We start from the raw sequence: 56,217 nt of genomic DNA, 5'->3' as shown, positions 1-56,217 counted from the left end.
TTTCTTCTTTTTGCAATAAATGGCTGTGCGCAAAATGAAGCCCAGGGTGTAACCCATACCGACTATGAAGCGACCAAAAAAATGCTTGTAGACTTATTAAAAACAGAAGACGGGAAAAAGGCCATCAAAGAAGTGCTGTCTGATGAAAAAATGAAACAACAGTTATTGCTTGATCAAAATATCGTTAAAACGACTATTGAACAGCAGCTTCTTTCTGAAAAAGGTCAAAAGTTCTGGGAAAATGCTTTCAAAGATCCAAAATTTGCCCAGACGTATGCGAAAAGTTTAAAAAAAGAACATGAACAATTGTTGAAAAGTCTTATGAATGATCCAGCCTATCAACAACAAATGATGAAAATACTGCAAAATCCTAACATGGCCAAAAAAGCGCTTGACCTTGTCCATACTACACAGATGCAAAATGAAATGAAAAAAGTAATGCTTGAGACTTTTAAAAGCCCTCTCATTAAAGCCCAAATTTCCGATATGGTGACAAAGGCCGCCCATGAAGAAATTGCCCAAACTGGTGAAAAAGAAAAAGGCGAAAAAAAACAGGGCGGTAAATAAGCTGCAACCCCTCTTATAAAGAAGAGGGGTTGCTTTGTTTTATTTTTTTAACTGGTCGATAATCTTTTCCGCGATTTCAGTGTAAATGGCGCCAATACGGTGTTCAGGCCCGTAAATGCTCGGCGCAAAATCATTCTCGTCAATTTCCGGTTGCCCAAGCGGCAGCTGTCCTAATAGAGGGGTGTTCAATTCTTCAGCCAGGCGCTTGCCCCCGCCTTTGCCAAATACATATTCTTTTTCTTTTGTTAGTTGACTTTCGAAATAGGACATGTTTTCAATAACGCCAAGAATCTCATGGTCAGTCTTTAACGCCATCGATCCCGCCCTGGCAGCTACAAATGCTGCTGTTGCATGTGGCGTCGTGACAATGATTTCTTTGCATTTCGGGAGCATTTTATGCACATCAAGGGCAACGTCGCCTGTACCTGGCGGCAGGTCGAGCAGCATATAATCTAACTCTCCCCATTCTACTTCACTAAAGAAATTCATTAGCATTTTGCCGAGCATCGGCCCTCTCCATATAACAGGCGTATTTTCTTCCACAAAAAATGCCATTGAAATGACTTTGACACCAAATCGCTCAACTGGATATATCGTTTCACCGACAACACGTGGCCGTTCTGTAATGCCCATCATATCTGGTACGCTAAATCCATAAATATCCGCATCAATTAATCCGACTTTTTTTCCAAGCCGGGCAAGAGTAGTGGCCAAATTCACGGAAACTGTCGATTTCCCAACGCCGCCTTTCCCGCTGGCAATCGCAATAAATTCCGTTTTGCTATTTGGCGATAGTAATGGAGGAACGCTTACATTTGCTTGTCCCTGATTGGATTTCATTTCCTCAAAGCGCAGCCCGACGGATTCTACACCTGCATTTTTTAAAGTGGCAACAATTTCTTGTTGAAGTCTCATTTGTTCCGGGGTGCCTTCTTTGGCGACCATAATCTTAAGGCTTACATAGCCTTCTTTTACTTTAATTTCGCGAATTGCGCCTGTTTCTGTAAGGCTTTTATGTAAAAACGGGTCTTGAATGCCTGCTAATAATTCAATAACTTTTTCTTCAGTTAACAATGAAGCCACTCCTTCTTTATGAATTCATATATATTTAGTATAGCACAAAAAAACCTTGTCCCTAATGTTTCGGAACAGGTTCATTTGTATAGTATCGAAGGATGCCCTGGTATATACATGCGGCAACTTGCATTTGATAATGCTCCGTTTTCAAAAGCTCCCGTTCGGTTGGATTGGATAAAAAGCCAACTTCAACCAATGTTCCAGGTATTTTTGCTGTTCGAAGCAAGTAGATACCATCAATTGATTTTGCAAGCCGATCCGTATTTTCGAGGTTGCGTTTTATTTCATCCTGTATAAATTTTGACACTTCTTCCCCTTCTTTGCCTGTTGGATGGTAAAAGACTTGAGCTCCCCTCCATCGCGGGGAAGGAATAGCATTCAAATGAATACTTACAAATAAATCCCCATTGGACCCATTTATAATTTCTTTCCTCTTTCGGAGATCTTCCGTTTTTCTGGCACTAATTCGCTTCGTATCATCATCCGCCAGATCTCTATCTGTTTCGCGCGTCATAATGACAAGCGCTCCTGCTTCCTGCAAGTAATCGCGAAGCTTTAAGGCAATATTAAGCGAAATATCCTTTTCAATAACACCACCATCACCGACGGCGCCTCCATCCATTCCCCCATGGCCCGGGTCAATAATAATGATTTTTCCCGTTAATGGTAAATTCCATGATTTCCAGGAATGATTTTCGGAAAATTCGTAAGTTAAAATAAAGATAAGTGCCGCAACACCTAAAGCAAAGGCCGTAAGCTTTGCCCATTTCTTCATCCTCGTTCCTCCCATATTCCCATATAGTACGCGTTTGCCTATATGGTTATATATATGGGACAAGACAAAATTTATGAAGAAACAGGCAGTGTGTCTTATCAAATTTTAGTGAAGGCGCATTTTGTAACGTTTTTCTCCGTTTTGATATCCTTCCATCCACCAGCGGTCGACATAGCTCACGCAGCAGCGATGAAGAGACTCCATCATTAAATCGGTCCCCCAGCACCAGAACTGCCAATAGTCATATAATCCTTCCACAATTTCTTTCTGTGCGCTTTCGCTTCTTTTTTTTATGGAATGAAGCGGTTCACCATAATAAGCAAATCGGCTATATGCCGCTCCTAATAAATAAGCGTCAATGGCGATATCGATGCATGCATCTTCAATATCTTGCTGATACAAAAGGGAATACTGGAAAAAGGGCTGGAAAAGCTCCTGAAATTCCTTTTTTATTTTTGCAAGCGAAAGGTCTCGAAGCACCCTTCGTTCATATTCAACTTTTTTACATCGCTGTTTTTCTTTAAATGTCGTAATTACGATTGCCATGTTTTTTCCTCTTCCTCTTATATAATTTCTCTTTCTTATTTAAATGGTTTGCTAAAGAAGAGGCGGTCATCCTATATAAAAGATGGCAATTAAAAAAGCGAAAGCGGCTTAATTGCATTATAAAAAACCCCGGTTCGAAATAGAACCGGGGTTTTGCGTATAGAATAAAATTAACGTTTTGAGAATTGTGGAGCACGACGAGCGCCTTTAAGACCGTATTTCTTACGTTCTTTCATGCGAGCGTCACGAGTTAGGAATCCTGCAGCCTTTAGGGAACCGCGGAATTCTGGGTCTGCTTGCAATAGCGCACGGGAAATTCCATGACGGATTGCACCCGCTTGTCCTGTAAATCCACCGCCGTTTACGTTAACAAGAACATCGTATTTACCTTCTGTTTCCGTTTCGTTAAGCGGTTGTTTTACGATAAGTTTTAATGTATCTAATCCGAAATATTCGTCAATGTCACGTCCGTTAATCACGATACGTCCATCACCAGGAACTAAACGTACGCGAGCAACGGAGTGCTTACGACGTCCAGTACCATAATATTGTACTTGTGCCACGTGAATACCCTCCTTTTAAATTATCCGCGTAATTCGTAGTTTTCTGGTTGTTGTGCTTGATGTGGATGCTCAGCACCAGCATATACGTGAAGCTTTTTAAACATTTGACGTCCAAGGCTGTTCTTTGGAAGCATGCCTTTAACTGCTAATTCAAGCATTTGTACTGGACGAGTTGTACGCATTTCAAGCGCTGTTCTTGTACGAAGTCCACCCGGGTGGCCAGTGTGGCGGTAATAAATTTTGTCAGTTAATTTCTTACCTGTTAAATGAATTTTTTCAGCGTTAATGATGATCACATGGTCACCAGTATCAACGTGCGGTGTGAACGTTGGTTTATGTTTACCGCGAAGGATGGATGCAACTTCACTTGCAAGACGACCTAACGTCTTTCCTTCTGCGTCGATCACATACCATTTACGTTCTACATCTTGAGGCTTAGCCATAAATGTCGTACGCATGAAATTTCCCTCCTATATTTTCAGTCGCTATATCGCTCATTAATTTTATAATTCATCAGATTTCTGAATAATATCTTCCGGGGCAGGGCAGATACTTTTAGAAATACCAACTAATATAATAAAACAGTATAACAACGATGTCAAGCGTGTCATGAATAAAATTGCTAAATGGAGTTTTTTACTTTTCGTATGTTACTTTGTACAAATAAAGGCCGTGGGCGGGCGCCGTTTTTCCCGCTAAACTCCGGTTTTGCGCAAGCAGCATGGCTTTTACATCATCTGCCGTTGCTTTCCCCTGGCCAACATCGAGCAACGTTCCGACAATTATTCGAACCATATTGTATAGAAAACCATTGCCGACAATGCGGAAAATCCATTCGTCTTTTTCTTCAAGCAGCTCTAATTCATAAATGGTCCGCACCCGGTCTTCTACTGTTGATTTTGCCGATGAAAAAGAAGTGAAGTCATGTGTTCCAAGAAAGGCCTTCATTGCTTCCTTTATCTTTTCCGCGCAAAGGAAATGCGGGTAATGATAGGCATAATGCCGGCGGAATACATCCTTCTCCTTTGATCGTAAAAGACGATAACGGTATTCTTTCTTTATGGCGTCAAAACGGGCATGAAAACCTGGAGAAGCTTCGTTGACCTCTTTTACATAAATATCCTCAGGCAATTGGGCGTTCAATGCATTTTTCCAATTCTCCGGATCTAAAAGCAGGGGACTATCAAAATGAAATACTTGTCCAACAGCATGAACGCCTGCATCTGTTCTGCCTGAAGCAGCGATCCGAATGTCCTTTCCTTTATGAATCCTTTTTAAAATGGACTCAATTTCTCCTTGTACCGTTCGTCCGGCAGGCTGGACTTGATATCCGCTAAACCCGGAACCGTCATAAGAAATAGTCGCTTTAAAGCGTTTCATTCACAATCCCTCACGATCGTAACAGGAATAAAGAAATGGTCAATATAAGGAGAACAGCGATTAATATCGAATCTCCCATTCCCCACTTTAAAATACGGAGCTTTGTCCGTCCCTCTCCGCCTCTATAGCCACGGGCTTCCATCGCCAATGCCAACTCTTCCGCCCGTTTAAAGGAAGAGATGAACAATGGAACGAGGAGAGGAATAAAGGCTTTAATCCGCTCTTTAATCGGGCCGCTCGTAAACTCAACCCCGCGGGCCATTTGCGCCTTCATAATTTTTTCCGTTTCTTTTAATAATGTCGGAATAAAACGAAGAGCGATGGACATCATTAAAGCAAATTCATGGACAGGGAGCTTAATCCGCTTTAACGGGCCAAGCAATTGCTCAAGACCGTCCGTTATATCAATTGGTGTTGTCGTCAACGTCAATAAAGATGTGACAAGAACGAGAAAGATTAAACGAAAAGAAATAAAAGACCCTTGAACTACACCCTGTTCATAAATTTTAAGCCAGCCAAATTGAAAGAGTAACGCCCCGCCTTTCGTCATGAAAATATGGAGGGCGAATGTAAATAAAACGATGATCAAAATTGGCCTCAAGCCTTTATATAAAAAGCGAAGCGGCACTTGTGAAACGACAATCGCAACTGCCGTAAACAATCCTAGCAATCCATATGTCACCCAATTATTTGCTAAAAAAACAATGAACACAAATAAAAACACACTGATTAGCTTTGAACGGGGGTCAAGCCGATGGAGAATCGATCGTCCGGGAACGTATTGGCCAATAATCACATTCTCTAGCATGAGGAGCCTCCCTTCTTCAACTGCTTACATAAAGCTGTTGCCACTTCATCAAGTGTAAAGGAAGAAAGGTCGATTGCCTCACCTGTTCGATTTTGCCATTTTAAAAGAAACTGAACGGTTTCAGGTACATCAAGGCCCACTGCCTGAAGCTTATCTCTTTCGGAAAAAATTTGCTTCGGACTGCCTTCCATATAAACCTTTCCTTTTTCCATCACGACGATTTTGTCGGCGTAAGTTGCCGCGTCTTCCATACTATGTGTAACAAGAACGGTCGTTAAGTTTTTCTTCTGATGGAGCTGGTAAAATAACTCCATAATTTCAACCCGTCCTTTAGGATCAAGCCCGGCTGTCGGTTCATCTAAAATTAACACTTCGGGGTCCATGGCAAGAACACCTGCTATCGCTACACGGCGCATTTGGCCGCCGCTTAGTTCAAATGGTGAACGGCTAAGTATACCAAGCGGCAAACCGACCAGTTCAAGCATTTCTTTTGCTTTCTCTTTCGCTTCCGCTTCCGAAGCGCCAAAGTTTAAAGGGCCGAACATAATATCTTTTTCAACCGTCTCATCAAAGAGTTGATGTTCTGGATATTGAAAAACAATACCGACGCGCTTTCTTAAGCTTTTAAGCTGTTTGTTATTCTTACCGGCTGATATTATCTGGTCCCCAATAGCAATCGTGCCGCTCGTCGGTTTTAACAGACCGTTTAAATGTTGAATCAATGTTGATTTCCCTGATCCTGTATGCCCAATGACAGCCAGAAATGTACCGGAAGCAATTTGAAGATTGATATCCTCAAGGGCAACTCTCTCAAACGGTGTGCCGATCATATAACGATGTGTAAGTTGTTTTATGACAATGTCCATAATGCTTCCACCAGTTCTTCTTGTGTTAAGTACGCTTTCGGTAATGGAATACCTTTTTTCTGCAAAGACAAGCTCAGTTTTACGGAAAAAGGCAAGTCCAGCCCTGCTCCGATCAACATCTCACCATCCTGAAAAACCTCTTCCGGACCTCCTTGCATGATGGCTTTACCTTGTTTCATGACGATAACCCGGTCTGCCCGTATCGCTTCTTCTAAATCATGGGTAATTGAAATGACGGTAATTCCTTGTTGTTCATTTAGCGCTTTCACGGTTTCAATGACTTCCTTGCGTCCCATTGGGTCAAGCATCGATGTGGCTTCATCAAGGATGATAATGGATGGCTTTTGCGCGAGTATACCCGCGATTGCGACCCGCTGTTTTTGTCCGCCTGATAAATGATGCGGCTCGGCATCTAAAAACTTCTCCATTTTCACTTTCCGAACCGCCTCATCAATCCGCGTTATCATTTCTTCACGCACAACGCCGAAATTTTCAAGACCAAAGGCGACATCGTCTCTGACGCTCGTCCCAACAAACTGGTTGTCCGGATTTTGAAAGACAATACCGACCCGTTTGCGTATTTCCCATAACTCGTCCGCTCTGGCCGTATCATATCCTTCAACGATAACCCTGCCTGCCGTTGGGATGAGCAGGCCATTGAGCAATTTTGCAAGTGTTGATTTTCCTGAACCGTTATGGCCTACAATCGCCAGCCACTCACCAGCGTAAACGGTCAGATTCACATCTTTCAAAATAGCCGGCTCATCTTCACGATACGCGAACGAAACGTCGTTAATGCTAATTAACTCCTTCACTGCTTGATCCCCCTCAGCTAGAACTCTATCTCATCTCTAAACAATCGCTTTACCTCTAATTATTTTACATAAATGAAAGAAATAAAAAAAGGGCAGACACCCGTCCCACCCTTTACGATTATTAAACTAACTCAATGATAACCATTGGAGCTCCGTCACCACGGCGAGGCCCAATTTTTGCGATACGCGTATAACCACCATTACGCTCTGCATAGCGAGGTGCAATATCGTTAAATAGCTTTTGCAAAGCCATTTCTTTCACTTCTTTTTTCTTTCCGGTTTCCTCGTTCTTTACGATTTCTACTTTCGCAGCTTCGTTACGAACAAAAGCAGCCGCTTGACGACGTGCATGAAGATCACCACGTTTTCCAAGCGTAATCATCTTCTCAACAAACTTACGTACTTCTTTCGCGCGAGCTTCAGTCGTTTCAATACGCTCGTTGATGATTAAGTCAGTCGCTAAGTCACGAAGCATTGCCATACGAACCGCAGACACACGACCTAATTTTTGGTATGCCATTATCCTTTTCCCTCCTTCTCACGCTTTTTAAAGCTACTTATGTCTCTATTCTTCAGAACGTAATGAAAGTCCAAGCTCAGCCAGCTTCTCTTGAACTTCTTCAAGAGACTTTTTACCAAGGTTGCGCACTTTTATCATATCTTCTTCCGATTTATTCGCAAGTTCTTGAACGGTATTAATGCCTGCTCTTTTTAAGCAGTTATAAGAGCGCACAGAAAGGTCAAGCTCTTCAATGGTCATTTCAAGAACTTTTTCTTTTTGGTCTTCTTCTTTTTCAACCATGATTTCTGCTTTTTGCGCTTGATCCGTTAACCCAACAAAAATATTTAAATGTTCGGTAATGATCTTCGCTCCAAGAGAAACTGCCTCTTCCGGACGGATGCTGCCATCTGTCCATACATCAAGTGTTAACTTGTCATAGTTTGTCACTTGTCCTACGCGGGTATTTTCAACCTGGTAGTTTACACGAGAGATAGGTGTATAAATCGAATCGATTGGAATTACGCCAATCGGCAAATCTTCACGTTTGTTACCTTCCGCTTGGACGTACCCGCGGCCGCGCTTAGCCGTCATTTTCATATTGAAATGAGCACCTTCTGCTAAAGTCGCAATGTGAAGATCCGGATTTAAAATTTCAACATCACTATCATGTGTAATATCCCCAGCCGTTACGACTCCTTCACCCTGTACATCTATTTCAAGAGTCTTTTCCTCATCAGAATAAATTTTCATTGCCAGTTTCTTTAAGTTTAAGATGATCGTTGTCACATCTTCAACGACACCTTCCACTGTTGAAAACTCATGCAATACGCCATTTATCTGAATCGTAGTAATAGCTGCACCAGGAAGTGAGGATAGTAGGATACGACGCAAGGAGTTGCCTAATGTAGTCCCATATCCACGCTCAAGTGGTTCAACAACAAACTTTCCATATGTGGCATCGTCGCTGATTTCAACCGTTTCAATTCTTGGCTTTTCGATTTCGATCATTCAACAAAACCCTCCTTCAAACGTCGAACCTCGGTTGGACATAAAGTCCAACCGAAATTCCTCAGTAGGCATTCCCGACCAACAACTTAATTAATGTTTGTCACCAAAACTTTTTTTATACATGTCCATTATAGACAACATTTAAAAAATATATACCAACGCTTTTAAAATTATACGCGGCGGCGTTTTGGCGGACGGCATCCATTATGAGGAACAGGAGTAACGTCACGAATGGCTGTTACTTCTAAGCCTACCGCTTGAAGGGCACGAATAGCAGCTTCACGTCCGGCACCAGGACCTTTAACGGAAACTTCTACAGTTTTCATTCCGTGTTCCATTGCTGTTTTACCAGCTGTTTCAGCAGCCATTTGAGCAGCAAATGGAGTGGATTTACGAGAACCTTTGAATCCTAAGTGGCCAGCAGTCGCCCAGGAAACAGCATTCCCATGAGTGTCAGTAATCGTAACGATCGTGTTGTTGAACGTAGAACGGATATGTGCTACGCCACTTTCAATATTCTTTTTGACACGACGTTTACGTGTATTGGTTTTACGTTGTTTTGCCATTTAGTATTTACCTCCTTTGCTTACTTTTTCTTGTTCGCTACTGTACGACGAGGTCCTTTACGAGTACGTGAATTGTTCTTCGTATTTTGACCACGAACTGGAAGACCGCGACGATGGCGGATTCCACGGTAACTGCCGATTTCAATCAATCGTTTAATGTTGAGGGATACTTCACGACGAAGATCACCTTCTACTTTATGGCTGTCAATTACTTCACGAATTTTGTTCAGTTCATCTTCCGTTAAATCACGAACGCGAGTATCTTCGGAAACACCAGCTTGAGCAAGAATTTGTTGTGCTTTCGCTTTACCGATTCCGTAAATGTAAGTTAATGAAATAACCACTCGTTTATCGCGCGGAATGTCGACTCCTGCAACACGTGCCATTATTTAAGCACCTCCTTAGGTTTAACCTTGTTTTTGCTTGTGTTTTGGATTTTCGCAGATAACCATTACAGTTCCTCTACGACGTATAACTTTACATTTTTCACAAATAGGTTTGACTGATGGTCTTACCTTCATTTCTACTACCTCCTTATGTCACGGAGTACGATTTTTATTTAAAACGATACGTTATACGACCACGTGATAAGTCATATGGAGACAATTCTACGGTTACTTTATCTCCTGGTAAAATGCGAATGTAGTGCATTCGGATTTTTCCAGAAACGTGAGCTAGAATCTTATGGCCATTTTCAAGCTCTACGCGAAACATGGCGTTAGGCAGTGGTTCAATAACCGTACCCTCTACCTCAATTACGTCTTCTTTAGCCATCGACTTGTTCTCCCTTCTTCAGAGCAATGACTTTCTCGTCGGAAAACTTCGCTACTGCATAACGTAGTTTGCCATTTGTTACACGGCCCGTTTCAAGAATACTTCTTGCAACCTCCGGAGAAATAAAATCAAGTAATTCTAAGTGGTTCAGGTTTTTGCGTTTGGCCCGATCGAATTTTCTTTTGTCACCGTCAGCAATAAGGACGTAACGATCATCAAGGATGTTAACAATTACGCTCAAACTTTCGGCATCTCTTCCTTTTTTAATTCGAACGATCTGACCAACTTTCGGTACCGAATCAGCCTCACTCACTGTTTCCTCACCCTTCACTTAGATCGTTGTTAAGATTTCGTAGCCTTCCTCACAAATTGCAATTGTATGTTCAAAGTGAGCACACCACTTGCCATCCGTTGTGACAACCGTCCAGTTATCGGATAATGTTCGAACGTAACGAGATCCACTATTGATCATTGGCTCAATGGCCAGTACCATTCCCTTCTTAAGGATGGGCCCCTTGCCGGGCGGTCCGTAGTGGGGAATTTGCGGATCTTCATGTAAGTCTTGACCAACACCATGCCCTACATACTCTCTGACCACAGAAAACCCATGGCTTTCAGCATAAGTTTGAATGGCATGGGAAATGTCAGTCAATCTTGCACCTGGTTTCGCTTTTTCTAAGCCTTTGTAAAGCGACTCTTCTGTTACATCAAGAAGTTTTTGAGCTTCTTCGCTAATTTCACCGACTCCGTACGTCCACGCCGAATCTCCATGATAGCCGTTGTATTTTGCCCCAATATCAATTGAGATAATATCGCCATGATTCAATACTCGGCTACCGGGAATCCCGTGTACAAGCTCTTCATTTACGGAAGTACAAATGCTTCCTTTAAACCCATTATAGTTTTTAAATGAAGGAATTGCACCGTGTTTACGGATAAAGTTTTCAGCGATTCGGTCAAGTTCCTTTGTTGTAACTCCAGGTTTAATATACTTTTTTAGTTCTTGATGAGTGAGGGCAACAATTCTACCCGCTTCCCGCATGATGTCAATTTCGCGCGGCGTTTTGCAGATAATCATTTTGCCAACGCTCCAATGTAGTCATTAATATCTGAGAAAACCTTATTAATTTCTTGATCACCATCAATGGTTTTTAAATAACCTTTTTCCATATAGTAATCAAGTAATGGTTTTGCTTGCTTCATGTTCACTTCTAACCGAGTACGAACGGTTTCTTCGTTATCATCTTTGCGCTGGATAAGGTCTCCACCGTCCTTATCACATATACCTTCAACCTTAGGCGGGTTAAAGATCACATGGTAGGTAGCTCCACAAACTTGACAAACCCTGCGGCCTGTTAATCTTTGCATAAGATGCTCGGTATCTACTGAAATGTTTAGCACATAATCAATCTGGCGACCCAGCTCGTGCAGAATTTCTTCAAGCGCTTCTGCTTGTGCGACTGTACGAGGGAAACCGTCAAGTAAGAATCCTTTTGCGCAATCATCTTTTGCAAGTCGTTCACGAACAATCCCAATCGTTACATCATCAGGTACCAGGTTGCCTGAATCCATATACGATTTGGCTTTTAGCCCAAGAGGGGTTCCCTCTTTAATGGCTGCTCGGAACATATCTCCTGTAGATATATGCGGGATTCCATACTGATCGACTATTTTTTCCGCCTGTGTTCCTTTACCGGCTCCAGGCAGACCCATTAATACAAGATTCATCTAATCCCTCCATACCTCACTACACTAGACTTGAGAGGGGAAGAAGGTTCTTCCCAAATCTCATTACTTGATGAAGCCTTTGTAATGCCGTTTAATCAACTGGCTTTCAATTTGCTTCATTGTGTCTAACGCTACACCGGTAACAATCAAAAGGCTTGTTCCGCCAATTCGTATCGATTGCGGTAAATTAAGCCCCGGAATGTCAATAAATAGCACCGGCAGGACAGCGACTGCCGCAAGGAAGATAGAACCTACAAACGTTAATCGGTATAAAATTCTCGTAATATATTTCTGGGTATTTGCACCCGGACGAATACCAGGAATGTACCCGCCTTGTTTTTTCAAGTTGTCAGCCATTTGTTCAGGATTCACTTGAATAAACGTATAGAAATAGGAGAACCCGATAATTAAAAGCGCATATATAATCATTCCGACTGGTTTGGTGTAGTCAAACGTATTAATAATCCATTGTGTTACATCATTTTGTTTAAAAAACCCGGCAATCGTTCTTGGCGTAACGATTAAGGAAATCGCAAAGATAACCGGTATAACTCCCGCCGCGTTCACTTTAATTGGCAAGTGTGTGGATTGGCCTCCAACTGGCTTGTGTCCGACGACTCGTTTTGCATACTGAATCGGAATTTTACGTGTACCTTGTTGTACATAGATAACACCGGTAATAATCAAAATTACAGCGATCAGCAATATGAGCAATTTTACAATAGCCATAAACATTTGCGTGTTTTCGCCGCTAAATTGCGTTTGAACCAATTGGGTAACCCCAGTAGGAATAGCTGCGGCAATCCCCGCGAAAATTATAATGGAAATTCCGTTTCCGATTCCCTTTTGAGTAATCTGCTCGCCTAACCACATAAGGAAGGAAGTACCCGCTGTTAAAACTAACGCGATAAATAAATACGTTGTAACGCTCGGGTCTTCAATTAAGCCAGGAAAAATATTATTAAATCCTATCGACATCCCAATGGCCTGGATAAAACCGAGAACAATCGTTCCGTACCGGGTGACCTGGGCAAGCTTTTTCCGTCCAACTTCCCCTTGTTTGCTCCACTCCGTAAATTTCGGAACAACATCCATTTGCAAAAGTTGAACAATAATGGATGCAGTGATGTACGGCATAATCCCCATCGCAAAAATAGAAAAGTTCTTTAATGCTCCACCACCGAATGTGTTCAAGAAACCAAAAATACTTGAATCTCCAGCATTAAATTGCAACGCATCTCGGTTAACACCTGGTACCGGTATAAATGTTCCAATACGGAACACGACCAGCATGGCGAGTGTGAATAAAATTTTATTTCTAAGATCACCCACACGCATCATATTGGAGATTGCCTTGAACATTAGATCACCTCAGTTTTTCCGCCAGCAGCGATGATTGCATCTTTTGCAGAGGCAGAGAACTTGTGCGCCTTAACTGTCAGCTTAACTCCTAACTTGCCATTACCTAAAATTTTGATTCCGTCTTTCTCTTTGCTTACTAAACCTGTTTCAATTAGAAGTTCTGGAGTTACCTCTGTTCCTTCTTCGAAACGAGCAAGCTTCTCTAAATTAACAATCGCATACTCTTTGCGAGTTGGGTTTGTAAATCCACGTTTAGGCAGACGGCGTGCTAATGGGTTTTGTCCACCTTCAAATCCCGGGCGAACTCCACCGCCTGAACGAGCATTTTGACCTTTGTGCCCACGTCCGGCAGTTTTACCATTTCCAGAACCGATACCACGACCTACACGTTTACGGTTTTTACGGGAACCTTCTGCTGGTTTCAACTCATGAAGTTTCATTTGAGCACCTCCTCATGTTTAAATTCTATAGCTTATGCTTCAATTTCTTTAACTGTAACAAGGTGAGATACCTTGTTAATCATTCCGCGAATCGCCTCATTGTCCTCGTGTACGACGGTTTGGTGTAATTTACGTAAACCAAGCGTCTTAACAGTTACGCGTTGTTTTTCAGGACGACCGATAACACTACGAGTGAGGGTGATTTCTAATTTCTTAGCCATCTAAGATTCCCTCCTTAACCTAGTAGTTCTTCTACTGATTTGCCGCGAAGTTTCGCAACATCCTCAGCACGCTTAAGATTCTTTAAACCTTCAACAGTAGCGCGAACCATGTTGATCGGGTTGTTTGATCCAAGGGACTTGGAAAGGATGTCACCTACTCCTGCAAGCTCTAATACCGCACGAACAGGTCCACCTGCGATAACTCCAGTACCCTCACTAGCAGGCTTTAAGAATACTTTTCCTGCGCCAAATTGTCCTGTAATTTGGTGAGGGATCGTTGTCCGAACGATTGGTACTGTAATTAAGTTTTTCTTAGCATCTTCAATGGCCTTGCGGATCGCATCCGGTACTTCTTGCGCTTTACCAGTTCCGAAGCCAACATGACCATTTTTGTCACCAACGACAACTACTGCAGCAAAGCGGAAACGACGTCCACCTTTAACAACCTTTGCTACACGGTTGACCGTTACGACACGTTCTTCAAGTTCAAGTTTATTAGGGTCGATACGCATCAGTTTCCCTCCTTCTATTAAAATTCTAATCCAGCTTCGCGAGCTGCATCTGCTAATGCTTTTACTCGTCCATGATATAGATAACCGCCGCGGTCGAAAATTACAGCTTTAATTCCTTTTTCAGCCGCACGCTTGGCGATTGCTTCTCCAATTTGTTTCGCAGCTTCTACATTTCCGCCGTTTGGAACATCCAACGTTTTATCTAATGTAGAGGCAGACGCGATTGTCACTCCGTTTTGATCATCAATAATTTGCGCATAAATATGCTTTGATGAACGGAATACATTTAAACGAGGGCGCTCAGCTGTTCCAACAACAGAGCGGCGAACGCGAGCATGTCTTTTCTTACGAGCGACATTTTTATCCGCTTTCGTGATCATCCTATGCACTCCTTTCTAGCTTACGGCCTTATTTACCAGTTTTACCTTCTTTACGGCGTACAAACTCACCTTCGTAGCGAATTCCTTTGCCTTTGTATGGCTCAGGAGCACGAACTGAACGGATGTTAGCGGCAATTTCACCAACACGTTGTTTGTCGATTCCTTTAACTACGATTTTTGTGTTCGAAGGTACATCGATTTCAATTCCTTTTTCAGGAACAATTTCAACCGGGTGAGAGTAACCAACGTTCAATACAAGCTTATTGCCGGACTTGGAAGCACGATATCCAACCCCGATCAATTCTAGCGCTTTTTCATAACCATTTGTTACACCGATTACCATGTTGTTAAGTACACTACGAGTTGTTCCGTGTAATGCACGGTGGTTCTTGTTATCGCTTGGACGCTCAACAAGAATGTTGTTATCTTCCACTTTGATTACAATATCGTTGTGGAATTGACGAGTTAATTCACCCTTAGGTCCTTTTACAGTAACAACGTTGTTTTCTTTCACGTCTACTGATACACCATTTGGGATTTCAACAGGTTTGTTACCTACACGAGACATATTGACACCTCCATTCTTAACGATATTACCAAACGTATGCTAAAACTTCGCCGCCCACTTGTTGTTGACGCGCTTCTTTATCCGTCAAAATGCCTTTAGATGTGGATACGATTGCGATTCCGAGCCCTCCAAGCACGCGTGGAAGCTCATTTGATTTTGCATAAACACGTAATCCAGGCTTACTAATACGTTTTAAACCAGTAATTACACGCTCATTGTTGGCACCGTACTTAAGGAAGATGCGAATCATTCCTTGTTTGTTATCCTCAATGTATTCTACATCGCGTACAAAGCCTTCACGCTTTAAGATTTCTGCGATCTCTTTTTTAATCTTTGATCCAGGTAGTTCTAATTTATCGTGACGAACTGTGTTCGCGTTGCGAATACGAGTAAGCATGTCTGCAATTGGATCTGTCATGACCATTATGATTTACCTCCTTCCCATTGTTTCAGGGTTTTACCAGCTGGCTTTTTTCACGCCAGGAATTTGACCTTTATAAGCAAGTTCTCTAAAGCAGATACGACACAATTTGAATTTGCGTATAACTGAATGAGGACGTCCGCAACGTTCGCAGCGAGTGTACTCTTGCACTTTGAACTTTTGCTTGCGTTGTTGCTTAGCAATCATTGATTTCTTTGCCACGAGCTCTCCTCCTTTGGCTTTAAAGTTTATTTTTGAAACGGCATTCCGACTTGAGTTAGTAGTTCACGAGCTTCTTCGTCAGTTTTAGCTGTAGTAACAATAACGATATCCATACCGCGAACTTTGTTTACTTTATCATAGTCGATCTCTGGGAAAATCAATTGCTCTTTAATACCAAGCGTGTAGTTGCCGCGACCATCAAAAGCCTTTTTAGAAACTCCGCGGAAGTCACGAACACGTGGAAGCGCGACAGTAATTAGCTTGTCAAGGAACTCATACATGCGTTCACCACGAAGGGTTACTTTTGTTCCGATCGGCATTCCTTCACGAAGCTTAAAGCCTGCGATTGATTTTTTTGCGCGAGTGATTACCGGCTTTTGGCCAGCAATTTGCGTTAGTTCTTCGACAGCTGTATCTAGCACTTTAGAGTTGCTTACAGCATCACCAACACCCATGTTAACTACGATTTTTTCGATTTTTGGTACTTCCATTACAGAAGAATAGTTAAACTTCTCAACGAGAGAAGGAACAATCTCATTTTTATAACGATCTTGAAGACGGCTCATCTATAATGCCCTCCTTTCTACTTGCCAATTATTTATCTAAAACTTCACCGGATTTTTTCGCAACACGTACCTTTTTACCGTCAACTTCTTTATATCCTACTCGGGTAGGAGTACCAGTCTTCGGATCAAGAGGCATTACGTTAGAAACATGAATCGGTGCTTCTTGGCTGACGATTCCACCCTGTGGATTAGCCTGAGAAGGTTTCGCGTGTTTTTTAACAATGTTTACACCTTCGACAAGGACACGGTTTTGTTTCGGAAAGCTTTCAAGGATAACGCCTTGTTTGCCTTTATCCTTACCGGAAATCACTTGTACTTTATCGCCTTTTTTGACATGCATTGCCATGTATTGCACCTCCTTACAAGACAATCAATTAGTCTTGCGTTCTTTTAAAAATTAAAGTACTTCTGGAGCAAGGGAAACAATTTTCATAAATTGTTTTTCACGAAGCTCACGTGCTACAGGCCCGAAGATACGAGTTCCACGAGGACTCTTATCATCTCTTACGATGACTGCAGCATTTTCGTCGAAACGAATGTAAGATCCATCGTTACGGCGAACACCGCGTTTAGAACGAACAACTACTGCCTTAACAACGTCACCTTTCTTAACAACGCCGCCTGGTGTAGCGGATTTGACAGAACATACGATAACGTCACCGATATTTGCGTACTTGCGGCCAGAACCCCCAAGAACTTTAATGCAAAGTAACTCTCTCGCACCGGAGTTGTCTGCTACTTTCAAACGAGTTTCTTGTTGAATCATGCAAATTGACCTCCTTTCGGATATGGGTATGATCCGAACATTTGTTAGATAATAACTGCTTCTTCAACGACTTCAACTAGACGGAAACGTTTATCTTTTGATAACGGACGAGTTTCCATAATTTTAACGATGTCGCCGATTTTTGCTGTGTTGTTTTCATCATGTGCTTTGAACTTTTTTGAATACTTAACGCGCTTATTGTAAAGCGGGTGTTCTTTGTAAGTTTCTACAAGCACTGTGATCGTTTTATCCATCTTGTCAGAAACAACACGGCCAACGTAGACCTTGCGTTGGTTGCGTTCACTCATTTTAGCGAACCTCCTTATCCAGAATTAACCGTTAGTAATCCCTAGCTCTCTTTCACGTAAAACCGTTTTTGCACGGGCAATTGCTTTACGAACTTCACGAATGCGGGCCGGGTTTTCCAATTGACCTGTAGCTAGTTGAAAACGAAGGTTGAAAAGCTCTTCTTTTAAGGATTTTGCTTTTTGTTCGATTTCAGCAGTGGTCATGTTACGAATTTCATTAGCCTTCATTTGTGTCACCACCCACTTCTTCGCGTTTTACAAACTTACATTTTACTGGAAGCTTGTGTGATGCCAGACGTAATGCTTCGCGAGCGATTTCTTCAGAAACTCCCGCAACTTCGAACATTACTTTTCCTGGTTTAACAACTGCTACCCATCCTTCAGGAGCACCTTTACCGGAACCCATTCGAACTTCAAGAGGCTTAGCTGTATAAGGCTTGGATGGGAAGATTTTAATCCATACTTTACCGCCACGTTTCATGTAACGAGTCATCGCAATACGAGCAGCTTCGATTTGGCGGTTTGTGATCCATGAAGCTTCAAGTGCTTGCAAGCCGTATTCTCCAAATGCTACTTCTGTACCGCCTTTTGCACGTCCACGCATTTTTCCGCGGTGTTCACGACGGTATTTCACACGTTTTGGCATTAACATAATTATTTGCCTCCTTCCTCTTTTTTCGTTCCTTTTGTTGGAAGGACTTCTCCACGATAGATCCAGATTTTTACACCAAGTTTTCCGTACGTGGTATCTGCTTCTGCAGTTCCATAATCGATGTCTGCACGAAGAGTGTGAAGAGGAACAGTTCCTTCACTATAAGATTCAGAACGAGCAATATCAGCGCCGCCTAGACGACCAGATACTTCTGTTTTAATTCCTTTTGCACCAGCACGCATTGAACGTTGGATCGCTTGTTTCATTGCCCGACGGAATGATACGCGGTTTTCCAATTGGCGAGCAATATTTTCAGCAACTAATTTCGCATCAACGTCTGCTTGCTTAATTTCAAAAATATTAACGTGAACGCGTTTGCCTGTAAGGTCGTTAAGTGCTTTACGAAGCGCTTCAACTTCAGTACCACCCTTACCGATTACCATACCAGGTTTCGCTGTTTTAATTGTAATGTTCACGCGGTTTGCCGCACGTTCGATTTCCACACCGGAGATCGCCGCGTCTTTTAAACGTTTTTCAATATACGCACGAATTTTTAAGTCTTCGTGTAATAGATCAGCATAGTCTTTATCAGCGTACCACTTTGACTCCCAGTCACGGATAACGCCAATACGTAGTCCTACCGGATTAACTTTTTGACCCACGATTTATCCCTCCTTCTTTTCAGAAACAACGATAGTGATGTGGCTGGTACGCTTGTTAATACGGCTTGCACGTCCCATAGCGCGTGGACGGAATCGTTTTAACGTAATACCTTCATCAACAAAAGCTGATGAAATCACAAGGTTGTTTGGTTCCATTTCATAGTTGTGTTCCGCATTTGCAATAGCAGACTTAAGCACCTTTTCAATAATAGGAGAAGCTGCTTTTGGTGTTAGACGTAAAATCGCAAGTGCTTCGCCTACTTGCTTGCCTCGAATGAGATCGATCACGATTCTTGCTTTACGAGGAGCAATGCGCACTTGTTTAGCTACAGCTTTAGCTTGCATTTTGTATACCTCCCCTCAAATTAGCGTCTTGTTTTCTTATCATCGGCAGCATGACCTTTGTAAGTACGAGTTGGCGCGAACTCACCCAACTTATGTCCGACCATGTCTTCAGTTACATAAACCGGTACGTGCTTACGGCCATCATAGACAGCTAAAGTGTGTCCGATGAATTCAGGGAAAATTGTTGAACGACGAGACCAAGTTTTGATAACTTTTTTGTCGTTTGCTTCGTTAAGCGCAACAATCTTCTTCATTAAGTGGTCATCTACAAAAGGTCCTTTTTTCAAACTACGACCCATACGTGAACCTCCCTTCGCGTATGTACTACGGTTCTACCCGAACCGTAGAACAAACACGTTATTTTTTACGACGACGTACGATGTACTTGTCAGATGGATTATTTTTCTTACGCGTTTTGTATCCAAGTGTAGGTTTGCCCCATGGAGACATTGGTGATTTACGACCGATTGGCGCGCGTCCTTCACCACCACCGTGTGGGTGATCGTTAGGGTTCATTACAGATCCACGAACAGTTGGGCGAATGCCTAACCAACGAGAACGACCTGCTTTACCAATGTTCACTAGTTCATGTTCAAGGTTACCTACTTGACCGATCGTTGCACGACAAGTCAAAAGAATCATGCGAACCTCACCTGATCCAAGACGAACAAGAGCATACTTGTCTTCTTTACCTAGAAGTTGAGCTTCTGCACCTGCTGAACGAGCGAGTTGTCCGCCTTTTCCTGGTTTAAGTTCGATGTTGTGAATGGTAGAACCTACAGGAATATTAGCTAACGGAAGAGCGTTCCCTACTTTAATGTCTGCTTCTGGGCCAGACATGATTTCTTGACCGACTTTAATCCCTTTCGGAGCAAGAATGTAACGTTTTTCCCCGTCAGCATAGTGAATTAAAGCGATATTAGCCGTACGGTTTGGATCGTATTCGATTGTAGCAACGCGGCCTGGTATTCCATCTTTGTTGCGTTTAAAATCGATGATACGGTATTTGCGTTTATGTCCACCACCCTGGTGACGAACAGTTAGTTTACCCTGGTTGTTGCGTCCTGCTTTTTTACTAAGCGGAGCAAGCAATGATTTTTCCGGTTTGTCTGTCGTGATTTCAGCAAAGTCTAATTGTGACATTCCACGACGACCGTTAGTAATCGGTTTAAACTTTTTAATAGCCATCTTGATTTCCCTCCTTTACCTTTGGCTTTTAAACTCCTTCAAAGAAGTCCAATTCTTTGCTTTCCGGAGTTAAAGTTACAATTGCTCTTTTACGTTTTGAAGTATATCCAGCATGACGACCTACACGCTTAAATTTCCCTTTGCGGTTTTGCGTGTTGACGGATGCAACTTTCACACCAAAGATTTCTTCGAGTGCGTTTTTGATTTGTGTTTTGTTTGCACGCGTATCTACTTCAAAAGTGTATTTTTTCTCACCCATGATTTCAGTAGAACGCTCGGTGATTACAGGGCGCTTAATAACGTCTCTTGCGTCCATTATGCAAGCACCTCCTCTACTTTTTCCACAGCATCTTTCGTCATAACCAGTTTGTCGTGGTTTAACACATCAAGCACATTTACACCACTTGCTGTAACAACTTTTACTCCTGGAATGTTGCGAGCAGATAATGCTACATACTCATTGAAGTCACCTGTTACAATTAGTGCTTTTCTGTCTGCGGATAGATTTGTTAACACTTGCTTCATTTCTTTTGTTTTCGGAGCGTCAAAAGAAAGAGCATCTAAAACAACTAATGCATTGTCGATTACCTTAGAAGAAAGAGCAGATTTAATCGCTAAACGGCGAACTTTCTTTGGCAATTTGTAAGCATAGCTTCTTGGGGTAGGACCAAATACTGTTCCACCGCCAACCCATTGTGGAGAACGGATTGACCCTTGACGAGCACGTCCTGTTCCTTTTTGTCTCCATGGCTTACGTCCGCCACCAGATACTTCAGAGCGGTTTTTTACGTCATGTGTCCCTTGGCGTTGAGACGCTTGCTGCATAATAACAGCATCAAATAGTACGGCTTCATTTGGTTCAATACCAAATACAGATTCGTTTAATTCGATATCGCCTGCTTGAGAACCGTCTTGTTTGTATAGAACTACTTTAGGCATCGATGCATCCTCCCTTCTTATTTAGCTTCTTTTGCTTTTACAGCTGTATGAATTGTAACGTAGCTCTTTTTCGCACCAGGCACGTTACCTTTAATTAATAGTAAGTTGCGTTCTGCATCTACCTTAACTACTTCAAGGTTTTGCACAGTAACAACATCTCCGCCAGTACGTCCAGGAAGTTTCTTCCCTTTGAATACACGGTTAGGGTCAACTGCACCCATAGAACCAGGACGACGGTGGTAACGAGAACCGTGGCTCATTGGCCCGCGGGATTGTCCGTGGCGTTTAATAACACCCTGGAATCCTTTCCCTTTTGATGTTCCAGTTACATCAATGATGTCACCTTCTGCAAAAATATCAACTTTGACTTCCTGACCAACTTCATAATCCGCTACAGATACATTGCGGAATTCTTTCACGAAGCGCTTAGGGCTTGTATTTGCTTTTGCAGCGTGACCTTTTTCAGGTTTGTTTGAACGAACTTCCTTTTTATCGTCAAATCCAAGTTGGATCGCTTCATAACCGTCGTTTTCAATAGTTTTCTTTTGAAGAACAACGTTTGGAGTAACTTCAACGACAGTAACAGGAATTAAATCACCGTTTTCTGCAAAAACTTGAGTCATCCCAATTTTTTTACCTAAGATTCCTTTGGCCATTTGTCACACCTCCTAATAAGATTTAAACCATATTTAAACGTTTTTATCTATTCAATCGTACAATTATAGCTTGATTTCAATGTCTACACCTGACGGAAGATCTAAACGCATTAATGAATCAACCGTTTGTGGCGTAGGTTCGATGATGTCAATCAAACGCTTGTGAGTACGCATTTCGAACTGTTCACGGGAATCCTTATATTTGTGCACCGCACGTAGGATCGTGTAAACAGCTTTTTCTGTTGGAAGCGGAATTGGTCCAGATACTTTCGCACCAGAACGTTTTGCCGTTTCAACAATTTTTTCAGCAGATTGATCAAGAATTCTGTGATCATATGCTTTTAATCGAATACGAATCTTTTGCTTTGCCATTATTTTCCCTCCTTTATTCGTCCATTTTGTAAAATAGACTTACTCCCACGGAAATTTACCTGACGGCACTCGCCATGGCAATGGGGCCGGGTGTGTCAGCAACCTTCCGGATCATCGCAATTGAATGACCAACATTACTCATTATAGTAAAAATGAGCGCTCAGTGCAAGCTTTTCTAGCACTATTTTTGTCTGTCAAACACTTTTTCTATTATAAAAGGTTTAAAGGCGAAAAGCAACTTCCTATTTTTTCTTGGCAAAAAAGCGAAAGCGCCCCGCTTACTCCCGACAAACGGCTCAAGGATCACAGTCTTATTTCGCAAAAAGAAAAAACGAGGCGAAATCACGCCTCGTTTTTTGTTGAGATTATTCAGTGATTGCTGTAACAACACCAGAACCTACAGTACGTCCACCTTCACGAATAGAGAAACGAGTTCCTTCTTCGATCGCGATTGGCGCAATAAGTTCTACAGACATTTCGATGTTGTCACCAGGCATTACCATTTCAGTTCCTTCTGGAAGTTGGATGATACCTGTTACGTCAGTTGTACGGAAGTAGAACTGAGGACGGTAGTTAGAGAAGAATGGAGTGTGACGTCCACCTTCTTCTTTAGAAAGAACGTAAACTTCAGCTTTGAATTTTGTGTGAGCTTTTACAGTTCCTGGCTTAATTAAAACTTGTCCACGCTCAACTTCATCACGGGAAATACCACGAAGAAGTGCACCGATGTTGTCACCAGCTTCAGCATAGTCAAGAAGCTTACGGAACATTTCAACACCTGTTACAGTTGTTTTCTTAGGCTCTTCAGTTAAACCAAGGATTTCTACTTCATCCCCAACTTTAACTTGTCCACGCTCAACACGTCCTGTAGCAACTGTACCACGACCAGTGATTGAGAATACGTCCTCAACTGGCATCATGAATGGTTTGTCAGTGTCACGTGGAGGTGTTGGGATGTACTCGTCAACAGCGTTCATAAGCTCGATGATTTTTTCTTCCCACTCTGCTTCTCCTTCAAGAGCTTTAAGAGCAGAACCTTTAATTACAGGAATGTCATCTCCTGGGAAGTCATATTCAGAAAGAAGGTCACGTACTTCCATTTCTACAAGCTCAAGAAGCTCTTCATCGTCAACCATGTCACATTTGTTTAAGAATACAACGATGTAAGGAACACCTACGTTACGGGAAAGTAGGATGTGCTCACGAGTTTGTGGCATTGGGCCGTCAGCAGCAGATACTACTAGGATAGCTCCGTCCATTTGTGCAGCACCAGTGATCATGTTCTTTACATAGTCAGCGTGTCCTGGGCAGTCAACGTGAGCATAGTGACGAGTGTCAGTTTCATACTCAACGTGTGCAGTTGAGATTGTGATCCCACGTTCGCGCTCTTCTGGAGCACCGTCGATTTGGTCGTAAGCACGAGCTTGTGCTTTACCTTGTTTCGCTAATACAGTTGTAATAGCAGCTGTAAGAGTTGTTTTTCCGTGGTCAACGTGACCGATTGTACCAACGTTACAGTGTGTTTTGGAACGATCAAATTTCTCTTTAGCCATGAGAAAGATTCCTCCTTAATATGTGGAAAATAATTATTTTTTATATAAAATAGGCGAAACTCTTCATCCCACCTATTTTAGATTACATGAAAAGCACTTTTCTGACAACAGAGATTATTGTCCTGTCGCTTTTTTAATAATTTCTTCAGCAATTGACTTAGGTACTTCTTCATAATGATCGAAATGCATTGAATATGTTCCGCGACCTTGTGTACGAGAACGTAAAGATGTCGCATAACCAAACATTTCAGCAAGCGGAACCATTGCACGAACAACTTGAGAGTTACCACGAGCTTCCATACCTTCAACGCGTCCACGACGGGAAGTTACGTCACCCATAATATCACCCATGTATTCTTCAGGAACAACGACTTCGACTTTCATGATCGGCTCTAAAATTGCAGGGTCGCAGTATGCTTTCGCATTTTTCAACGCCATCGATCCGGCAATTTTGAACGCCATTTCGTTCGAGTCAACATCATGGTAAGACCCGTCAACGATTGTAGCCTTCATATCTAAAAGCGGGAATCCGGCTAACATACCGTTTTTCATTGCTTCTTCAATACCGGCTTGTACAGCTGGAATGTATTCGCGAGGTACTACCCCACCAACAATTTTGTTTTCAAATGTAAAGCCGCTTCCCTCTTCAGCTGGTTCGAACTCGATCCATACGTGTCCGTATTGACCACGTCCACCGGATTGACGAACGAACTTACCTTCAACTTTAGCCGCTTTACGGATCGTTTCACGATACGCAACTTGAGGAGCACCAACGTTTGCTTCAACTTTGAATTCACGGCGCATACGGTCAACGATGATATCGAGGTGAAGCTCACCCATACCAGAGATGATCGTTTGTCCAGTTTCTTCGTCAGTTTTTGTACGGAACGTTGGATCTTCTTCTGCAAGTTTCGCTAAAGCCATACCCATTTTATCCTGGTCAGCTTTTGATTTAGGCTCGATGGATAAGTGGATAACAGGCTCTGGGAATTCCATTGATTCCAAAATAACCGGCGCTTTTTCATCACAAAGTGTGTCACCAGTTGTTGTATCTTTAAGACCAACAGCCGCGGCAATGTCTCCAGCGTATACAACTGAGATTTCTTCACGGTGGTTAGCGTGCATTTGCAGGATACGTCCTAAACGTTCACGCTTACCTTTCGTTGAGTTTAATACGTAGGAGCCTGCATTAACTGTTCCGGAATATACACGGAAGAACGTTAACTTACCGACATATGGGTCAGTCATTACTTTAAACGCAAGGGCAGCGAACGGACCTTCATCTGCTGATTCGCGCGTTACTTCTTCTCCTGAATCAGGGAGAGTACCTTTAATTGCCGGTACATCAACCGGTGAAGGCAAGTAGTCAAGAACTGCATCTAACATAAGTTGAACGCCTTTGTTTTTGAATGCAGATCCACAAATTACAGGATAAAACTCAACATTAACAGTACCCTTACGGATGGCCGCTTTCAGCTCTTCAACTGTAAGCTCTTCGCCTTCTAAGTATTTTTCCATTAATTCTTCGTCAAGCTCAGCAACTGCTTCAATTAACTTGTTACGGTATTCTTCAGCTTGATCCTTATATTCTTCAGGAATCTCGCGTTCTTGAATATCTGTACCAAGATCATTTGTATAGAAGTATGCTTTTTGCTCAACAAGATCAATAATGCCTTCGAATTGATCCTCAGCACCGATAGGCAATTGAATCGCATGAGCGTTCGCTCCTAAACGGTCATGTAGTGTGCTAACTGAATATAAGAAGTCAGCGCCGATTTTATCCATTTTGTTAACGAAAACAACACGTGGTACCCCATATGTTGTTGCTTGACGCCATACGGTTTCAGTTTGCGGTTCTACACCTGATTGAGCATCAAGTACTGCAACGGCTCCATCTAATACACGCAATGAACGTTCTACTTCTACTGTAAAGTCTACGTGTCCTGGTGTATCAATAATGTTGATACGGTGACCTTTCCATTGAGCAGTAGTCGCTGCGGAAGTAATTGTGATTCCGCGCTCTTGTTCCTGCTCCATCCAGTCCATTTGGGAAGCTCCTTCGTGAGTTTCACCAATTTTATGGATGCGTCCAGTATAGTAAAGTACACGTTCTGTTGTTGTCGTTTTACCAGCATCAATATGAGCCATGATCCCGATATTACGTGTATTTTTTAAGGAGAATTCTCTTGCCATGAATTTCTCTCCTTCCTATGAATAGGAATTATATAGTATAGGGCGAGACAGCCAGAAAGCTGTCTCTAATATGAACTTACCAGCGGTAGTGAGCAAACGCTTTGTTTGCTTCTGCCATTTTGTGCATATCTTCGCGTTTTTTCACAGATGCTCCAGTATTGTTAGCAGCATCCATGATTTCATTCGCTAAACGCTCTTCCATCGTTTTTTCCCCGCGAAGTCTTGCGTAGTTTACTAACCAACGAAGTCCTAAAGTCGTACGACGCTCCGGACGAACTTCAACAGGAACCTGGTAGTTAGCACCACCGACACGGCGTGCTCGTACTTCAAGTACAGGCATGATGTTTTTCAACGCTTGTTCGAAAACTTCCATCGGATCTTGGTTTGTGCGCTCTTTTACAATATCAAATGCATTGTAAAGAATAGATTGTGCTACCCCTCTTTTCCCGTCAATCATAATTTTGTTGATTAAACGAGTAACAAGTTTAGACTTGTAAATTGGATCAGGTAACACATCGCGACGAGGTACAGGTCCTTTACGTGGCATGGTGTTCCCTCCTTTCTCCTTTTCTAATAACCATTTCTATTTTAATTGTGTTTATTTTTTAGCGGCTTTTGGGCGTTTTGTTCCGTATTTGGAACGACCTTGCATACGGTTGTTTACTCCTGCCGTATCAAGAGCGCCACGAACGATATGGTAACGAACCCCTGGTAAGTCTTTTACACGACCTCCACGGATAAGCACAACGCTGTGTTCTTGAAGGTTGTGTCCGATACCCGGGATGTATGCAGTTACCTCAATGCCGTTTGTTAAACGAACACGCGCATATTTACGAAGTGCAGAGTTCGGTTTCTTCGGCGTCAATGTACCTACACGAGTACATACTCCACGTTTTTGAGGTGAAGAAACGTTCGTTTGCGCTTTTTTAAAGCTGTTGTAACCTTTGTTTAGTGCTGGAGAGTCAGATTTTTTAACTTTAGACTGACGTCCTTTTCTTACTAATTGGTTAATTGTAGGCATTTTGTTTTTCCTCCTTTCCTTCATCGGATTTCAAGACCACCGATCCAGGTGGTTCATCATTGGACAAAAGAAAGTTTTTGCGCGTGATGCGCAAAAACAAGTTTTTTATCCTTTTATAGCAACAGTTGCAGCTCCAACGTCGATTCCACAAGCTTTACCAAGCTTTTTCATCGAATCAACCATCGTAACAGGGACGTTCATTTCTCTTGCGACTGTTAACACTTTTCCCGTTACTCGGGAGTCAGCATCTTCAGCTACGACAAGCGCTTTAACTTCCCCATTTTGCAAAGCTTTAATCGTTTGTTTTGTACCTACGATTATTTCTTGAGCTTGTGTTACTTTTTCATAAGACATCCGTTTATATCCTCCAAAGCAACATTTCTTTAGGAGCACTAGGATATAATATCACTTCAGTGCTCCTATTGTCAATACAAGAACATTTAAAAATTAAGCAGATCTCATTTTTATTCTTGAGATACTAACTCCGTTGATTCTTCTTGTTCTTTCTCAGTCTCTTCTGAAGAAAGTGGAGAATCAACGGCAATGTTTCGGTAACGGGCCATACCTGTACCCGCAGGAATCAATTTACCGATAATAACGTTCTCTTTAAGACCGAGAAGTTCGTCACGTTTTCCTTTAATTGCAGCATCTGTAAGAACTCTTGTTGTTTCTTGGAAAGAAGCTGCGGACAAGAAGGATTCCGTTTCAAGGGATGCTTTTGTAATACCAAGCAATACCGGTCTTCCTGTTGCCGGGATGCCGCCTTCTAGCAATACTTTTCTGTTGACATCAGTGAAGGAATGGACATCCATTAGCGCACCAGGTAGTACGTTAGTATCACCGGCATCAATAATACGAACTTTTCGAAGCATTTGGCGAACCATAACTTCAACGTGTTTGTCGCCAATTTCTACCCCTTGCATACGGTATACTTTTTGAACTTCACGCAAGAGATACTCTTGAACGCCTTCTGCACCTTTTACTTTAATTAGCTCTTTTGGATCGATAGAACCTTCCGTCAACACCTGGCCGGCTTCTACATTATCTCCGACAGCCACTTTAATTCGAGCGCCATACGGTACGGTATACGTTCTTGTTTCAATTTCACCCTGAACAAGAATTTCCCGTTTGTCTTTTGCTTCATTAACGTTAATGACTTTGCCGTCAAGCTCGGAAATAACCGCTTGACCTTTCGGGTTACGCGCTTCGAACAACTCTTGAATACGCGGCAAACCTTGAGTGATATCGTCCCCTGCTACACCGCCTGTATGGAAGGTACGCATCGTAAGCTGTGTACCTGGCTCACCGATTGATTGTGCAGCGATAATCCCAACAGCTTCCCCAACCTCAACATCTGTTCCGGTTGCAAGGTTGCGGCCATAACATTTTTTACAAACGCCATGACGGGTATCACATGTGAATACCGAACGAATCGTAACTGCTTCGATTCCGGCTTCATCAATACGGGTAGCCGTATCTTCCGTAATTAGCTCGTTTTTCGCAACGATGACTTCTTTCGTTTCCGGATGGTAAACGGTTTTAAACGCCGTTCGCCCAACAAGGCGCTCATGCAGCGTTTCAATCACTTCATTGCCTTCTTTAATGGCACTGACAAGAAGGCCGCGATCTGTTCCGCAGTCATTTTCACGTACGATAACATCTTGAGCAACGTCAACAAGACGTCGAGTGAGATAACCTGAGTCTGCTGTTTTTAGAGCTGTATCAGCAAGACCTTTCCGTGCTCCGTGGGTTGAGATAAAGTATTCGAGTACGGTGAGACCTTCACGGAAGCTCGATTTAATCGGCAACTCGATAATTTTACCTGCCGGGTTGGCCATCAATCCGCGCATACCTGCAAGCTGCGTAAAGTTTGAGGCGTTACCACGGGCACCGGAGTCACTCATCATGAAAATCGGGTTACGCTTATCTAATGTAAGCATCAACTTCTTCTGAATTTCATCCTTTGCCGAACTCCAAATGTTAATGACACGTTCATATCGCTCATCTTCCGTAATAAGACCGCGACGGAATTGTTTCGTTACTGTTGCAACTTTTTGCTCGGCTTTTTCTAATATTTCTTGTTTTTCCGGCAGGACGACGATGTCAGATACACCGATCGTAATACCCGCTCTCGTTGAGTACTTAAATCCAAGGTTTTTCATGCGGTCAAGCATTTTTGACGTTTCCGTAATTTTGAAACGTTTAAAGATTTCCGCGATGATTTTCCCTAAGAATTTTTTCGTAAATGGAGCGACTTCTTCCCGCTTCTCAATTTCTTCTTTAACATTTACTCCTTTAGGAATAAAGTATTTTTCTGGTGTTTCAACCTGTAAGTTTTCTGTAGTTGATTCGTTAATATACGGGAACGAGTTTGGCAAAATTTCATTAAATAGCAACTTACCGACTGTTGTAATTAACAGTTTATCAAGCTGATCTTCTTTAAACGATGGCTTATTCAAGCTTGCTACTGGAACAGCTACACGAGTGTGCAAATGCACATAACCGTTTTCATAAGCAATAATCGCTTCATTGGCATCTTTAAAGACTGATCCCTCACCGATCGCGCCCTTTCGTTCCATCGTTAAGTAGTAATTTCCGAGTACCATATCCTGCGATGGTGTAACAACTGGTTTTCCATCTTTCGGGTTCAGGATGTTTTGCGCCGCTAACATTAAGAGACGTGCTTCAGCCTGCGCTTCAGCGGATAGCGGGACGTGAACCGCCATTTGGTCACCATCAAAGTCCGCGTTATAAGCTGTACATACGAGTGGGTGAAGGCGGATTGCACGCCCTTCCACAAGCGTTGGCTCGAATGCTTGAATACCTAGACGGTGAAGAGTTGGCGCCCGGTTTAGCAACACCGGGTGTTCTTTAATCACATCTTCTAAAACATCCCAGACTTCAGGTTGAACGCGTTCAACTTTCCGTTTTGCGCTTTTTATATTATGCGCAAGGCCTTTGGCGACAAGTTCTTTCATAACAAACGGCTTAAAAAGCTCAAGCGCCATTTCTTTCGGTAGGCCGCATTGATACATTTGCAAGTGCGGACCGACAACGATTACTGAACGGCCAGAGTAGTCAACACGTTTACCGAGAAGGTTTTGACGGAAACGGCCTTGTTTCCCTTTCAACATATGGGAAAGGGATTTGAGCGGACGGTTTCCTGGGCCAGTTACCGGACGACCACGTCTACCGTTATCAATTAACGCATCGACCGCTTCTTGCAGCATCCGTTTTTCGTTTTGTACGATAATGTTCGGTGCCCCAAGATCCAACAAACGTTTTAAGCGATTGTTACGATTGATAACACGTCGGTATAAATCGTTAAGGTCAGATGTTGCAAAACGGCCGCCGTCCAACTGAACCATTGGCCTGAGTTCTGGCGGAATAACCGGAAGAACATCCAAAATCATCCAGGAAGGTTCATTTCCGGAATGCCGGAATGCTTCCAATACTTCCAATCGCTTAATTGCACGTGTGCGGCGTTGCCCTTGTGCTGTTTTTAATTCTTCTTTTAACTGACCGACCTCTTTTTCAAGATCGATGTCTTCAAGCAATCGCTTGATCGCTTCAGCACCCATTTGAGCTGTAAAGCCCTGACCGTATTTTTCACGGTAAGAACGGTACTCTTTTTCAGAAAGCAACTGCTTCTTCTCAAGCGGAGTTTCTCCCGGCTCAGTAACAACATAAGAAGCGAAATAAATGACTTCTTCAAGCGCCCGCGGAGACATATCAAGCACAAGCCCCATCCGGCTCGGAATGCCTTTAAAGTACCAAATATGGGATACTGGTGCTGCAAGTTCGATGTGACCCATCCGGTCACGTCGAACTTTAGCACGCGTTACTTCAACACCACAACGATCACAAACAACGCCTTTATAACGAACCCGCTTATACTTTCCACAGTGACATTCCCAGTCCTTCGTCGGTCCAAAAATGCGTTCACAGAATAAGCCATCCTTTTCAGGCTTTAATGTACGATAGTTGATCGTCTCCGGCTTTTTTACTTCACCTCTTGACCACGAGCGGATTTTTATCGGTGAAGCTAACCCAATTTTCATATACTCAAAATTGTTTACGTCTATCAAGGAGCGTACCTCCCTTTTGATATCCTGATTTATTCACTCACAGTGTAAGACTCAAGGTTTAAATTTAACTTTTCGTTGGCTTGATCATCTTCATCATCAAGCTCGCGCATTTCAATTTCTTCATCGTCACTTGATAAAATTTTTACATCCATGCCAAGTGATTGAAGTTCCTTAATTAATACTTTAAACGACTCAGGAACGCCCGGTTCAGGAACGTTTTCGCCTTTGACAATAGCTTCGTATGTTTTTACACGGCCAACCACGTCATCTGATTTAACCGTTAAAATTTCTTGTAGCGTATAAGCGGCACCATATGCTTCCAGCGCCCATACTTCCATCTCACCGAAGCGTTGTCCGCCAAATTGAGCCTTACCTCCAAGCGGTTGCTGGGTAACGAGCGAGTACGGACCTGTTGAACGCGCATGCAGTTTGTCGTCAACCATGTGCGCCAGTTTGATCATGTACATAATCCCAACCGATACACGGTTATCAAATGGGACACCCGTCCTTCCATCGTAAAGCACCGTTTTTCCGTCACGGGCCATTCCCGCTTCTTCGAGGGTCGACCACACATCTTCTTCACGCGCACCGTCAAATACCGGCGTTGCTACATGAATGCCAAGTTGCCTTGCTGCCATTCCAAGGTGGAGTTCAAGCACTTGACCGATATTCATACGTGAAGGTACCCCGAGCGGGTTTAACATGATGTCGATTGGCGTACCGTCTGGCAAGAACGGCATATCCTCTTCCGGCATAATGCGGGAGATAACCCCTTTGTTTCCATGGCGTCCTGCCATTTTATCCCCTTCGTGGATTTTACGCTTCTGTACAATATAAACCCGTACAAGCTGGTTCACGCCAGGAGGAAGTTCATCTCCATCTTCCCGATTGAACACTTTCACATCAAGGATAATTCCATCCCCGCCATGCGGTACTCTAAGAGAAGTATCACGAACTTCACGTGCTTTTTCACCAAAGATCGCATGTAACAATCGTTCTTCAGCCGTCAGTTCCGTTACCCCTTTTGGCGTAACCTTACCAACAAGGATATCTCCATCTTTCACTTCCGCACCAATACGGATGATTCCTCTGTCATCTAAATTACGAAGGGCGTCTTCGCCGACATTCGGAATATCGCGCGTAATTTCCTCTGGTCCAAGCTTTGTATCGCGTGCTTCGGATTCATATTCTTCGATATGAATTGAAGTATATACATCGTCTTTCACGAGACGCTCGCTCATAATAACGGCGTCCTCATAGTTGTAACCTTCCCATGTCATGAAACCTACAAGAACGTTACGTCCCAGTGCTAACTCACCTTTTTCCATTGAAGGGCCATCAGCAAGGATTTCTCCTTTTACTACACGGTCGCCTTTCTTAACAATTGGACGTTGGTTGTAGCATGTTCCCTGGTTGGAACGAATAAATTTCAAACAGTTATATTTATCTAGTTCGCCATGAACTTCTTTACCATCAATTACTTCAATACGTCGAACTTGAATTTGTTTCGCTGTTACCCGCTCAACAATTCCATCATGTTTACAAATAACTGCTGCTCCCGAGTCTTTAGCGGATACGTGTTCCATACCCGTACCGACAATCGGCGCTTCCGGAACCATGAGTGGAACCGCTTGACGTTGCATGTTTGCGCCCATTAGCGCCCTGTTGGAATCGTCATTTTCCAAAAACGGGATACACGCAGTCGCGGCGGACACTACTTGTTTTGGAGATACGTCCATATAATCGATTCGATCTCGTTTGAAAACGGTATTATCTCCACGGAAACGCGCAATAACGTTCTCTTCCAGGAATTCCCCGTTTTCACCGAGGGCAGAGTTAGCCTGTGCAACGACATAATTGTCCTCTTCGTCAGCCGTTAAGTAATCGATCCGACCGGTTACACGGCCAGTTTCTGGATCAACATAACGGTATGGCGTTTCAATAAAGCCATACTCATTGACTTTAGCATAGCTGGATAGCGAGTTAATCAAACCAATGTTCGGACCTTCAGGCGTTTCAATCGGACACATGCGCCCGTAATGGGAATAGTGAACGTCACGAACTTCCATTCCCGCACGTTCACGGGTCAAACCACCTGGCCCGAGTGCCGAAAGACGCCGTTTATGGGTCAATTCCGCCAGCGGGTTCGTTTGATCCATGAACTGAGAAAGCTGAGAGCTTCCGAAGAACTCTTTAATCGCCGCAATCACCGGACGGATGTTAATTAAGGCTTGCGGAGTAATATTGTTTGTATCCTGGATAGACATTCTCTCCCGAACGACACGTTCCATCCGTGATAAACCGATTCTAAATTGGTTTTGGAGAAGTTCTCCAACAGAACGCAGGCGGCGGTTTCCAAGGTGGTCAATATCATCCGTGTTTCCGACATTATGAAGAAGGTTGAAGAAATAGTTAATGGATGCAATAATGTCTGAAATCGTTATATTTTTAACCGTTTTGTCAACATTGCCGTTTCCGATGACTTTAATAATTCTCTCGCCTTCAATATCATCCGGAGAATAGATATTAATCGATTGCAGAGTAATTTCTTCATCCTCTGTCACACCGCCAATTGGTGTTACTTTACGGAATCCAACGCCGTTTTCTAAGTACGGGAGGATTTTATCCAATGTGCGGCGGTCAAGCAATGTCCCGGCTTCAGCAATGATTTCACCTGTTTCCGGGTCCACTAACGTTTCCGCTAGTTTCTGATTGAACAGCCGGTTCTTAATATGAAGTTTTTTATTAATTTTATATCGGCCAACACTGGCGAGGTCATAACGCTTCGGATCAAAGAAACGAGACTCTAATAAACTCTTGGCGTTGTCTACCGTCGGCGGTTCACCAGGACGAAGACGCTCATAGATTTCTAGAAGTGCCTTTTCCGTTCCTTCTGTATTATCCTTTTCAAGCGTGTTACGTAAATACTCATCTTCTCCTAACAGATCGATGATTTCTTGATCAGATCCAAACCCTAATGCGCGCAGCAATACGGTTATCGGAATTTTTCGCGTACGGTCTATACGAACGTAGACGATATCCTTTGCATCGGTTTCAAACTCAAGCCAGGCGCCGCGGTTTGGAATAACAGTTGCAGTGAATCCTTTTTTACCGTTTTTATCCATTTTTTCACTGTAATAGACACTCGGCGAACGAACAAGCTGGGATACGATAACACGTTCCGCACCGTTGATCACGAATGTGCCTGTATCTGTCATTAACGGGAAATCTCCCATAAATACTTCCTGCTCTTTTACTTCGCCTGTCTCTTTATTAATGAGACGCACCTTGACGCGAAGCGGCGCAGCATATGTGACATCACGCTCTTTCGACTCTTCTACAGGATATTTAGGTTCACCGAGACTGTAGTCGATAAACTCTAAAACAAGGTTTCCTGTAAAATCTTCGATCGGGGAAATGTCTTGGAACATTTCTCTTAGTCCCTCATCAAGAAACCATTGATAGGAAGCCGTTTGAATTTCAATTAAATTTGGCAATTCAAGTACTTCACTAATCCTTGCGTAACTTCTTCGTTGGCGGTGGCGTCCAAACTGAACTAGTTGACCTGTCAACTGATTCACCCCTCAAATCCAGCGTTTTTTTCGTGTTACTTGTATACTCTAACATTCTAGTATGGACGTTCAATAGGCGAGACCATCTGTTTCCCGGACTTTTTGAACTTTCCCTTATGAATGTCAGAAAGACAAAAAAGAAAAAGGGTTTTTTTAGTTTAAAAACCACATTTTTCATTGGAGCAACCGATTATATTATTTTTCCCAACTCTTTCATCTGATATACCTTGAGCAGAAGTTGATATGTATAAAATGGCTATACAATAAGTTAGCCTCATCAACTTTCTCAAAACAAAACGTTTTGAAATGGGTATTGTTCAGGTATATTATCAACATCCACATGACTTTAAAGCACAGTTATGGGAGTATGAATTCATTGGCATTTTATAATATTATCATATACCCTATACTACGTCAATTTTTTTTGCGCGAATAATATAATATCCTTTTTTCTTTTCTACAACGTCTACTTGCCGAAAAAGCTCTTTTAGCTTCTCCGTCGCGGAAGGAGCTCCTTGCTTTTTTTGAATAACAACCCACAGTTCTCCACCATCCGCTAATTTTTCTTCAGCTTGTTCAAAAATTTGGTGGACTATTTTTTTACCTGCACGAATAGGAGGATTGGTTATTATCGCAGCAAATCCTTCTTCATTCACATCATGTAACAGATTGCTTTTTTTAACAGACGTATTGGCGATCTCGTTTGCGTCCAGGTTTTTTTTCGCCAGGTCAAGCGCACGTTCATTAATGTCAACCATGATCACATGACGGTCAGGTTCTGCTTTGGCAAGCGCCATGCCAATTGGACCATAACCACAGCCCACATCGCAGTAATCTCCTTTTACATCAACCGGCTGAAAAGCTTCTATTAACAAGCGGCTTCCAAAATCAACTTCATGTTTCGAAAAAACCCCGGCATCTGAAGTAAATGTGAATTCGTGGCCCTTCAGGCGAAATTTCCACGTTTTCGGCTTGCTGGGTATCTCAGGCCGTTCAGTATAATAATGGTCACTCATCTTCTCACCCCTTATTATCTAGTATGGACGAACCTTGTTCAAAATAAAAAGATTCGCCTCGTAATAGGCGAATCTTTTCGATTAGCATGCATTATTTTACTTCTACAGAAGCTCCAACTTCTTCAAGTTTCGCTTTGATTTCTTCAGCTTCTTCTTTAGATACGCCTTCCTTAACAGGATTAGGAGCACCGTCTACTAATTCTTTCGCTTCTTTTAGTCCTAGACCAGTTAGTTCACGAACTACTTTAATAACTTTGATCTTAGAAGCTCCACCGTTTGCAAGAATTACATCGAATTCAGTTTTTTCTGCAGCAGCTTCTCCACCAGCAGCACCACCAGCTACAGCTACAGGAGCAGCAGCAGTTACACCAAATTCTTCTTCAATTGCTTTTACAAGATCGTTTAATTCTAAAACTGTCATTGTTTTTAAGCTTTCAATGATTTGCTCTTTTGACATTTTGTTTTCCTCCTCAAGTATAATTAAAAATTAATAAATGGTTGCTTAAAAGGTTACGCACTTGTGTTTTCTTTTTGTTCAGCAACGGCTTTAGTAACCAACGCAAAGTTGCGGATAGGCGCTTGAAGCACGCTGAGTACCATAGAAAGAAGTCCTTCGCGGGATGGAAGTTCAGCAAGAGCTTTCACTTCTGCAGTTGTCGCAATACGGCCTTCAATTACACCAGCTTTAAGTTCTAAAGCCTCGTGTTTTTTCGCAAAATCGTTAAGGATTTTTGCCGGAGCTACTACATCTTCTTTACTGAATGCAATCGCAGTAGGCCCAACAAGATGTTCGTTAAGCTCAGATAGACCAAGCTCATCTGCCGCACGGCGAGTCATCGTATTTTTGTAAACTTTGAATTCCACACCAGCTTCGCGAAGTTGCTTACGAAGTTCTGTTACTTCGGCAACGTTTAATCCGCGGTAATCAACAAGAATCGTTGATTGGCTTTCGCGCATTTGCTCAGTAATCGTCTGCACCAATTGCTTTTTTGATTCAAGAATGCTGCTCATCCTTACACCTCCTGTAAAAATTAGTGAAAAATCATACCGTAGCTATAAGAAAAGCCTTCATGATAGACATGAAGGCGTAGTTTCAGAACATAGATCAGTATAGAATGATCGTTTCCGTGCTACACACCTCGGCAGGATAATTAAGCGAATTTCGCCCCTGAGTCTACGGTATGAGAATCTATTTAATTCACAACATCATCTACTATAACAGGTTTGATGATGGAAGTCAACTATCGTTTTAATGCAAAGTTAGAAGGGTTAACTTTAATTCCAGGTCCCATCGTAGAAGAAATCGCAACGTTTTTAATGTACGTTCCTTTCGCAGCTGCCGGTTTTACTTTAAGCAATGTTTCAACGATCGTCGCTAAGTTTTCAGCAAGCTTTTCGTTATCGAAAGATACTTTACCGATTGGAACATGTACGTTACTGTCTCTGTCTACACGGTATTCTACTTTACCTGCTTTAATATCTTTAACTGCTTTTTCAACTTCGAACGTTACAGTGCCTGTTTTAGGGTTTGGCATTAAGCCTTTTGGTCCTAAAACACGGCCAAGCTTACCAACTTCAGCCATCATATCAGGCGTTGCAACGATGACATCAAAGTCGAACCATCCTTGTTGGATTTTGTTAATGTAATCTGTATCTCCAACGAAGTCTGCCCCTGCAGCTTCAGCTTCTTTCGCTTTTTCACCTTTCGCAAATACTAGCACGCGTTGTGTTTTACCAGTTCCGTGCGGAAGAACAACAGCACCACGCACTTGTTGATCTGCTTTTTTAGGGTCAACCCCAAGACGAACAGCTACTTCAACAGACTCATCAAATTTCGCTGTTGCCGTTTTCTTAACAAGCTCAATCGCCTCGGCTGGATCATATGCTTTTTGGCGGTCGACTAATTTTGCCGCCTCCAAGTACTTTTTGCTTTTTTTAGCCATTTTAAAATTTCCTCCCTTATGTGGTATAGCGGATATTCCTCCCACTTGTATGGAGAAAAGGCTTTTGCTTCTCTCCATCTAACCAATAAACGGCCACAAAGAGGCACATTTATTCAGCAATAAAGGTTGCGAACCGATATCGGCAGGATGTAATCCTTTGCTCGCAACCCCCTTAGAATCCATGAGATTAGTCTTCAATAACAATACCCATGCTACGCGCTGTACCTTCAACCATGCGCATCGCAGCTTCGACGCTGGCAGCGTTCAGGTCAGGCATTTTTGTTTCTGCAATTTCGCGAACTTTATCACGCTTTACAGTCGCAACTTTTGTACGGTTCGGTTCACCAGAACCAGACTCGATTCCCGCAGCTTTCTTAAGAAGAACAGCAGCTGGAGGAGTTTTCGTAATAAATGTAAATGAACGGTCTTCAAAAACCGTGATTTCAACCGGAATAATTAAACCAGCTTGATCAGCAGTTCGAGCGTTAAACTCTTTACAGAATCCCATGATATTAACACCAGCTTGCCCTAATGCAGGTCCAACTGGTGGAGCCGGGTTAGCTTTTCCAGCAGGGATTTGCAATTTTACCATTTTAATAACCTTTTTAGCCACGCGACACACCTCCTTAAGTCCGTGATGTGGTATATGGGTTTACACCCTCCCACTCAAATATGCATTCTCTTTAACAAGAGAAAGGCTTTGTTTTTAAAAATACCAAACAAAATAAAGTCTAACATTTTTCAAAGACTATTTCAAGTCTTTTTCAATTAGATCTTTACCACCTGGTTGAAATCCAGTTCAACAGGGGTTTCACGACCAAACATATTCACATGGACTTTCAACTTGCGTTTGGTAGGGTCAATTTCTTCAATCGTTCCAACGAAATCAGCAAACGGCCCTTCTTTTACTTTCACCGCTTCCTTAATTTCAAAATCAACCTCGATGCGAGGCTCTTCCATCCCCATACCTTTTAGAATATGATTCACTTCTTCAGGCAGGAGCGGTGTCGGCTTTGAACCGGCTCCAGCCGAGCCGACAAATCCTGTAACACCCGGGGTATTGCGCACCACATACCATGAATCGTCCGTCATAATCATTTCTGTTAGCACATACCCAGGGAATACTTTTTTCATTGTCGTTTTTGTTTTGCCGTTTTTTTCTTCCGTCGCTTCCTCTACAGGAACGAGCACACGGAAGATTTTATCCGACATCCCCATTGACTCGACACGTTTTTCCAGGTTTGTTTTCACTTTGTTTTCATACCCTGAATACGTATGAACAACATACCAGTTCTTTTCCATAGTTACTTTAGGACTTGTGAACGTCCTTTCCCTCCTAAACGGATATACTCTAGCATTTTATCCAGGAAAACTAATATCTTATACATCATTTATCCCAGGATTAATTCAATGAGTTTTGAGATCCCAAGATCAACCAGCCAAAAAAATACGGCCATGAAAAATACTGTCCCTATCGTAACAGCCGTATAGCGAAACAGTTCATGACGCGTTGGCCAGGAGACCTTTTTCATTTCTTTACCCACATCAGACAAAAATTTCGCAGGCGACTTTTTTGTTTTTTCAGCAATGTCTGCCATTCTTTTACCCCCATTCCTTTTTGTCAATGTATACAAACTTTCGATGCATCGATCGATGAATTAATAGGGTTACTTCGTTTCTTTGTGGGTAGTATGTGCATTACAAAGCTTACAAAACTTTTTAACCTCGATTCGTTCGGGATTCGCTGTCTGATTTTTCATTGTAGTATAATTACGACCATGACAAATACTGCAGGCTAAAATGACTTTTTTACGCATGTATAACACCTTCCGTGTTTAAAAAACCCACTTATTAACGATATAGTGCTACTTTTACCACATTATCACAGGCCAAATAGCTTGTCAATAAAGGCTAGAGTGTGAAAAAGAGCAGGATTACCCTGCTCTTTCTATAGGCTTACTTCACGCAGCTCTAAATATTTTTCTAATTTCCGTTTCACCCGTTGAAGGGCGTTGTCAATGGACTTAACATGCCTATCCAAATCTACAGAAATCTCCTGATAAGACCGTCCGTCCAAATAAAGCATCAACACTTTCCGTTCAAGGTCGCTTAGGATTTCACCCATTTTGACTTCAATATCGTCAAATTCTTCCTGGTTAATAATTAGTTCTTCGGGATCTGTGACTTTTGTTCCTGAAATGACATCTAAAAGCGTACGATCAGATTCTTCATCGTAAATTGGCTTGTCCAAAGAAACATAAGAGTTTAGCGGTATATGCTTCTGTCTTGTTGCTGTCTTAATCGCTGTAATCATTTGCCTTGTTATGCAAAGTTCAGCAAATGCTTTAAAAGAAGATAGCTTGTCTTCTTTAAAGTCGCGAATAGCTTTATATAGGCCAATCATTCCTTCTTGAATGATGTCTTCTCGATCAGCACCAATCAAAAAATAGGATCTTGCTTTGGCACGCACGAAATTCTTATATTTATTAATTAAAAATTCAAGCGCGGCACTGTCGCCATCATGGACGTGTTCTACTAAATTCTCATCATCAAGTTGTTCATACTTAAGAACAGTCATTTCTTTGAGGTTAATGCTCACGACAATCCCCCCGACCTAATGAAAACCAACACATATAGTAATATTATACAGCAAGCTTTAAAAATGCGTCAACATTTCTTATGTTTTCCCTCTTCTCCATTTTTCGAATATTTCCACAAGCTCGTCCGGGATCGGTATGGAAGCAAGGCTTTTTTTCTTTTTTGTGTCCTTTACTTTCACTTGAATCTTTTTTTCAACCTGGTTTACTTCCGTTTTCAATTCCCGTGACGACTTTCTGAGGGCTCCGCTTCCAAAGATTGCTCTTTGCTCGGCATAGTCTGAGGTTGCGACATAAATCCGGGTATTGATATTTTTCAGCTCCAGCGTTAATTTTTCAATCCGTTCATCCGCCGTTTCATTCTCCCTCGTAAAAATAACTTCAACGCGGTAGTCTTTTGACTTTTTTTCTATTCCCGGCATCATGTGCGCATCAAATACGACAATGACACGATATCCAGTATATGCCTGGTATTCCGCCATTTTGTCTATTAATACATCTCTCGCTTTTGCAAAATCAATTTCTTTTAAGTGTCTGAGTTCTTCCCAGGCTCCAATTACGTTATAACCATCAACAATTAAAACAGTGTTCATGATGATAGCGGATGACGTTTTCGATACACTTCATACAGCAATAAACCTGCTGCTACAGAAGCGTTTAAAGAAGTAACCTTCCCCCTCATCGGAAGACGGATAAGAAAGTCACACGTATCTTTTACTAGCCGTCCGATGCCCTTTCCTTCACTGCCGATAACAAGACCGAGCGGCATGTTAAAATTCGCTTCACGATAATCTTCTTTACCTTTCATATCCGCTCCAACGAACCAGAGTCCGCGTTCTTTTAATTCTTTCATCGTTTGCACCATATTGGTGACACGAACAACCGGGACGTATTCGATTGCACCTGTTGAAGCTTTGGCAACGGCTGCCGTTAATCCGACTGCCCGCCTTTTTGGAATAATAATACCGTGGGCACCGACTGCATCTGCCGTCCGCAAAATGGAGCCAAGATTATGAGGATCCTCGATTTCATCAAGTAAAATAAAAAACGGTTCTTCGCCTCTTTCTTCCGCCTTTTTAAACAGATCTTCCATATCGGCATATTCATAAGAAGCGACAAACGCCATAACCCCTTGATGATTGGCCCCGTCGCTTAATTGGTCAAGCTTTTGCTTCGGCACGTGCTGAACGAGTACATTTTTCTCCTTTGCAAGCTTGATTACCTGATGAATCGGCCCTTTTTGGGAGCCTTCGCCGATCATGATTTTATTAATATCCCGTCCTGAACGAAGCACTTCTAAAACGGGATTTCTTCCTGCTACCCATTCGTGGCTCATGTTGATTCACTCCCCTCTTCTTCAATGATTTGACACGTTTTTTGTAAAATTTCCGTTAACCGTTCGTTATTTTCCAATAAAAAATGATAGCCCAATAAAGCTTCATAGCCTGTCCCATAACGATAGGTTTGAATGTCCGTATTTTTAGGGACGGTTCCTTGTTTCGCGTTTCTTCCGCGCATAATAATGCCTGCCTCTTCCTCGGTAAAATAATTTTCGGCAAGTAATTGCGTCACGACTTTCGCCTGGGCTTTTGCTGAAACATAGTTCGTTGCCAATTGATGCAGCTTATTTGGCTTGACTTGTCCAGCATGTATCAGGTGATGCCGAACGAATGATTCAAGAACGGCATCACCCATATAAGCCAATGTCACACCATTTAATTGTTTAATATCCGCTAATTTCATGATTGTCTTTTCCAACGGACGCCCTGTGGTGTATCCTCAAGGATGATATTCTTCGCACGGAGTTCATCGCGTATTTCATCCGCCCGGGCAAAGTTCCGTTCTTTTCGCGCCTCATTTCGTTCTTGAATTAATGCCTCGATCTCCTCATCTAACAGTTCTTCTTCCTTTGTTAATGTTAAGCCAAGAACGCCTGTTAATTCTTCAAATAACCCGATAAATGCAGAAAGGACGGTTGTCGATGTGTTTTCTTCTTGCAAATAAAGGTTCGCTTCCTTCGCTGCTTCAAACAAAACAGCAATTGCATTTGCCGTATTGAAGTCGTCGTCCATTTCACGAATAAAATCTTGACGAAGTTCTTCGATTTTTTTTGTCCACTTTTCCTCATTTTGCGCCAAGTTGGCACTGATGGACAGGCGATGCTTCACATTTTCGTAAGCCGTGCGAATACGATTTAACCCGGTTTTTGCACTTTCTAACAGTTCATTGCTAAAATTAATCGGGTTTCGATAGTGAACGGCAAGCATAAAGAAACGGATAACCTGTGGATCATGCTCTTTAATCATGTCGTGGACAAGAACAAAGTTGCCGAGTGATTTGGACATTTTCTCATTATTAATATTAATATACCCGTTATGCATCCAATATCTCGCCATCGGTGCCTCATTTAAGCATTCGGATTGGGCGATTTCATTTTCATGATGCGGAAAGGCTAAATCCTGGCCGCCGCCGTGAATATCAATCGTATCTCCTAAAAATTTCTTTGCCATTGCCGAGCATTCAATATGCCAGCCTGGCCGCCCTTTCCCCCATGGACTTTCCCAGGAGATTTCTCCTTTCTTCGCTGCTTTCCAGAGCGCAAAATCAAGCGGATCGTGCTTTTTTTCACCGATTTCGATGCGGGCGCCTGAGCGAAGGTCATTGATGGATTGATGAGAAAGTTTGCCATAGTCCTCGAACGCTCTTGTTTTAAAATAAACGTCTCCTTCGGCTTCATAGGCATAGCCCTTAGCAATCAATTGATCAATAAAATCAATGATTTCCGGCATCGTTTCTGTCACGCGTGGATGGCAATCCGCTTTCCGTACCCCAAGCGCGCTCACATCTTCATGGTAAGCATGAATAAACCGTTCAGCAATTGTTGGAACATCTTCTCCAAGTTCGTTTGCAGCTTTTATTAACTTATCATCGACATCTGTAAAATTGGATACAAATTGGACATCAAACCCGCGATATTCAAAATAGCGCCTGACCGTATCAAAAACGATCGCCGGCCTGGCATTGCCAATATGAATATAGTTGTAAACGGTCGGTCCGCACACATAAATTTTTACCTTTCCTTCTTCCAGCGGTTGAAACGTTTCTTTTTCCCGGGTCAGCGTATTATAAATAACAATACTCATCGTACTCCACTTCCTTTTTGTAAATGTTCGATTTCTGTTCGCAACTTTTCAATTTCATCTTGAAGCTCGCGAAATCGATCAGCCACCGGATCCGGCAGGTCGCAATGATCCAATTCTTTTCCTACTTTTACGCCATCCTGAATAACGACACGCCCCGGGATACCGACTACCGTGGCATTTGGAGGAACGTTTTGAAGGACGACAGATCCTGCCCCTACCTTTGAATTTTTTCCAATTGTAATCGATCCTAACACCTTTGCCCCAGTTGCAATCAGGGCATGATCCTCAATTGTCGGGTGGCGCTTTCCTTTTTCCTTCCCCGTTCCGCCGAGCGTAACTCCTTGATAAACGGTGACATCATCCCCGATAATACATGTTTCCCCAATGACAACACCCATTCCATGGTCGATAAAAAACCGCCTGCCAATTTGCGCCCCGGGATGAATTTCGATTCCGGTAAAAAAACGGCTTACTTGTGAAATAACCCGGGCAAGGAACCGAAACTTTCTTTGAAAAAGCCAATGAGCGACCCGGTGTGCCCAGATGGCATGAAGACCAGAGTACGTAAGCACAACTTCCAGCGTGCTGCGCGCTGCAGGATCTTTTTCAAATACAACTTGGATATCTTCACGGAGTTTCCCCCACATCATTCTAACCCCCTATTTTGTCATCATTAATTGTGTAGATGCTTTTAGCAAAAAACAAGGCCAGGCGGCACTTTGCCTATAAAGAAAAGCGCCCCTGTGCGTTTTAGCACAGAGACGCTTAATGTTGCGCGGTTCCACTCTGTTTAACGGCAAATTTCCACCGTTCCCTTTTCTCCGTAACGGGGAGTTTCCGCCTTTGTCTATTCTAGAAGTGGGAAGTGGGGACTGACTCTTCCTTCTGTACCCAACTGCTTCTATTTCGACAAAGGGCTCCGAGGTGCACTTCGACTTATTCTTTCTTAAACCACTTTCAGCCAATGATGGTTCTCTCTTTCAAGAAAGGCGATAAAGTCTACTCTCCTCTTCCTTGCTTTACATCCATTTTAATTTTCTTATACTATATTACAAATAAAGCAAAATGTTAACTAATTTCTTTTAAAACTTTTTCTAATCTAGCAATAACAACATCTTTCCCAAGCAATGATAAAGAGTCTGGAAGTTCAGGCCCGTGGGTTTGCCCTGTTGTTGCGACACGAATCGGCATGAATAAGTTTTTCCCTTTTTGACCCGTTTCTTTTTGTGTCGCTTTAATGAGCGCTTTTACATCGGCCGGCTCAAAGCTTTCACTTTCTTTTACGTGGTTTAAAAATGATTCCATTACTTGCGGGACCGTATCCCCTTTTAAAACGTTAAGTGCTTCCTCGTCATATTCAATCATTTCTTTAAAGAACATTTCCGATAGCTCAACGATTTCCGCTCCATAGCTCATTTGATCTTTGTAAAGGGCAACCAGCTTCGTGATCCAATCCCGTTCTTTTTCTGTTACATGTTCACTTACACGCCCCGCTTTAATAAGATGCGGCAGCGCAAGGTTCACAACCGTTTCTAAGTCTTGCTTTTTCATATATTGATTGTTCACCCATGTCAATTTCTGATTATCAAATACAGCTGGTGATTTGGATAAACGGGCCGGATCGAAAATCTCAATGAGCTCCTTCATGCTGAAAATCTCTTCTTCTCCTACCGGCGACCACCCTAACAGTGCAATAAAGTTAACCATCGCTTCCGGCAAGTAGCCTAATTGCTCATATTGCTCAATAAACTGGATCACCGATTCATCTCGCTTGCTTAGTTTCTTGCGATTTTCATTCAATATCAACGTCATATGGCCGAAAATTGGCGGCTCCCAGCCAAATGCATCATACACCATCAATTGTTTCGGCGTGTTGGAAATATGCTCATCACCACGAAGGACATGGGAAATCTTCATATCATGGTCATCAGCCGCAACGGCAAAGTTATAAGTCGGAATGCCATCTTTTTTTACAATGACAAAGTCGCCAATGTCATTGGACTCAAACGATACATTGCCTTTAACGATATCGTCAAATGCAAACGTTCGATCAGCGGGCACGGCAAAACGGATGCTTGGCCTGCGTCCTTCTTTTTCATAAGCTTCTTGCTCGTCCCTTGTCAAGTGACGGCATTTTCCGGAATAACGAGGAGTCTCCCCTTTTGCCATTTGCTCCTCGCGCGCTTGTTCCAATTCTTCTTCCGTACAGTAACATTTATAAGCAAGACCTCGCTCTAACAGGTCTTCATAAAGCTCTTTATAACGATCCAGTCGTTCCATTTGGCGATAAGGGCCATATTCCCCGCCGACATCAACACTTTCGTCCCATTCTATGCCTAACCATTTCAAATATTTGAATTGGCTTTCTTCTCCGCCTTCTTTATTGCGCTTCTGGTCCGTATCTTCAATTCGAACAATGAACTTCCCACCCATATGGCGCGCAAATAAATAATTAAACAACGCCGTTCTCGTATTTCCGATATGTAAATTCCCTGTTGGGCTCGGTGCATAGCGGACCCTTACTTCTTTCGACATTCTTTTTCACTCCAATAATCGTTTGTTTTATATTTTATTACGATCTTGTAATTAAAACAATAGCTTGAGCGGCAATACCTTCCCCACGGCCCGGAAATCCAAGTTTCTCGGTTGTTGTTGCCTTCACATTCACTTGATCGATTTCCACTTGAAAAATAGAGGCAATCACCTGACGCATTTGTTCAATGTATGGCGCCATTTTTGGTTGTTGCGCAATAATGGTACAGTCAACGTTGCCGAAAGAATATCCTTTCTCTTTCACAAGCTTCCATGCATCAAGAAGCAATTTTTTTGAATCCGCATCCTTAAACGCAATGTCTGTATCCGGAAAATGCTTGCCGATATCCCCGAGACCAGCCGCCCCTAGAAGGGCATCGGTAATGGCATGAAGCAATACGTCTGCATCCGAATGACCGAGTAAACCTTTTTCATACGGTATCGTCACACCGCCAATGATTAATGGACGATTGTCAGTTAATTGATGAACGTCAAACCCTTGTCCAACACGAATCATTATATTTTTCCCCTACTTTCTGAAAGTATCGCTTTTGCAATCACTAAATCCTCGACTGTCGTTAATTTAATGTTAAAGTAATCTCCTTCAACAATGGATACGGTCTGCCCATACCGCTCAACCAGGCTTGCGTCATCGGTGCCGATGTAATTTTCCTGGGCAGCCTGTTTGTGGGCGTCAAATACGATAGACAGACGAAAAGCTTGTGGTGTTTGGACAGCCCACAAGCTTGAGCGATCGATCGTTGTAACCACTTGATGATCCATCACTTTTTTTACTGTATCTTTAATGGGAACGGCGATAACTGCCGCTCCCGTCTTTTCCGTTAACTGAACCAATTGATGAATGCTATCTTGCCCGATAAAAGGGCGAGCCCCGTCATGAATGAGCACGATGGAGTCGTCTCCAGTTAAACGTTTCAAACCTTCAAACACGCTCTGTTGGCGTTCTTCGCCACCCGGGACAATCTGGGTGACTTTACAAAACTGATAGCTGGCTTTAAGATGCTCCAATTGATCAAGTTCGTTTGTATTGCCGACAAGTATAACTTCCCGGCACCATGGATCGTTTTCAAATACTTGTATCGTATGAGAAAGGATAGGCTTGCCCGCAAGCTCGATCCATAGTTTGTTTTTTCCCGCTTTCATTCGCTTCCCTTGCCCGGCGGCGGGAATGACTACGCTATACATTGACATTCAATATACCCCGCTATTTAGTAAAGTTGTCCACCTTTACATATTTAACAAATATTACAATGCTTTCTCAAGCAGCTTTGGCTTGGCGAATATCATTCTCCCTGCTGATGTCTGAAGGACACTTGTCACAAGGACATCAATTGTCTTTCCGATATAATTACGCCCTTCTTCAACGACGATCATCGTGCCGTCATCCAAATAGCCAACACCCTGGTTGTGCTCTTTTCCATCTTTAATGACTTGAACGACTAATTCTTCTCCAGGAAGTACAACGGGCTTTACTGCATTAGCCAGATCATTTATATTTAATACTAACACATTTTGAAGCTCGCAAACTTTATTTAAATTAAAATCGTTCGTCACGACGATACCGGATAAAAGCTGCGCGAGTTTCACTAGTTTGCTGTCGACTTCGGATACTTCCTCGAAATCTCCCTCATAGATTTCAACCTTAATAGATAGCTCCTTTTGAATCCGGTTTAAAATATCAAGCCCTCTTCTTCCGCGATTCCTTTTTAATACATCCGAGGAATCAGCGATATGCTGCAGCTCTTCCAATACAAACCGGGGAATAATAAGCGGACCTTCCAAAAACCCGGTCTGGCAAATATCCGCTATTCGTCCGTCAATGATAACGCTCGTATCAAGGATCTTGTATTTATTCCGTTTCTTTTCTTCTTCCGCTTCTTTTTTCCGTTCTTTTCCTGCGCGATTAAGCGAAAATAACGAGCCGAGTTCCTCTCGTTTCTTAAAACCGACCTGGAATCCAAGGTAACCTAATAAAAATGTAATAAAGAATGGCAAAACCGAACTCACAACTGGAATGCTTACATGATTTAATTGTATTGAACCAAAATAGGCAACAATAAGTCCAATAATTAATCCTAACGTTCCAAATAATACTTCCGCAACCGGGGCTTTAACAAGGGTTTCCTCTACCCAGCGAATCAATCCGACAATATAGTCAGAGATCCAAAATGTTAATAAAAAGAAAATAAGTGCACCAATGACAGCTCCGGCATATGCAGACGTTAATTGTGACGGCACATTCCCTATATTTAATATCCGGATAAGGTCAGGTACAAATAAAAAACCGAGCATGCCGCCGACAACAACGAAAAACAGTTGAACAAATCTTTTTAGCATGCGTTTTCACCTCCCCTAATCATTATTTACAGAATGCCGTATTTGAAAACATCAGATCATTATTTTCATAAAAATTTATATATGCCTGTCTACAAAAAGCTGTTCTTGAATTCTTTTTAGGCCATCCTTTATTTTTTTCGCACGGATTTCCCCGATTCCTTCCACTTCATCCAAATCTTTGATCGATGCCCGAAGAATATGAGGCAAATTTTCAAAAGTATCCGTTAAATTTTCAACGATCAATGAAGGCAATCTCGGGATTTTCGATAGAATCCGGTACCCTCTTGGGTAAATCGGCTCCTCCTGATGGCTTATCGACTGAGAATAACCAAGCAGTTTGGCAATGACATTTTCATCAAATAGTTCCTCACTTGAAATCTTTTTTAATTGGCGAAGAATATGATGGGGATCCTGCTTCTTATCTTTCATATAGTCTTTAATTAAAAGAACCGCCTCATCTTCAATCTCACCGACCAATTCTTCCATTTGCATGCGAATTAGCCGCCCTTCGACACCAAGTTCATTTACATATTTTATGATTTCATTTTTTATCCTTAGAACCATTTCAATGCGATGAATGACTTGAGAGACTTCCTGGAACGTCACAAGCTCCTCAAATTCAAGCGCGCCGAGATTCGTTACGCTCTGATCATAGACGACTTTATATTTTTCAAGTGTTTGGATGGCCTGATTGGCCTTCGTTAAAATAACGCCAATGTCTTTTAAAGAATATCGTATTAACCCTTGATATAATGTAATGACGTTACGCCTCTGGGAAATGGAAATGACCAGATTCCCCGTTTGCCTGGCTACCCGTTCAGCTGTCCGATGGCGAATACCCGTTTCACTTGAAGGAATCGACGTATCGGGCACAAGTTGTGTGTTTGCATATAAAATTCGACCTGCATCTTCATTTAAAATAATTGCACCGTCCATCTTCGCCAATTCATAAAGGGCTGCAGGAGAGTATTTGCAGTTAATGGAAAAACCGCCTTCTACAAGCTGCGTCACTTTATCATTATATCCAACAACAATTAGTCCACCCGTATTCGCACGAAGGACATTGTCTATTCCTTCCCGAAGCGGTGTTCCCGGCGCAACAAACTTAAGCATTTCGCTTATGATCGTTTCTTTTACCGTATGATCCATTGCTTAACCCTTCTTTCACTTCAGTGGCTGCAATTTAAGCCCCTTCGTTCTTTCGCTCAAATGAGATTAATGATTATCGGTCTAAAGCGCAAACTGCAGAGCTTCTTCTACAGTAGACACTCCGATTACTTTGATTCCTTTTGGTACTGTCCATCCACCAAGGTTTTTATCGGGGATAATGGCCCGCTCAAACCCCAATTTTGCCGCTTCATGGATCCGCTGTTCAATACGGGAAACGCGACGAACCTCCCCTGTTAACCCTACTTCACCTATTATACAATCCGTCGGGCGTGTGGGAACATCTCTAAAACTTGAAGCGACGCTTACCGCAATGGCTAAATCAATCGCGGGCTCATCCAAACGAACACCTCCAGCCACATTTAAATAGGCATCCTGGTTTTGCAGTAGCAGACCGACCCTTTTTTCAAGAACAGCCATAAGCAGCGAAACTCGATTGTGGTCTATCCCGGTTGCCATCCTTCTTGGATTTCCAAAGCTAGTCGGCGTGATTAAAGCTTGAATTTCAACAAGCATCGGTCTCGTTCCTTCCAACGAGGCAACAACCGTTGAACCTGCCATCCCTTTCGACCGTTCTTCAAGAAAGATTTCAGAAGGATTTAACACTTCGGTTAGACCCATTTCTTTCATTTCAAATACTCCGATTTCATTCGTTGACCCGAAACGGTTCTTTACCGCCCGTAAAATTCGAAACGTATGATGACGCTCCCCTTCAAAATAAAGGACGGCATCAACCATATGTTCTAAAAGCCGCGGACCGGCGATTGAACCTTCTTTCGTCACATGTCCGACAATAAAAATGGCGATTCCTTTCGTTTTCGCAATCCGCATAAAATGACCTGTACATTCCCTCACCTGCGAAACACTTCCTGGTGCGGATGTCACTTCAGAACGGTAAACGGTTTGGATAGAGTCGATGATGACGACCGCAGGCTGGAGTTCATCTACCGCCTTTTCGATTAACGCAAGGTCGGTTTCCGCAAGAACAAATAAATCTTCTACTGCAATATTTAAACGGTCGGCACGCAATTTCGTTTGCTTCACCGATTCCTCACCTGATATATAAAGGACTTTCAATTTTAAGTCGGCCAGTTGCGCTGATGTTTGCAGCAGAAGCGTTGATTTTCCAATCCCGGGGTCTCCTCCGACTAAAATTAAAGAACCCGGAACAATTCCACCGCCAAGCACACGGTTTAATTCTGAATAATGAGTATGAATGCGCGCTTCCGCCTCGCTTTTCACTTCAATGATGGATTGCGGCTTTTGAGCGGACTTCGTTTCAGAAGTCAATCCGCGAGTCGGTCCGGCAGGCTTTATTACTTCTTCGACCATTTTATTCCACTCGCCGCATCCGGGGCATCTGCCCATCCATTTAGGCGATTCGTATCCGCATTCCTGGCACATAAATATCGATTTCGCTTTGGCCATTTTTTCTCCTCTACTAATAATGATCTATACATTTCGTTTTTATATATCCTATTTATTTTATATTAACAAAAACCTAACAGCCCTTTCCAATTCGAGATAATAAAAATGCATAATAATTTTCTATTAAGATTCGACAAAAACCCGGAAGATACTCTCTTCCGGGTCTGGCCAGTTTATGAATTTACGCCAACAGCTTCAACAACAAAATCGTTATCCGTTACGTCTATTTTTACCGTCTGCCCTTTGGAAATCGTACCTTTTAGTAATTCTTCGGACAGGCGGTCTTCAATTTTACGTTGCAGTGCCCGGCGAAGCGGTCGTGCACCGTATTCCGGATCGTATCCTTCCTCTGTAATTTTATCAAGTGCAGCATCTGTGATTTCAATATCAATGCCCTGATCTTTTAGCCGTTTAGAGAGCGACTCGGACATTAGTGTAATAATTTTCTTTAAATGCTCTTTTTCAAGTGCATGGAAGACGATAATCTCGTCGATCCGGTTTAAAAACTCCGGTCTAAAGGAACGTTTTAGCTCATCCATCACTTTTGATTTCATGTCGTTATATTTTTGGTCTTCACTGTGAACCGTAAATCCGAGTGAACGATTGCGTTTGAGCGTGCTTGCGCCGACATTGGATGTCATAATAACAACAGTATTTCTAAAATCGACAGTTCTTCCTTTTGAATCCGTTAATCGGCCATCTTCAAGAACTTGAAGTAAAATATTGAACACTTCAGGGTGAGCTTTTTCAATTTCATCCAACAAGATAACCGAATAAGGCTTGCGGCGAACTTTTTCAGTCAATTGTCCGCCTTCTTCATGGCCGACATACCCCGGAGGCGAACCAACGAGACGAGATGTTGTATGTTTCTCCATGTACTCAGACATGTCAATACGAATAATTGCATCTTCATCCCCAAAGAGCGCTTCGGCTACAGCTCTTGCAAGCTCCGTTTTCCCTACGCCTGTTGGCCCGAGGAAAATGAAAGAACCGATCGGCCGTTTTGGATCTTTTAAGCCGGCCCGCGCCCTGCGAATGGCTTTGGAAATCGACTGTACGGCTTCTTCCTGGCCAATGACGCGGCTATGAAGAATTTCCTCTAATTTTAACAGACGTTCTGTTTCTTCCTCCGCCAGCTTCGACACCGGAACCCCCGTCCAGCTAGAAACGACCTGGGCAATGTCTTCTGGTGTTACTTCCGTATTTTCTTTACCCTGTTTTTCTTTCCATAAATTTTTGGTTTGTTCTACTTCTTCACGCAAACGCTGCTCCGTATCGCGCAGGGAAGCTGCTTTTTCAAACTCCTGGCTTTGAACGGCTGCATCTTTTTCTTTCCTGACCTCTTCAAGCTTTTGCTCTAATTCTTTTAAATTCGGCGGTGCCGTATACGAACGCAGCCTTACTTTTGATGCTGCTTCATCAATTAAATCAATCGCTTTATCCGGTAAGAAACGATCGGAAATGTAACGATCGGATAATGTAACCGCCGCTTCAATCGCTTCATCTGTAATTGTTACGCGATGGTGAGCTTCATAGCGGTCACGTAATCCTTCAAGAATTTGAATGCTTTCCTCTTTTGTCGGCTCATCCACCGTAATCGGCTGAAAGCGCCGTTCAAGCGCCGCATCTTTTTCAATATATTTACGGTATTCATCTAACGTCGTTGCACCGATACATTGCAGTTCCCCGCGGGCAAGGGCCGGTTTTAAAATATTCGAAGCATCGATAGCGCCTTCTGCCCCTCCTGCACCGATCAAAGTATGGAGTTCGTCGATGAATAAAATAATATTTCCGGCCTGGCGAATTTCGTCCATTACTTTTTTCAAACGATCCTCAAATTCGCCGCGGTATTTTGTTCCGGCAACAACTGTCCCCATGTCTAACGTCATAACCCGCTTGTCGCGAAGTGTTTCTGGCACTTCATTATTAATGATTTGTTGGGCGAGACCTTCGGCAATTGCCGTTTTCCCTACTCCAGGCTCCCCAATTAAAACCGGGTTATTTTTCGTCCGACGGCTTAACACTTCAATCACGCGTTGAATTTCTTTTGCCCGGCCGATGACAGGATCAAGGCTGCCATCCTTTGCAATTGCCGTTAAGTCTCGGGCGAGGCTGTCTAATGTCGGAGTGTTTGCACTTGCAGATGAACCCCGGTGTCCGGAAGAAGCTTCATTGCTTCCGAGAAGTTGAAGCACTTGCTGCCTGGCTTTGTTTAAGCTTACCCCAAGGTTATTCAATACACGGGCAGCGACCCCTTCTCCTTCACGGATCAATCCTAGTAGAATATGCTCGGTGCCAACATATGAATGGCCGAGTTTTCGCGCCTCATCCATTGATAACTCAATGACTTTTTTAGCACGTGGAGTGTAATGAATGGTTTGAACGTTTTCCTGCCCGCGTCCAATTAAAGCTTCTACTTCCTTTTGAATTTTCTCAGGCCCGAGGCCCAATACGTGCAATGCCTTAGCTGCAATCCCTTCCCCTTCGCGGATGAGACCAAGTAACACATGCTCGGTGCCAACATTGTTGTGGCCTAAACGAATGGCTTCTTCTTGCGCAAGCGCCAATACTTTTTGTGCTCGTTCAGTAAATCGCCCAAACATCATATTCAATCACTCTCCTAAGTTTTTAGTTACTTTCAAAATTGCGAACAAAAACGTTAAGCGTTGTTTTCTAATTTTAATCGTTCACGAATGAGGGCGGCCCTTTTTATGTCCCGCTCATCCGGATCGAGTGATTCACCCGAATATTGCTGCAAAAACCCGGGCTGTGTAAGTATCATAAGTTCATTTAAAATCGATTGCGACAATCCTTTTATGAGGCCTAAATCAATACCTAAACGAACATCGGACAAGCATTTGGCAGCTTCTTTTGACGAAATGATACGGCTATTGGCTAGAACTCCATAGGATCGAAAAATACGGTCTTCCAATTGAACTTTTAAGCTGTCATATAACGTCTTCCGGGCAACTCTTTCTTGCTGAATCAATTGCATGACAACACTGTGCAAATCCTCGATAATATCTTCTTCTGATTTTCCTAATGTCATCTGGTTAGAGATTTGAAAGATATTGCCTTGCGCTTCTGTTCCTTCCCCGTAAATGCCTCTCACCACTAACCCAAGTTGATTGATGGCCGGAATAATGCGGCTCATTTGCTTTGTTAATACAAGAGCGGGAAGATGCATCATGACGGAAGCCCGCAGGCCCGTACCGACATTGGTCGGACAACTTGTCAAGTAACCCCGGTGTTCATCAAAAGCATAATCGACCCTTTGTTCAATCCAATCATCAATTCCATTTGCAAGTGTTAATGCTTCCCTCAGTTGGAACCCGGGGAAAAGGCATTGAATGCGAATATGGTCTTCCTCGTTAATCATAATGCTTACCGATTCGTCATTATTTAATAAAACTGCCCCATACCGGGATTGTTCAGCCAAATGTGGGCTAATTAAATGTTTTTCTACAAATACTCTTTTTTCATTTGGCTTTAACGCATCCATGTATAACAATTCAAAATTCCCGATGGTGCTATACGTTTGATCTTTTATACCCTTTTCGATCGTTTGAATAACACTCTCTGCTTCATTTTTTGAAGCAAGTGTAGGAAAAATATAATCTTTTAAGTTTCGTGCTAAACGGATTCGGCTGCTTAAAACAATATCTGAATCCGGACCTTCTTTTTTCATCCAGGGACAAATGGCTTCACTTATAAAACGTTCAAGTGACATAGAGTATTACTCCCCCTTCCCTTTCTGAATACGTTTTTCTATGTTCCGAATTTGATCCCGAATTTCGGCCGCTTTTTCAAACTCTTCTTGCATCACATACTGTTGCATCTCTTGCTTCAAAGTTTCCAATCGCCTTTTTTCTTGAAGATGATTGCCGATTCGAAGTGGGATTTTGCCCGCATGCCTTGTATTTCCGCCATGAACCCGTTTTAATATTGGATCAAGTTTTGGATCAAATACATCATAACAGTTGCTGCAGCCAAAGCGCCCAACTTTGGCAAACTGGTAATACGTCATTCCGCATCGCTCACATTTAAGCGATGGCTGAATAAATTCTGAAGACGTATTGTCTGAAAAGTAAGGATCCCCATGAAGCAAACCGGATAATAATTGGTGGATAGAAAAAGTATTCGACCCCGGAATAAATTCTCCTTTTTCTTTTGCACAATGTTCACAGATATGAAACTCCATTTTTTTGCCGTTTAGAATTTTTGTAAAATGAAGTGTCGCGGGGCGTTCATGACATTCCTGACAATACATGATTTCTCCCTCCCTAATTAGTAAATGTGAACCGAACTTATCTGGTTCTATATTTTAATGTGTGGATCATCGCTTTTAAAAGTTCAGCCCTTAGCTGATCGCGTTTCGGAAGGTCGATCGTGAGCACAGAACGGTTTATCACGCTTAACATAATCCGTGCTTCCCTTTCAGAAATAACTTGTTCTTCGTGCAGCCTGACAATAACATTTTCGGCATTCGCTTGTGAAATATGATCTCCGATGAGAACAAGCAATTGGTCAATAAGATCGACATAATCCTCAGTTTGGACTTTCATTATTCGAATGTAACCGCCACCGCCTCTTTTGCTTTCAACTAAGAAGCCTTTCTCAACCGTAAATCTTGTATTAATGACATAATTAATTTGGGAAGGGACACATTGGAATTTTTCCGCAATATCGGTTCGTTTAATTTCTATCGCTCGTTCCTTTGCATTGGCTAAAATTTGTTTTAGATACTCTTCAATAATATCCGATATGTTTTTCATCCTCTCCCCCCTTCCGTTTAGCAGTAATCAAAGAATTTAACAGGAATGTTACTCGCAAATTGACTTTGACTATCTTTGACTTTGTACTTTTATTATATCGAGTGACCGGTTCTTTTTGCAACTTTCTAGCTAAACATTATTGCCGATTCCCTGCCCATTTAACCGCCAAAATACTTCAAATTCTTTAAAGAATACCTTAAACAATCAAGGTTTTTTCTTTTGGAACAACAAAAAGACTCCGCTGGAAAATCCAACGGAGTCTCAATTGGCCTGGCA

Annotated in this window: 72 protein-coding genes and 2 other annotated features (1 of these 74 only partly in view); of the genes, 1 reads left to right on the top strand and 71 read right to left on the bottom strand. The window is 42.5% G+C overall.

The window, feature by feature from the left end; translation table 11 throughout:
• Positions 1–567 carry the 3' portion of a spore germination lipoprotein GerD gene (gene gerD / locus H538_RS0113575; RefSeq protein WP_035350891.1) on the top strand. It extends 36 nt beyond the left edge of the window, so 567 of the gene's 603 nt are visible here — the last part of the coding sequence; the start codon falls outside the window, past its left edge; the stop codon is at positions 565–567.
• Between the two features lie 39 nt (positions 568–606).
• On the opposite strand, the gene H538_RS0113570 is transcribed toward gerD, so the two are convergent.
• The 71 genes from H538_RS0113570 to H538_RS0113210 all read right to left on the bottom strand — a co-directional run bounded on the left by H538_RS0113570 (position 607) and on the right by H538_RS0113210 (position 55,941).
• Positions 607–1,641, bottom strand: a complete 1,035-nt coding sequence (locus tag H538_RS0113570) for an Mrp/NBP35 family ATP-binding protein (RefSeq protein ID WP_026678076.1) — start codon at positions 1,639–1,641, stop codon at positions 607–609.
• A 61-nt stretch (positions 1,642–1,702) separates the two neighbouring features.
• Positions 1,703–2,419, bottom strand: coding sequence for an N-acetylmuramoyl-L-alanine amidase CwlD (cwlD, locus tag H538_RS0113565; protein WP_035350887.1), 717 nt, complete (start codon positions 2,417–2,419; stop codon positions 1,703–1,705).
• Positions 2,420–2,524: 105 nt separating this feature from the next.
• Positions 2,525–2,965 (bottom strand): DUF2521 family protein, encoded by a 441-nt coding sequence (locus H538_RS0113560; protein ID WP_026678074.1) that lies wholly within the window; start codon positions 2,963–2,965, stop codon positions 2,525–2,527.
• Between the two features lie 170 nt (positions 2,966–3,135).
• Positions 3,136–3,528, bottom strand: coding sequence for a 30S ribosomal protein S9 (rpsI, locus tag H538_RS0113555; protein ID WP_026678073.1), 393 nt, complete (start codon positions 3,526–3,528; stop codon positions 3,136–3,138).
• 20 nt (positions 3,529–3,548) lie between these two features.
• Positions 3,549–3,986 carry a 50S ribosomal protein L13 gene (gene rplM / locus H538_RS0113550; RefSeq protein WP_026678072.1) on the bottom strand — a complete coding sequence of 146 codons (438 nt, stop codon included), beginning with the start codon at positions 3,984–3,986 and terminating at the stop codon, positions 3,549–3,551.
• 178 nt (positions 3,987–4,164) lie between these two features.
• Positions 4,165–4,908, bottom strand: coding sequence for a tRNA pseudouridine(38-40) synthase TruA (gene truA / locus H538_RS0113545; RefSeq protein ID WP_026678071.1), 744 nt, complete (start codon positions 4,906–4,908; stop codon positions 4,165–4,167).
• Between the two features lie 10 nt (positions 4,909–4,918).
• Complete coding sequence (locus tag H538_RS0113540) at positions 4,919–5,716, bottom strand: energy-coupling factor transporter transmembrane component T family protein (protein WP_026678070.1); 798 nt, start codon at positions 5,714–5,716, stop codon at positions 4,919–4,921.
• On the bottom strand, positions 5,710–6,582 hold the full coding sequence (locus H538_RS0113535) for an energy-coupling factor ABC transporter ATP-binding protein (RefSeq protein ID WP_026678069.1): 873 nt from the start codon (positions 6,580–6,582) through the stop codon (positions 5,710–5,712). Before H538_RS0113535 ends, H538_RS0113540 begins: the two co-directional genes overlap by 7 nt.
• Positions 6,567–7,397, bottom strand: a complete 831-nt coding sequence (locus tag H538_RS0113530) for an energy-coupling factor ABC transporter ATP-binding protein (RefSeq protein ID WP_026678068.1) — start codon at positions 7,395–7,397, stop codon at positions 6,567–6,569. The genes H538_RS0113535 and H538_RS0113530 overlap by 16 nt, the downstream gene beginning before the upstream one ends.
• A gap of 121 nt (positions 7,398–7,518) precedes the next feature.
• Positions 7,519–7,917, bottom strand: a complete 399-nt coding sequence (gene rplQ, locus H538_RS0113525; protein WP_026678067.1) for a 50S ribosomal protein L17 — start codon at positions 7,915–7,917, stop codon at positions 7,519–7,521.
• 45 nt (positions 7,918–7,962) lie between these two features.
• Entirely contained in the window at positions 7,963–8,907 is a 945-nt protein-coding gene (locus H538_RS0113520; protein ID WP_026678066.1) for a DNA-directed RNA polymerase subunit alpha, read from the bottom strand.
• Positions 8,908–9,077: 170 nt separating this feature from the next.
• A complete protein-coding gene (gene rpsK, locus H538_RS0113515) occupies positions 9,078–9,473 on the bottom strand; it encodes a 30S ribosomal protein S11 (protein ID WP_026678065.1) in 396 nt (131 codons plus the stop codon).
• Positions 9,474–9,493: 20 nt separating this feature from the next.
• Positions 9,494–9,859 (bottom strand): 30S ribosomal protein S13, encoded by a 366-nt coding sequence (rpsM, locus tag H538_RS0113510; protein WP_026678064.1) that lies wholly within the window; start codon positions 9,857–9,859, stop codon positions 9,494–9,496.
• 21 nt (positions 9,860–9,880) lie between these two features.
• Positions 9,881–9,994: a 50S ribosomal protein L36 gene (rpmJ, locus tag H538_RS0113505; protein WP_007203526.1), complete on the bottom strand. Its 114-nt coding sequence runs from the start codon at positions 9,992–9,994 to the stop codon at positions 9,881–9,883.
• Between the two features lie 34 nt (positions 9,995–10,028).
• Positions 10,029–10,247 (bottom strand): translation initiation factor IF-1, encoded by a 219-nt coding sequence (gene infA, locus H538_RS0113500; protein WP_026678063.1) that lies wholly within the window; start codon positions 10,245–10,247, stop codon positions 10,029–10,031.
• The gene (locus H538_RS0113495; protein WP_026678062.1) at positions 10,240–10,560 is read right to left on the bottom strand and encodes a KOW domain-containing RNA-binding protein; all 321 of its coding nucleotides are present in this window, start codon (positions 10,558–10,560) and stop codon (positions 10,240–10,242) included. Before H538_RS0113495 ends, infA begins: the two co-directional genes overlap by 8 nt.
• 18 nt (positions 10,561–10,578) lie before the next feature.
• On the bottom strand, positions 10,579–11,325 hold the full coding sequence (gene map, locus H538_RS0113490; protein WP_026678061.1) for a type I methionyl aminopeptidase: 747 nt from the start codon (positions 11,323–11,325) through the stop codon (positions 10,579–10,581).
• A complete protein-coding gene (locus H538_RS0113485; RefSeq protein ID WP_026678060.1) occupies positions 11,322–11,975 on the bottom strand; it encodes an adenylate kinase in 654 nt (217 codons plus the stop codon). The genes map and H538_RS0113485 overlap by 4 nt, the downstream gene beginning before the upstream one ends.
• A gap of 63 nt (positions 11,976–12,038) precedes the next feature.
• Positions 12,039–13,337, bottom strand: a complete 1,299-nt coding sequence (gene secY / locus H538_RS0113480; protein WP_026678059.1) for a preprotein translocase subunit SecY — start codon at positions 13,335–13,337, stop codon at positions 12,039–12,041.
• The gene (rplO, locus tag H538_RS0113475) at positions 13,337–13,777 is read right to left on the bottom strand and encodes a 50S ribosomal protein L15 (RefSeq protein WP_026678058.1); all 441 of its coding nucleotides are present in this window, start codon (positions 13,775–13,777) and stop codon (positions 13,337–13,339) included. The genes secY and rplO overlap by 1 nt, the downstream gene beginning before the upstream one ends.
• Before the next feature lie 32 nt (positions 13,778–13,809).
• Positions 13,810–13,998 carry a 50S ribosomal protein L30 gene (gene rpmD / locus H538_RS0113470; protein WP_026678057.1) on the bottom strand — a complete coding sequence of 63 codons (189 nt, stop codon included), beginning with the start codon at positions 13,996–13,998 and terminating at the stop codon, positions 13,810–13,812.
• 14 nt (positions 13,999–14,012) lie between these two features.
• A complete protein-coding gene (gene rpsE, locus H538_RS0113465) occupies positions 14,013–14,513 on the bottom strand; it encodes a 30S ribosomal protein S5 (protein WP_035350884.1) in 501 nt (166 codons plus the stop codon).
• 14 nt (positions 14,514–14,527) lie between these two features.
• Positions 14,528–14,890, bottom strand: coding sequence for a 50S ribosomal protein L18 (rplR, locus tag H538_RS0113460; protein WP_026678055.1), 363 nt, complete (start codon positions 14,888–14,890; stop codon positions 14,528–14,530).
• Between the two features lie 28 nt (positions 14,891–14,918).
• The gene (gene rplF / locus H538_RS0113455) at positions 14,919–15,458 is read right to left on the bottom strand and encodes a 50S ribosomal protein L6 (RefSeq protein WP_026678054.1); all 540 of its coding nucleotides are present in this window, start codon (positions 15,456–15,458) and stop codon (positions 14,919–14,921) included.
• A gap of 25 nt (positions 15,459–15,483) precedes the next feature.
• The gene (gene rpsH, locus H538_RS0113450) at positions 15,484–15,882 is read right to left on the bottom strand and encodes a 30S ribosomal protein S8 (RefSeq protein ID WP_026678053.1); all 399 of its coding nucleotides are present in this window, start codon (positions 15,880–15,882) and stop codon (positions 15,484–15,486) included.
• A gap of 33 nt (positions 15,883–15,915) precedes the next feature.
• Entirely contained in the window at positions 15,916–16,101 is a 186-nt protein-coding gene (rpsN, locus tag H538_RS0113445; protein WP_008356542.1) for a 30S ribosomal protein S14, read from the bottom strand.
• A 26-nt stretch (positions 16,102–16,127) separates the two neighbouring features.
• A complete protein-coding gene (gene rplE, locus H538_RS0113440; protein WP_026678052.1) occupies positions 16,128–16,667 on the bottom strand; it encodes a 50S ribosomal protein L5 in 540 nt (179 codons plus the stop codon).
• Positions 16,668–16,695: 28 nt separating this feature from the next.
• On the bottom strand, positions 16,696–17,007 hold the full coding sequence (gene rplX, locus H538_RS0113435) for a 50S ribosomal protein L24 (RefSeq protein ID WP_026678051.1): 312 nt from the start codon (positions 17,005–17,007) through the stop codon (positions 16,696–16,698).
• 57 nt (positions 17,008–17,064) lie between these two features.
• Entirely contained in the window at positions 17,065–17,433 is a 369-nt protein-coding gene (gene rplN, locus H538_RS0113430; protein ID WP_026678050.1) for a 50S ribosomal protein L14, read from the bottom strand.
• A gap of 44 nt (positions 17,434–17,477) precedes the next feature.
• Positions 17,478–17,741, bottom strand: a complete 264-nt coding sequence (gene rpsQ / locus H538_RS0113425; RefSeq protein ID WP_026678049.1) for a 30S ribosomal protein S17 — start codon at positions 17,739–17,741, stop codon at positions 17,478–17,480.
• A gap of 24 nt (positions 17,742–17,765) precedes the next feature.
• Entirely contained in the window at positions 17,766–17,969 is a 204-nt protein-coding gene (gene rpmC / locus H538_RS0113420) for a 50S ribosomal protein L29 (protein ID WP_026678048.1), read from the bottom strand.
• On the bottom strand, positions 17,959–18,393 hold the full coding sequence (gene rplP / locus H538_RS0113415) for a 50S ribosomal protein L16 (RefSeq protein ID WP_026678047.1): 435 nt from the start codon (positions 18,391–18,393) through the stop codon (positions 17,959–17,961). The genes rpmC and rplP overlap by 11 nt, the downstream gene beginning before the upstream one ends.
• 2 nt (positions 18,394–18,395) lie before the next feature.
• Positions 18,396–19,055: a 30S ribosomal protein S3 gene (rpsC, locus tag H538_RS0113410; RefSeq protein ID WP_026678046.1), complete on the bottom strand. Its 660-nt coding sequence runs from the start codon at positions 19,053–19,055 to the stop codon at positions 18,396–18,398.
• 3 nt (positions 19,056–19,058) lie between these two features.
• The gene (gene rplV, locus H538_RS0113405; RefSeq protein WP_026678045.1) at positions 19,059–19,400 is read right to left on the bottom strand and encodes a 50S ribosomal protein L22; all 342 of its coding nucleotides are present in this window, start codon (positions 19,398–19,400) and stop codon (positions 19,059–19,061) included.
• Between the two features lie 20 nt (positions 19,401–19,420).
• On the bottom strand, positions 19,421–19,699 hold the full coding sequence (rpsS, locus tag H538_RS0113400) for a 30S ribosomal protein S19 (RefSeq protein WP_026678044.1): 279 nt from the start codon (positions 19,697–19,699) through the stop codon (positions 19,421–19,423).
• Between the two features lie 58 nt (positions 19,700–19,757).
• The gene (gene rplB / locus H538_RS0113395; protein ID WP_026678043.1) at positions 19,758–20,588 is read right to left on the bottom strand and encodes a 50S ribosomal protein L2; all 831 of its coding nucleotides are present in this window, start codon (positions 20,586–20,588) and stop codon (positions 19,758–19,760) included.
• Positions 20,589–20,616: 28 nt separating this feature from the next.
• Complete coding sequence (rplW, locus tag H538_RS0113390; RefSeq protein ID WP_026678042.1) at positions 20,617–20,904, bottom strand: 50S ribosomal protein L23; 288 nt, start codon at positions 20,902–20,904, stop codon at positions 20,617–20,619.
• Positions 20,904–21,527 (bottom strand): 50S ribosomal protein L4, encoded by a 624-nt coding sequence (gene rplD / locus H538_RS0113385; protein ID WP_026678041.1) that lies wholly within the window; start codon positions 21,525–21,527, stop codon positions 20,904–20,906. The genes rplW and rplD overlap by 1 nt, the downstream gene beginning before the upstream one ends.
• 17 nt (positions 21,528–21,544) lie before the next feature.
• On the bottom strand, positions 21,545–22,183 hold the full coding sequence (gene rplC, locus H538_RS0113380; RefSeq protein WP_026678040.1) for a 50S ribosomal protein L3: 639 nt from the start codon (positions 22,181–22,183) through the stop codon (positions 21,545–21,547).
• Positions 22,184–22,246: 63 nt separating this feature from the next.
• Positions 22,247–22,555 (bottom strand): 30S ribosomal protein S10, encoded by a 309-nt coding sequence (gene rpsJ / locus H538_RS0113375; protein ID WP_007203552.1) that lies wholly within the window; start codon positions 22,553–22,555, stop codon positions 22,247–22,249.
• Positions 22,556–22,920: 365 nt separating this feature from the next.
• Positions 22,921–24,108, bottom strand: coding sequence for an elongation factor Tu (gene tuf / locus H538_RS0113365; protein WP_026678038.1), 1,188 nt, complete (start codon positions 24,106–24,108; stop codon positions 22,921–22,923).
• Between the two features lie 114 nt (positions 24,109–24,222).
• Entirely contained in the window at positions 24,223–26,301 is a 2,079-nt protein-coding gene (gene fusA, locus H538_RS0113360; RefSeq protein WP_026678037.1) for an elongation factor G, read from the bottom strand.
• Positions 26,302–26,377: 76 nt separating this feature from the next.
• The gene (rpsG, locus tag H538_RS0113355; RefSeq protein ID WP_026678036.1) at positions 26,378–26,848 is read right to left on the bottom strand and encodes a 30S ribosomal protein S7; all 471 of its coding nucleotides are present in this window, start codon (positions 26,846–26,848) and stop codon (positions 26,378–26,380) included.
• 51 nt (positions 26,849–26,899) lie between these two features.
• Complete coding sequence (rpsL, locus tag H538_RS0113350; RefSeq protein WP_026678035.1) at positions 26,900–27,322, bottom strand: 30S ribosomal protein S12; 423 nt, start codon at positions 27,320–27,322, stop codon at positions 26,900–26,902.
• A 105-nt stretch (positions 27,323–27,427) separates the two neighbouring features.
• Entirely contained in the window at positions 27,428–27,676 is a 249-nt protein-coding gene (locus H538_RS0113340; protein WP_026678034.1) for a 50S ribosomal protein L7ae-like protein, read from the bottom strand.
• A 110-nt stretch (positions 27,677–27,786) separates the two neighbouring features.
• A complete protein-coding gene (gene rpoC, locus H538_RS0113335) occupies positions 27,787–31,410 on the bottom strand; it encodes a DNA-directed RNA polymerase subunit beta' (RefSeq protein ID WP_026678033.1) in 3,624 nt (1,207 codons plus the stop codon).
• Between the two features lie 29 nt (positions 31,411–31,439).
• Complete coding sequence (gene rpoB, locus H538_RS0113330; protein WP_026678032.1) at positions 31,440–34,982, bottom strand: DNA-directed RNA polymerase subunit beta; 3,543 nt, start codon at positions 34,980–34,982, stop codon at positions 31,440–31,442.
• Between the two features lie 404 nt (positions 34,983–35,386).
• Positions 35,387–35,998, bottom strand: a complete 612-nt coding sequence (locus H538_RS0113325; protein WP_026678031.1) for a class I SAM-dependent methyltransferase — start codon at positions 35,996–35,998, stop codon at positions 35,387–35,389.
• A gap of 91 nt (positions 35,999–36,089) precedes the next feature.
• Positions 36,090–36,455 (bottom strand): 50S ribosomal protein L7/L12, encoded by a 366-nt coding sequence (gene rplL, locus H538_RS0113320; RefSeq protein WP_026678030.1) that lies wholly within the window; start codon positions 36,453–36,455, stop codon positions 36,090–36,092.
• A 53-nt stretch (positions 36,456–36,508) separates the two neighbouring features.
• Positions 36,509–37,009 (bottom strand): 50S ribosomal protein L10, encoded by a 501-nt coding sequence (rplJ, locus tag H538_RS0113315; RefSeq protein ID WP_026678029.1) that lies wholly within the window; start codon positions 37,007–37,009, stop codon positions 36,509–36,511.
• Between the two features lie 38 nt (positions 37,010–37,047).
• Positions 37,048–37,196: a sequence feature (ribosomal protein L10 leader region), on the bottom strand.
• Between the two features lie 43 nt (positions 37,197–37,239).
• A complete protein-coding gene (gene rplA / locus H538_RS0113310) occupies positions 37,240–37,941 on the bottom strand; it encodes a 50S ribosomal protein L1 (protein WP_026678028.1) in 702 nt (233 codons plus the stop codon).
• Positions 37,942–38,128: 187 nt separating this feature from the next.
• Positions 38,129–38,554: a 50S ribosomal protein L11 gene (gene rplK, locus H538_RS0113305; protein ID WP_026678027.1), complete on the bottom strand. Its 426-nt coding sequence runs from the start codon at positions 38,552–38,554 to the stop codon at positions 38,129–38,131.
• Between the two features lie 155 nt (positions 38,555–38,709).
• On the bottom strand, positions 38,710–39,243 hold the full coding sequence (gene nusG, locus H538_RS0113300) for a transcription termination/antitermination protein NusG (RefSeq protein WP_026678026.1): 534 nt from the start codon (positions 39,241–39,243) through the stop codon (positions 38,710–38,712).
• An 89-nt stretch (positions 39,244–39,332) separates the two neighbouring features.
• Entirely contained in the window at positions 39,333–39,539 is a 207-nt protein-coding gene (gene secE / locus H538_RS0113295) for a preprotein translocase subunit SecE (protein WP_051291482.1), read from the bottom strand.
• Positions 39,540–39,608: 69 nt separating this feature from the next.
• Positions 39,609–39,758 carry a 50S ribosomal protein L33 gene (rpmG, locus tag H538_RS25595; RefSeq protein WP_081412660.1) on the bottom strand — a complete coding sequence of 50 codons (150 nt, stop codon included), beginning with the start codon at positions 39,756–39,758 and terminating at the stop codon, positions 39,609–39,611.
• Positions 39,759–39,889: 131 nt separating this feature from the next.
• Complete coding sequence (gene sigH, locus H538_RS0113290; RefSeq protein WP_245595239.1) at positions 39,890–40,519, bottom strand: RNA polymerase sporulation sigma factor SigH; 630 nt, start codon at positions 40,517–40,519, stop codon at positions 39,890–39,892.
• A 99-nt stretch (positions 40,520–40,618) separates the two neighbouring features.
• Positions 40,619–41,131 carry an NYN domain-containing protein gene (locus H538_RS0113285; RefSeq protein ID WP_026678023.1) on the bottom strand — a complete coding sequence of 171 codons (513 nt, stop codon included), beginning with the start codon at positions 41,129–41,131 and terminating at the stop codon, positions 40,619–40,621.
• A complete protein-coding gene (rlmB, locus tag H538_RS0113280; protein WP_026678022.1) occupies positions 41,128–41,874 on the bottom strand; it encodes a 23S rRNA (guanosine(2251)-2'-O)-methyltransferase RlmB in 747 nt (248 codons plus the stop codon). Before rlmB ends, H538_RS0113285 begins: the two co-directional genes overlap by 4 nt.
• The gene (locus H538_RS0113275; RefSeq protein WP_035350877.1) at positions 41,871–42,281 is read right to left on the bottom strand and encodes a Mini-ribonuclease 3; all 411 of its coding nucleotides are present in this window, start codon (positions 42,279–42,281) and stop codon (positions 41,871–41,873) included. The genes rlmB and H538_RS0113275 overlap by 4 nt, the downstream gene beginning before the upstream one ends.
• Positions 42,278–43,681, bottom strand: a complete 1,404-nt coding sequence (cysS, locus tag H538_RS0113270; protein ID WP_026678020.1) for a cysteine--tRNA ligase — start codon at positions 43,679–43,681, stop codon at positions 42,278–42,280. Before cysS ends, H538_RS0113275 begins: the two co-directional genes overlap by 4 nt.
• The gene (gene cysE, locus H538_RS0113265) at positions 43,678–44,328 is read right to left on the bottom strand and encodes a serine O-acetyltransferase (protein ID WP_026678019.1); all 651 of its coding nucleotides are present in this window, start codon (positions 44,326–44,328) and stop codon (positions 43,678–43,680) included. Before cysE ends, cysS begins: the two co-directional genes overlap by 4 nt.
• Before the next feature lie 107 nt (positions 44,329–44,435).
• Positions 44,436–44,705: a binding site (T-box leader), on the bottom strand.
• A gap of 44 nt (positions 44,706–44,749) precedes the next feature.
• Entirely contained in the window at positions 44,750–46,216 is a 1,467-nt protein-coding gene (gene gltX / locus H538_RS0113255; RefSeq protein WP_026678017.1) for a glutamate--tRNA ligase, read from the bottom strand.
• 37 nt (positions 46,217–46,253) lie between these two features.
• Complete coding sequence (gene ispF / locus H538_RS0113250) at positions 46,254–46,730, bottom strand: 2-C-methyl-D-erythritol 2,4-cyclodiphosphate synthase (protein WP_026678016.1); 477 nt, start codon at positions 46,728–46,730, stop codon at positions 46,254–46,256.
• The gene (gene ispD / locus H538_RS0113245) at positions 46,730–47,419 is read right to left on the bottom strand and encodes a 2-C-methyl-D-erythritol 4-phosphate cytidylyltransferase (protein ID WP_035350893.1); all 690 of its coding nucleotides are present in this window, start codon (positions 47,417–47,419) and stop codon (positions 46,730–46,732) included. The genes ispF and ispD overlap by 1 nt, the downstream gene beginning before the upstream one ends.
• Before the next feature lie 60 nt (positions 47,420–47,479).
• A complete protein-coding gene (locus H538_RS0113240; protein ID WP_026678014.1) occupies positions 47,480–48,571 on the bottom strand; it encodes a PIN/TRAM domain-containing protein in 1,092 nt (363 codons plus the stop codon).
• 75 nt (positions 48,572–48,646) lie between these two features.
• Complete coding sequence (gene disA / locus H538_RS0113235) at positions 48,647–49,720, bottom strand: DNA integrity scanning diadenylate cyclase DisA (RefSeq protein WP_026678013.1); 1,074 nt, start codon at positions 49,718–49,720, stop codon at positions 48,647–48,649.
• Positions 49,721–49,801: 81 nt separating this feature from the next.
• Positions 49,802–51,166: a DNA repair protein RadA gene (gene radA, locus H538_RS0113230; protein ID WP_026678012.1), complete on the bottom strand. Its 1,365-nt coding sequence runs from the start codon at positions 51,164–51,166 to the stop codon at positions 49,802–49,804.
• 173 nt (positions 51,167–51,339) lie between these two features.
• The gene (gene clpC, locus H538_RS0113225) at positions 51,340–53,772 is read right to left on the bottom strand and encodes an ATP-dependent protease ATP-binding subunit ClpC (protein ID WP_026678011.1); all 2,433 of its coding nucleotides are present in this window, start codon (positions 53,770–53,772) and stop codon (positions 51,340–51,342) included.
• A 53-nt stretch (positions 53,773–53,825) separates the two neighbouring features.
• Positions 53,826–54,896: a protein-arginine kinase McsB gene (gene mcsB / locus H538_RS0113220; protein WP_026678010.1), complete on the bottom strand. Its 1,071-nt coding sequence runs from the start codon at positions 54,894–54,896 to the stop codon at positions 53,826–53,828.
• Positions 54,897–54,902: 6 nt separating this feature from the next.
• Entirely contained in the window at positions 54,903–55,436 is a 534-nt protein-coding gene (gene mcsA, locus H538_RS0113215; protein ID WP_026678009.1) for a protein-arginine kinase activator protein McsA, read from the bottom strand.
• A gap of 37 nt (positions 55,437–55,473) precedes the next feature.
• Positions 55,474–55,941 carry a CtsR family transcriptional regulator gene (locus tag H538_RS0113210; RefSeq protein WP_026678008.1) on the bottom strand — a complete coding sequence of 156 codons (468 nt, stop codon included), beginning with the start codon at positions 55,939–55,941 and terminating at the stop codon, positions 55,474–55,476.
• Positions 55,942–56,217 lie beyond the last annotated feature (276 nt).

The sequence above is a fragment of the Fictibacillus gelatini DSM 15865 genome, assembly GCF_000430745.1.
GTDB classification, from domain to species: domain Bacteria; phylum Bacillota; class Bacilli; order Bacillales; family Fictibacillaceae; genus Fictibacillus_A; species Fictibacillus_A gelatini.
The sequence above is the reverse complement of the archived record's forward strand: the minus strand, read 5'-3'. Positions and strand labels throughout refer to the sequence as shown.

Coding starts and splice junctions, on each gene's coding strand:
- rplQ (WP_026678067.1), bottom strand. CDS start 7,917: ATGGCATACCAAAAATTAGGTCGTGTGTCTGCGGTTCGTATGGCAATG.
- H538_RS0113285 (WP_026678023.1), bottom strand. CDS start 41,131: ATGAACACTGTTTTAATTGTTGATGGTTATAACGTAATTGGAGCCTGG.
- rplF (WP_026678054.1), bottom strand. CDS start 15,458: ATGTCTCGTGTAGGTAACAAACCTGTTGAAATCCCAAATGGTGTATCA.
- H538_RS0113275 (WP_035350877.1), bottom strand. CDS start 42,281: ATGAAATTAGCGGATATTAAACAATTAAATGGTGTGACATTGGCTTAT.
- rpmD (WP_026678057.1), bottom strand. CDS start 13,998: ATGGCTAAGAAATTAGAAATCACCCTCACTCGTAGTGTTATCGGTCGT.
- rpsJ (WP_007203552.1), bottom strand. CDS start 22,555: ATGGCAAAGCAAAAGATTCGTATTCGATTAAAAGCATATGATCACAGA.
- rpmC (WP_026678048.1), bottom strand. CDS start 17,969: ATGAAGGCTAATGAAATTCGTAACATGACCACTGCTGAAATCGAACAA.
- tuf (WP_026678038.1), bottom strand. CDS start 24,108: ATGGCTAAAGAGAAATTTGATCGTTCCAAAACACACTGTAACGTTGGT.
- rpsM (WP_026678064.1), bottom strand. CDS start 9,859: ATGGCACGTGTTGCAGGAGTCGACATTCCGCGCGATAAACGAGTGGTT.
- fusA (WP_026678037.1), bottom strand. CDS start 26,301: ATGGCAAGAGAATTCTCCTTAAAAAATACACGTAATATCGGGATCATG.
- rplW (WP_026678042.1), bottom strand. CDS start 20,904: ATGGACGCAAGAGACGTTATTAAGCGCCCTGTAATCACCGAGCGTTCT.
- rplN (WP_026678050.1), bottom strand. CDS start 17,433: ATGATTCAACAAGAAACTCGTTTGAAAGTAGCAGACAACTCCGGTGCG.
- mcsA (WP_026678009.1), bottom strand. CDS start 55,436: ATGTATTGTCAGGAATGTCATGAACGCCCCGCGACACTTCATTTTACA.
- rplO (WP_026678058.1), bottom strand. CDS start 13,777: ATGAAACTTCATGAGTTGAAACCAGCAGAAGGTTCCCGTAAAAACCGT.
- secY (WP_026678059.1), bottom strand. CDS start 13,337: ATGTTCAAGGCAATCTCCAATATGATGCGTGTGGGTGATCTTAGAAAT.
- rplM (WP_026678072.1), bottom strand. CDS start 3,986: ATGCGTACGACATTTATGGCTAAGCCTCAAGATGTAGAACGTAAATGG.
- rplB (WP_026678043.1), bottom strand. CDS start 20,588: ATGGCTATTAAAAAGTTTAAACCGATTACTAACGGTCGTCGTGGAATG.
- H538_RS0113535 (WP_026678069.1), bottom strand. CDS start 6,582: ATGGACATTGTCATAAAACAACTTACACATCGTTATATGATCGGCACA.
- rplJ (WP_026678029.1), bottom strand. CDS start 37,009: ATGAGCAGCATTCTTGAATCAAAAAAGCAATTGGTGCAGACGATTACT.
- rpsG (WP_026678036.1), bottom strand. CDS start 26,848: ATGCCACGTAAAGGACCTGTACCTCGTCGCGATGTGTTACCTGATCCA.
- rplP (WP_026678047.1), bottom strand. CDS start 18,393: ATGTTAATGCCAAAACGTGTGAAATACCGTCGTGAACACCGCGGAAAA.
- rplD (WP_026678041.1), bottom strand. CDS start 21,527: ATGCCTAAAGTAGTTCTATACAAACAAGACGGTTCTCAAGCAGGCGAT.
- H538_RS0113340 (WP_026678034.1), bottom strand. CDS start 27,676: ATGTCTTATGAAAAAGTAACACAAGCTCAAGAAATAATCGTAGGTACA.
- H538_RS0113560 (WP_026678074.1), bottom strand. CDS start 2,965: ATGGCAATCGTAATTACGACATTTAAAGAAAAACAGCGATGTAAAAAA.
- rpmJ (WP_007203526.1), bottom strand. CDS start 9,994: ATGAAGGTAAGACCATCAGTCAAACCTATTTGTGAAAAATGTAAAGTT.
- gltX (WP_026678017.1), bottom strand. CDS start 46,216: ATGTCGAAAGAAGTAAGGGTCCGCTATGCACCGAGCCCAACAGGGAAT.
- H538_RS0113520 (WP_026678066.1), bottom strand. CDS start 8,907: ATGATCGAAATCGAAAAGCCAAGAATTGAAACGGTTGAAATCAGCGAC.
- truA (WP_026678071.1), bottom strand. CDS start 4,908: ATGAAACGCTTTAAAGCGACTATTTCTTATGACGGTTCCGGGTTTAGC.
- mcsB (WP_026678010.1), bottom strand. CDS start 54,896: ATGTCACTTGAACGTTTTATAAGTGAAGCCATTTGTCCCTGGATGAAA.
- map (WP_026678061.1), bottom strand. CDS start 11,325: ATGATTATCTGCAAAACGCCGCGCGAAATTGACATCATGCGGGAAGCG.
- rlmB (WP_026678022.1), bottom strand. CDS start 41,874: ATGAGCCACGAATGGGTAGCAGGAAGAAATCCCGTTTTAGAAGTGCTT.
- ispF (WP_026678016.1), bottom strand. CDS start 46,730: ATGATTCGTGTTGGACAAGGGTTTGACGTTCATCAATTAACTGACAAT.
- disA (WP_026678013.1), bottom strand. CDS start 49,720: ATGGATCATACGGTAAAAGAAACGATCATAAGCGAAATGCTTAAGTTT.
- H538_RS0113210 (WP_026678008.1), bottom strand. CDS start 55,941: ATGAAAAACATATCGGATATTATTGAAGAGTATCTAAAACAAATTTTA.
- rpsS (WP_026678044.1), bottom strand. CDS start 19,699: ATGGGTCGTAGTTTGAAAAAAGGACCTTTTGTAGATGACCACTTAATG.
- nusG (WP_026678026.1), bottom strand. CDS start 39,243: ATGGAAAAGAACTGGTATGTTGTTCATACGTATTCAGGGTATGAAAAC.
- cwlD (WP_035350887.1), bottom strand. CDS start 2,419: ATGAAGAAATGGGCAAAGCTTACGGCCTTTGCTTTAGGTGTTGCGGCA.
- secE (WP_051291482.1), bottom strand. CDS start 39,539: ATGGCAGACATTGCTGAAAAAACAAAAAAGTCGCCTGCGAAATTTTTG.
- rpsQ (WP_026678049.1), bottom strand. CDS start 17,741: ATGAGTGAACGCAACCAACGCAAGGTCTACGTTGGCCGTGTTGTTTCT.
- rpsH (WP_026678053.1), bottom strand. CDS start 15,882: ATGGTCATGACAGATCCAATTGCAGACATGCTTACTCGTATTCGCAAC.
- cysS (WP_026678020.1), bottom strand. CDS start 43,681: ATGAGTATTGTTATTTATAATACGCTGACCCGGGAAAAAGAAACGTTT.
- rplA (WP_026678028.1), bottom strand. CDS start 37,941: ATGGCTAAAAAAAGCAAAAAGTACTTGGAGGCGGCAAAATTAGTCGAC.
- infA (WP_026678063.1), bottom strand. CDS start 10,247: ATGGCTAAAGAAGACGTAATTGAGGTAGAGGGTACGGTTATTGAACCA.
- clpC (WP_026678011.1), bottom strand. CDS start 53,772: ATGATGTTTGGGCGATTTACTGAACGAGCACAAAAAGTATTGGCGCTT.
- rplE (WP_026678052.1), bottom strand. CDS start 16,667: ATGAGCCGTCTTCAAGATCGTTATAAAAATGAGATTGTTCCTTCTCTC.
- H538_RS0113540 (WP_026678070.1), bottom strand. CDS start 5,716: ATGCTAGAGAATGTGATTATTGGCCAATACGTTCCCGGACGATCGATT.
- rplR (WP_026678055.1), bottom strand. CDS start 14,890: ATGATCACGAAAGCGGATAAAAATGTCGCTCGTAAGAAAAGACATGCT.
- sigH (WP_245595239.1), bottom strand. CDS start 40,519: ATGACTGTTCTTAAGTATGAACAACTTGATGATGAGAATTTAGTAGAA.
- H538_RS0113325 (WP_026678031.1), bottom strand. CDS start 35,998: ATGAGTGACCATTATTATACTGAACGGCCTGAGATACCCAGCAAGCCG.
- rplX (WP_026678051.1), bottom strand. CDS start 17,007: ATGCATGTCAAAAAAGGCGATAAAGTACAAGTGATTTCCGGTAAGGAT.
- radA (WP_026678012.1), bottom strand. CDS start 51,166: ATGGCCAAAGCGAAATCGATATTTATGTGCCAGGAATGCGGATACGAA.
- rpsK (WP_026678065.1), bottom strand. CDS start 9,473: ATGGCAAAACAACGTAAAACCAATACACGTAAACGTCGTGTCAAAAAG.
- rplC (WP_026678040.1), bottom strand. CDS start 22,183: ATGGCCAAAGGAATCTTAGGTAAAAAAATTGGGATGACTCAAGTTTTT.
- H538_RS0113240 (WP_026678014.1), bottom strand. CDS start 48,571: ATGCTAAAAAGATTTGTTCAACTGTTTTTCGTTGTTGTCGGCGGCATG.
- rplL (WP_026678030.1), bottom strand. CDS start 36,455: ATGTCAAAAGAGCAAATCATTGAAAGCTTAAAAACAATGACAGTTTTA.
- H538_RS0113485 (WP_026678060.1), bottom strand. CDS start 11,975: ATGAATCTTGTATTAATGGGTCTGCCTGGAGCCGGTAAAGGAACACAG.
- rpmG (WP_081412660.1), bottom strand. CDS start 39,758: ATGCGTAAAAAAGTCATTTTAGCCTGCAGTATTTGTCATGGTCGTAAT.
- rplV (WP_026678045.1), bottom strand. CDS start 19,400: ATGCAAGCTAAAGCTGTAGCTAAACAAGTGCGCATTGCTCCTCGTAAA.
- cysE (WP_026678019.1), bottom strand. CDS start 44,328: ATGTGGGGGAAACTCCGTGAAGATATCCAAGTTGTATTTGAAAAAGAT.
- rpsL (WP_026678035.1), bottom strand. CDS start 27,322: ATGCCTACAATTAACCAATTAGTAAGAAAAGGACGTCAGTCTAAAGTT.
- ispD (WP_035350893.1), bottom strand. CDS start 47,419: ATGTATAGCGTAGTCATTCCCGCCGCCGGGCAAGGGAAGCGAATGAAA.